We start from the raw sequence: 44,143 nt of genomic DNA, 5'->3' as shown, positions 1-44,143 counted from the left end.
GGCAGCAACGGCTCCAGCACCGCCCACTCTTCGTCCGTGAGATCTCCCCGTCCCATGAACCGTGATCATCCAACGCTCAAGATCCACTTTCGACACACGGCCTAGGGGCGCGGAGAACTGCGCGAGCAACCCACCACTCAGCCGCAGACGAAGTCCGGGCCACTGCTACCGCAACCGCCGCGTCGCCAGTGCCGTCCCGCCGAACAGGGCCGCCGCCACCACCAGAGACACCCGCATTCCGGGGACGAAATCGCCTGCCACCAGCGCCCCGGACATCGCCACGCTCAGCGCCCCCGCGACCTGGCGGGCCGCGTTGAGGACGCCCGCTGCCAGGCCCGCGCGCTCCTGGGGCAGGGCTTCCATCATCGCGGCCGTGAGGGCCGGGACCGCCAGGCCGCAGCCGAGGGCCAGGGGGATCAGGAGGAAGGCGGCCAGGAGGGGCGGGGTGTCGGCGGAGGGGATCAGGAGCAGGAGCAGGCCCGCCAGGGCCAGGAGCTGGCCGAGCAGCATCGGGCGGCGCGGGCCGTAGCGGTTGGCGAGTTTGCCCGACAGGACGTTCGTCGCCGGGATCAGCGCCGTCATCGGCAGGAACATCAGCCCCGCCACCAGCGCCGACTCCCCCCGTACCCGCTGGAAGTAGAGCGAGAAGACGAAGATCACTCCGTAGAACGCCACGCTCGCCGCCGCGCCCACCGCGACCGCCACCGCGACCGTCGGCGTACGGAACAGGCCGAGCGGGACGACCGGATGGGCCGCGCGCGACTCGATCAGGAGGAAGGCGGCGCCGGAGGCCAGCGCCACACCGGCCGCCACCAGGCGCACCGGGCCCGACTCGATCACCGCGAAGGCCAGCGCGGCAAGGGCCACCACCGCCGTCAGCTGCCCCGGCAGGTCCAGCGGCGCGGGCCGGCGCTCCGAGCGCGGGGCGCGGGTCGTCAGGGCCAGGGCCGCGAGGCCGAGCGGGAGGTTGATGAAGAAGATCCCGCGCCAGTCCCAGGCCGTGGTGAGCGCCCCGCCCGCGACCGGGCCCAGCGCCACCGCGACCGACCCGCCCGCCGCCCACAGCGCCACCGCCCGGGCCCGGCGCGCCGGATCCGCGTACGCCTGGCGCACCAGGGCGAGCGAGGCCGGCAGCACCACGGCGGCCGCCGCGCCCTGCACCACGCGAGCCCCGATCAGCACCCCGAGCCCGGGCGCGAGCCCGCACGCGGCCGAGGCGAGGACGAAGACGACGGTGCCGAGGGCGTACGCCCGGGCCGAGCCGATCCGGTCCGCGAAGGCGCCGGTCGACAGCATCAGCGCCGCGAACGCGAGCGTGTACGCGTCGACCACCCACTGCAGCCCGGACATCCCGCCGCCCAGGTCGGAGCCGATCGCGGGCAGCGCCACGTTCACCACGGACGCGTCAAGGGTGATCAGGGCGAAGCCGAGGAGGGCGGCGGCCAGGGTGAGGCCGGGGGAGGGCGAGCGGCGCGGCCCCCGCCCGGTGGGCCCGTCGGTGGTCAACTGCTCGGCTTCGGGGACGGATTGGCGTACGGCGTTGAGTGACATGCCCTCAGCCTGGCGATCCGCCGCCGGTTACAGTAGTGGCCCGAACGCCATGCATCCGGAGGTTCTGGCCATGAAGTCCGACCGGCGGGCCGTCGACCGGCCGTCCGCCCCCCACCGCGTCGTCGTCATCGCGCCGTCCCCCGTGTCGATGTTCAACCTCGCCATCCCCGAGCTCCTCTTCGCCAAGGTGGAGATCGACGGTGTTCCGGGGTACGAGCTGACCGTCTGCACGCCGCAGCCGGGCCCGGTCGCCACCACCGGCGGGCTCGACCTGTACGTGGGCCGGGGCCTGGACGCCGTGGCGGACGCCGACACGGTCCTGATCGCGGGGACGGGGCAGCGCTACGCGACCGACGCGCCCACGGTGGAGGCGGTCCGCCGGGCCGCCGCCGACGGCTGCCGGATCGCCTCCATCTGCAGCGGCGCCTTCGTCCTCGCCGAGGCCGGACTGCTCGACGGGCGCAGCGCCACCACGTACTGGGAGCTCGCCGAAGAGCTGCGCCGCCGCTACCCGGCCCTCGACCTCAAGGGCGACGTCCTCTACGTGGAGGACGGCAACGTCATGACCTCGTCCGGATACGCGGCCGGGATCGACCTGTGCCTGCACATCATCCGTACCGACTACGGCGCCGCCGTCGCCAACCAGGTGGCCAGGGCCGCCCTGGTCGCCCCGGTGCGGCCCGGCGGGCAGACCCAGTTCACCCAGACCCCGCTGCCCGCCGAGCGCGGTGTGGCCTGCGCCGATACCCGGGGCTGGGCGATGCGCAACCTGGACAAGCCGCTCACCCTCACCGACCTGGCCCGGCACGCGGGGGTGAGTGTGCGCACCCTGACCCGCCGCTTCCACGCCGAGAGCGGGGTCAGCCCGCTGCAGTGGCTGCTGCACCAGCGCATCGAGCGGGCCAAGGAGCTCCTGGAGACCACCACGCTGGGCATGGACCAGATCGCCGAGGCCAGCGGCCTGGGCAGCGCCGACTCGCTCCGCGCCCATCTGGTCCGGCGCACCGGGCTGACCCCGAGCTCGTACCGGGCCAGCTTCAGCAGGCTGGCGACGGCGGGCTGACCCGGGGAACGCCATGGCCGACCCGGGGAATGCGGTGGGCCTCCCGCAGGTTTCACTACTTGAAAGTGACACAACCTCCCCCGAGAGAAATCCGAGAGAAGTGACATGCGCGTCGAGATCTGGAGCGACATCGCCTGCCCGTGGTGCTACATCGGCAAGGCCCGCTTCGAGAAGGGCCTGGCGGAGTTCGCCCACCGCGACGACATCGAGGTCGTGCACCGCTCCTTCGAGCTCGACCCCGACCGCGCCAAGGACGCGGTCGGCCCGGTGATCCCGATGCTGGCCGAGAAGTACGGCCGCACCCTGGACGAGGCCCGGGGCATGGAGGAGCACGTCGCCTCCAACGCGCACGCCGAGGGCCTGGGCTACCTCACCGAGGGCCGCGACCACGGCAACACCTTCGACATCCACCGGCTGCTCCACCTCGCCAAGGCCCGCGGCCGCCAGGAGGCGCTGCTCGACCTCGCCTACAAGGCCAACTTCGCCGAGGAGCGCTCGGTCTTCGACGACGGCGTCCTGCTGGAGCTGGCCGTCGAGGCGGGTCTGGACGCCGACGAGGCGCGGGCCGTGCTCGCCGACCCGAGCGCATACGCCGACGAGGTGCGCGCGGACGAGGCCGAGGCCGCCGCGCTCGGCGCCGGCGCGGTGCCGTTCTTCGTGGTCGACCGCAAGTACGGGATCTCCGGCGGGCAGCCCGCCGAGGTGTTCACGAAGGCCCTTGAGCAGGCCTGGCAGGAGCACACGCCGGTGCTCGCCACGCTCGGTGCCCCCGCGGCCGACGCCGAGGCCTGCGGCCCGGACGGGTGCGAGGTCCCGCGCGCGTGACCCTTTCCGGGCCGCGGTGATAGTCGATTGACCCTGGGGCCGGGGGACCCCAGGGTGGGATCATGGAGATCCTGGAGCCTTTGTCGGGCGACGAGTTCGCGCCCGAGACGACGTATCTGAACACCTCCAGCTGCGGCCTGGTGCCCCGGCGCGCCGTGGCCGCCATCGCGCGGCTCGCCGGGGAGAACGCGGCGGGCACCCGCGAGGGCGCGGGCAGCTTCGACGCGCTGCACGCCGTCCGCGGCTCGTTCGCCCGGCTCACCGGCGTCGGCGCCGACCGGGTCGCGCTCGGCTCGTCGGTCTCGGTGCACGTCGCCCTCGTCGCCCACTCGCTGCCCGCCGGGGCCGAAGTCCTCGCCCCCGAGGGCGAGTTCAGCTCGGTGGTGCAGCCCTTCGCCGTACGCGGCGACCTCAAGATGCGGTACGTGCCGCTGGAGTCGCTGGCCGAGTCGGTACGGCCGGGCACGGCGCTGGTCGCCTTCTCGTCCGTCCAGTCCGTCGACGGGCGGGTCGCGGACCTCGACGCCGTACGGGCCGCCGCGGCCGCGCACGGGGCCCGTACGCTCCTCGACGCCAGCCAGTCGGCGGGCTGGCTGCCGCTGGACGCGGGTGCCTACGACTACACGGTCACGGCCGGGTTCAAGTTCCTCGCCTGCCCGCGCGGCACGTCGTTCCTCACGGTGACCGAGGAGGCGCAGGAGCGGTTGGCGGCGCTGCACTCGGGGTGGTTCGCGGCGGAGGACCTGACCGACAACTACGGGCCCGTGCGGGAGCTCGCCGGGTCCGCCCGGCGGTACGACGAGCCGGGGTCCTTCCTGTCGTACCACGCGGCGGCGGAGTCGCTCGCGCTGCTGGAGGAGGTGGGGATCGAGGCGGTGTGCGCGCACGACCTGGCGCTGGCCGCGCGGTTGCGAGCAGGGCTCGCCTCCCTCGGGCACCGGGCCGTCTCCGACTCCTCGGCGGTCGTCGCCGTGCCCGGGCTGGACGGCCTTCAGCCGGAGTTGGTACGGGGCGGGGTGTACGCGTCCGCACGCGGCGGCAACCTGCGGTTCGCCCTCCACCTGTACAACTCGTCGGCGGATGTCGACCGGGCGCTGGAGGTGCTGGCCGCGGCGCTTTAGGCCCGGTCTTTGTCTGCGGGCCGTCCCCAACTGGTCGCGCAGTTCCCCGCGCCCCTAAATGCGCCCCTGCGGGGCGCCCCGCACCCCGTCAGGCCCCCGGACAGTCCTCCTCCGCCGCCATCGGGCACAAATTCGCCTCCACCTTGTTCAGCAGGCGGGCCAGTTCGGCTCGTTCCTGGGGGGTCAGGCCTGCGAGGGTCTTCTCCTCCAGGTCGTTCCACGCCGCCTCGACCGCCTCGTGCAGCGCGCAGCTGGCCTCCGTCGCCTCCACCAGGGAGGCGCGGCGGTCGGCGGGGTCGGGGCGGCGGCGGACCTGCCCCGCCTGCTCAAGGCGCTGGAGCATCTTCGTCACCGTCGACGGGTCCAGCTCCAGCGCCTTGATCAGCTCGGACTGGCGCACCGCACCCGCGTCCCACAGGTGCATCATCAAGATCTCCTGGCCCGCGTAGAGCCCGGTCGCGCGCAGCAGACGGCCCGCCGCGACGCGGTGCAGCCGGGCCACCCGGGAGACCGCGTGGCTGATCGGGCCTCCGCGTGCCGCGCCCGGGGTGCGGGTCAGCTCCGTACAGAGGGGGTCTTGGCTGCGTGCGTCCGTGGTCATGCCACAACTTTACCTTGGTCGGCCAATCAATGGGTTACAGTGAAGTGCGTCGGATTACTTGGCCGACCAACATAACTCTCCCCTGGAGCTGTCATGCCCACCGCCTTCGACCCGATCGACCTGTCCGGCCTGCGCCTCCCCAACCGCATCGCCATGGCGCCGATGACCCGCAGCCGCGCCTACGGCCCGGGCAACTCGCCCACCGCGTCCACGGCCGCGTACTACGCCCAGCGCGCCGGCGCCGGGCTGATCATCAGCGAGGGCGTCCAGCCGTCCGCCGTCGGTCAGGGCTACCCCGACACCCCGGGCCTGCACAGCGAGGAGCAGGTCGCCGCCTGGCGCGAGGTCACCGACGCCGTGCACGCCGAGGGCGGGCGCATCTTCGCCCAGCTGATGCACGCCGGCCGCATCGGCCACCCCGACCTGCTCCCCGGCGACCTGGTCAACGTCGCCCCGTCCCCGGTCGCCGCCGCCGGGACGATCTACACGCACGAGGGCCCGCAGGACTTCGTCACCCCGCGCGAGCTGACGGACGCCGAGGTCGTCGAGACCATCGGCGAGTTCGTGTCGGCGGCGCGCAACGCCATCGCGGCCGGCTTCGACGGCGTCGAGCTGCACGGCGCCAACGGCTATCTCATCCAGCAGTTCCTGGCGCCCAACACCAACCTGCGCACCGACCGCTGGGGCGGCTCCGACGAGGCCCGCGCCCGGTTCGCCGCCGAGGTCGTCAAGGCCGTCGCCGCCGAGATCGGCGCGGGCCGCACCGCCTTGCGCATCTCGCCCGCGAACGGCTACAACGACATCAGCGAGCCCGCGCCCGAGGCCACGTACACCGCGCTGGTGCGCGAGCTCGAACCTCTCGGGCTCGCCTACCTGCACATCCTGGAGGGCGCTCCCGACCACCGCGAGCTCACCCTGACCCTACGCAAGCTGTTCGGCGGCACGGTCGTGCTCAACGCGGCCACCGACGGCCCCACCGGCCCGGACGCGCTCGCGCTCATCGAGGACGGCACCGCCGACCTGCTCTCGTACGGCGCGCTCTTCCTCGCCAACCCGGACCTGCCGCAGCGCCTGGCGACCGGCGGCCCGTTCAACGCCCCCGACCCGGCCACCTTCTTCGGCGGCGACGACAAGGGCTACCTCGACTACCCGGCGCTCGACGCCGCCGCCGTGGTGGCCTGACGCGGACGAAAACCCGTCGTCACGGCCCGGCCCCGCGGGGGAGGATCGGGCCGTGACCATGGACATCGAGCAGGACGTACGGGTGCGCGCCGCCGCCCGCAACAACGCCGAGTGGTGTGCGGCGCTCTGCCGCGCACACGGCATCACCGGCACCTGGGGCCCGCGCGCCTGGACCAGCGCACGGCGCACCCCGCTGCTCTACCCCGACGCGGTGACCCTCGACCCGGGCGCCGGGCCGCGCGAGGTCGTGGAGCGGATCGACGCCTCGCCGGGCGCCTCGGTCAAGGACAGCTTCGCCGCCCTGGACCTCGCGGCCGACGGCTTCGAGGTCCTCTTCGACGCCCAGTGGATCCACCGCCCTTCGCCCGAAGCGGGTGAGGGAGGCTGGGAACTGGTACGTACGGAAGCCGAGTTGGCCGAGTGGGAGCAGGCGTGGTCCGACGGGGACGGCGGCGGTCTGTTCCCGCCCGCGCTGCTCGCCGACGACACTCACGCCCTCCTCGCGGCGCGGGACGCGGCGGGCCGGATCGGCGCGGGCGCCGTCGCCAGCCGCAGCGAGGCGGTGGTCGGCGTCTCCAACCTGTTCGCGGCCGACGGCGACCTCGACGCGGCCTGGGCCGGCTGCCTGGGCGCGCTCGCCCGGCACCGGCCCGGCCTCGACGTGGTCGGCTACGAGAGCGGCGACGACCTGGCGGCCGCCGTCCGCGCCGGGTTCACCCCGGTCGGAGAGCTCAGGATCTGGCTGCGTCACTGAGCGGTTCGCCGTACCAGCGCCAGGAGTCCTGGTGCGCCAGGTCCGGCAGATCCGCCCGGCCGGTGGCCCACAGCAGCACGCGCCACCGGTCCGGATCCGCCGGAACCTCGCGGAACAGCCGCGCGAGCACCCGGTCGCACAGCCCGCCCGGCGGCGCCCAGGTGACCCCGAGGCCCTCCGCCACGTCGTGGGTGTGCAGCAGCGTCTCGACGACGCCCATCGCCGCGAAGCCCTCCGGGTCCGCGATGCCGAAGCCGTGGTAGGCGCGGACGTCCGGGGACGCCGTGCGGACCATCGCGGTCAGCAGGGCGCCGCTGGCCTCCAGGGTCTGGAGCAGCCCGGCGGGCCCGGCCGTGCGGTCCGCGTGCACCGCGTTGCGCGGCCCGCCGGGACGTTTCGCCTCCCACAGGTACGGCACCTCCCCGTCGAGCGGGGGCTGCTGCGGGCCGAGCTGCACGGCGTACGCGAAGAGGTCGTCCGAGAGGTGCTCGACGGTCTCCCAGCAGTCCCACTCCAGGGACCCCGCCTTCACGCTCCAGTCCGCGGCCAGACCCGCCCGCAGCGCGGTGACCGAGAGCCGTACGGCGTGCTCGACATCGGCCGCGGTGACGGGAGTTCGTGAAGATTCATCAGCCATGAGCCGACCGTACCAACGATCAAGGCACCGGAGTGAAGTCCCTGGCGCCGATGAACTCCGGGCGGCGGATCGGGGCCGCGAACGGCTCGGTCGCCGCGTTCTCCACGCTGTTGAAGACGATGAAGACGTTGCTGCGCGGATACGGGGTGATGTTGTCCCCGGAGCCGTGCATGCAGTTGCAGTCGAACCAGGTCGCCGAGCCCGCGCGGCCGGTGAACAGCCGGATCCCGTGCCGGTCCGCCATCTTCGTCAGCGCCTCGTCGGACGGCGTGCCCGCGTCCTGCATCTGGAGCGACTTCTTGTAGTTGTCCTTCGGCGTGGCCCCGGCGCAGCCCAGGAAGTCCCGGTGCGAACCCGGCATGATCATCAGGCCGCCGTTGGTGTCGTGGTTCTCGGTGAGCGCGATCGACACGGACACGGTCCGCATGTTCGCCAGACCGTCCTCCGCGTGCCAGGTCTCGAAGTCCGAGTGCCAGTAGAAGCCCGACGCGCCGAACCCCGGCTTCACGTTGATGCGCGACTGGTGGACGTACACGTCCGAGCCCAGGATCCGCCGGGCGGTGCCGACCACGCGCTCGTCGCGCACCAGCCCCGCGAAGACCTCGCTCAGCCGGTGCACCTCGAAGACCGAGCGCACCGACTGCGACTGCGGCTCGATGATCGACCGCTCGTCGGCGCGGACCGCCGGATCGGCGATCATCCGCTCCAACTCGCGCCGGTAGAAGGCCACTTCGTCGTCGGCGAGCAGCTGGTCGACGGTGAGGAAGCCGTCCTTCTCGTACGATTCGAGCCCGGCGGACGGCCCCCAGACGACGGGGTCCTGACGGGGGGTCACCACTTCGGTGGCGCCTCGGGTGGGGTACAGGTCCTGCATACGATCAGCCCTCCTCGGGTTCGGTCAGCTGGGGGTCCCCCCAGGCATTCGGCTCTGGGGGAGGGTAGACGCCGTTCTCGTCGTGGTCCTCCCGTCCGGTGACGGGCGGGTTGAAGACGCAGACGCAGCGGAAGTCGGTCTTGGGGCGCAGGGTGTGGCGCTCGTGGCCGTTCAGCAGGTACATCGTGCCGGGCTCGATCCAGTGCGTCAGACCGGTCTCGTGGTCGGTGAGCTCGGCCTCGCCCTCCACGCACAGCACCGCCTCGATGTGGTTGGCGTACCACATCGACGTCTCGGTGCCCGCGTACAGCACGGTCTCGTGCAGCGAGAAGCCGACCTTCTCCTTGGCGAGCACGATCCGCTTGCTCTCCCAGGTGCCGGAGGCGGCGCGGACGTGGCGCTCGGTGTTCTCGATGTCCTTCAACGAGCGGACGATCACGGTGGGTTGCTCTCTTCCCTCGGGTGTCTCTGTGTGCGTACGGGTCAGACCGCGGTCTCGCGGACCGCGCGGGCGAGCGTGCGCAGCCCCTCGTCGAGCTCGTCCCGCGTGATCGTCAGCGGCGGGAGCAGCTTGGCGACCTCGCTCTGCGGGCCCGACGTCTCGACCAGCAGCCCGAGCTCGAAGGCGCGCCGCGCCACCGCGCTCGCCCGCGCCCTGTCGTGGAACTCGATGCCCCAGACCAGGCCGTGGCCCCGGTACTCCTTGATGTCGACCAGGTTCTCCTCGGTGATCGAGATCAGCGCCTGCTCGACCTGCTCGCCGCGGGCCCGGGTCTGCTTCTCCAGGGCGCCGCCGTCGGCCCAGTACGCCTCCAGGGCCGCGGTCGCGGTGACGAAGGCCGGGTTGTTGCCGCGGAAGGTGCCGTTGTGCTCGCCCGGCTCCCACACGTCGAGCTCCGGCCGGAACAGGCAGAGCGACATGGGCAGTCCGTAGCCGCTGATCGACTTGGACAGGGTGACGATGTCCGGCGTGATGCCCGCCTCCTCGAACGAGAAGAACGCGCCGGTGCGCCCGCAGCCCATCTGGATGTCGTCGACGATCAGCAGCATGTCCTGGCGCCGGCACAGGTCGGCGAGCGCGCGCAGCCACTCGGGCCGGGCCACGTTGATGCCGCCCTCGCCCTGCACGGTCTCCACGATCACGGCGGCGGGCTTGTTGAGCCCGGAGCCCTGGTCCTCCAGGAGCCGCTCGAACCACAGGAAGTCGGGCACCTGCCCGTCCAGGTAGTTGTCGAACGGCATCGGCGTGCCGTGCACCAGCGGGATCCCGGCCCCGGCCCGCTTGAACGCGTTGCCGGTGACCGCGAGCGAGCCGAGCGACATGCCGTGGAAGGCGTTGGTGAAGGAGACGATCGACTCGCGGCCCTTCACCTTCCGCGCCAGTTTCAGCGCCGCCTCGACCGCGTTGGTGCCGGTCGGGCCGGGGAACATCACCTTGTACGGGAGGTCGCGCGGGCGCAGCACGACGTTCTGGAAGGTCTCCAGGAACGTGCGTTTCGCGGTGGTCGCCATGTCCAGGCCGTGGGTGATGCCGTCGCGCTCCAGATAGTCGAGCAGGGCGCGTTTGAGCACCGGGTTGTTGTGGCCGTAGTTGAGCGAGCCGGCCCCGGCGAAGAAGTCGAGGTACTCGTGGCCGTCCTCGTCGGTGAGCCGGGCGCCCTGGGCGCGGTCGAAGACGGCGGGCCAGCCGCGGCAGTAGCTGCGCACCTCCGACTCGACGGTCTCGAAGACGCTCAGGGCGGGCGGGGTGATGGTCACGGTCGTACTCCCAGGTCGATCCGGTAGAGGACTTCCGCCTTGTGCCCCGCGTCGGGGAACAGGCCGCTGTCGAAGAGGACTTCGCGGCGGGGCGCGGTGCCGCGCCGCTCGGCGAAGGCGGTGAACAGCCGGTCGGAGGCGGTGTTGTCGGGGGTCACGGTGGTCTCGACGGAGCTGATGCCGTGCGAGTCGGCGACCTTGCCGGTCAGCGCTTCGAGCAGGGTGCCGGCCAGGCCGCGCCCCCGGTGCTCGCGGTCGACGGCGACCTGCCAGACGACGAGCGTCTCGGGCCGGTCGGGCCGGATGTACCCGGTGACGAAGGCGATCGGCTCACCGGTGGCGTCGCGCGCCACCACGGAGGTGGCGGCGAAGTCGCGGCACCAGAGCAGATAGCTGTACGAGGAGTTGAGGTCCAGGACTTGTGAGTCGCGGGCGATACGCCAGATCGCGGCGCCGTCCTCGACGCGTGGGGTGTCGATATGGACAACGGTCTGTGCGGCGGTCATGCGGAGGGAATTTACCCAGCGGAAATCGAAATCGCATTCTCGGCGGGGGGTGTGCGGAGCGCGGTTCTGTGTTATCATGCGGGCACATGCGCAAGGCGGTTTGTCCGGTAATTCCTGGACAAAAAGGCACGCTTGTGGAGTCGATCACACCCGTACGAGAGCCGGAAAAACCTTGTTGAGATCAGGAGTTTGAGATCAACAAGCCGGGGCAAAAGAAAACGGGAAGCTGCTCTGGATAAAGCAGCTTCCCGTTTACCGGAATTAATCGGCTATTTGTCTGCGGTAAAGGTGTTACCAGGTTTCCGATACGGCCTTGCGGGCAGCATCCGTGTCGACCCGCAGGCCCGCCTCGCCCAGCGCCGCCCCCAGCGCCGCGAGCGAGCCCTGGACCGCACCCCGCGTGGCATCGGCCCCGTAGTGATTCACCCGGACCATCTCCTTCGCCAGCGCCCCGCCGCCCGCGATCAGCGGCAGCGCGGGGTCGGACGCCAGCGCCTTGGCGACCAGCTCGGAGGCGTCGACGCCCGCGGGCGTACGAAGCGTCGTGGCCACCGGGGCCGCGTCCCGCGCCTCGTACACATACGGCTCCAGACCGCCGCCGAGCGCCGAGGCGCCCGCCCGGGTCGCGGCCGCCGCCGAGGCGTGCCGGGCCGTCACCGCGTCCAGGCCCTCCGCCTCGATCCGCTCCACACAGGCCTCCAGGGCCAGCATCTCCAGCTGCGCCGGGGCGTGCAGCAGCGCCTTGCGGCCGCCGTCGATCCAGCGCTCCTTCCAGTCGAGCAGCGACAGGTAGGAGCGGCGCGGGGCGCGCGGGTTGGCGGCGATCCGGGCCCAGGCGCGCTCGCTCACCGACACCGCCGAGACGCCCGCCGGGCCGCCCATCGCCTTCTGCGCGCCGATCACGCACAGGTCCACGCCCCACGCGTCCGGCAGCAGCGGCTCGGCGGCCACCGAGGCGACCGCGTCCAGCATGAACAGAGCGCCGTGGCGCCGCACGACCTCGCCGATCTCCGCCACCGGGTTGGTGTTGCCGGTCGCCGCCTCCGCGTGCACCAGGGAGACGAAGTCGATCTCCGGGTGCTCGGTGAGCGCCCGGTCGATCTGCTCGGCGGTCACCGCCGTGTGGAACGGCACCTCCAGGTCGACCACCTCGGCGCCGCAGTCCCGCAGCCAGTTGCCGAAGGTCTGGCCGTAGGGACCGGTCACCACGTTCAGGGCGGTGGAGCCCGGGTGCGCGGCGCCCCGGATGCAGCCCTCCAGCGGCAGCAGCGCCTCGCCCTGCATGATCACCACGTCCTGCTCGGTGCCGAGCAGCGCGGCCACCCGCCGCTCGATGGCCGCGAAGCGGTCGGCGGTCAGCGGGGCCAGATCGAGGAACGGGTGCGTCACAGCGGTGCCTTCTTCACGTCATCGGGTGCGGCTCGGTACGTCGGGCGTGCCGGGTACTTCGTCGGGTGTACCGGTCGAGCCTACCCAGCGCCTCGTACAGTGCTGACCATGAGCGATCACGTGGTGCTGCATGTGAAGGGGCGGGTGCTCGTCGGTCCCGAGGAGGTGCGGGACGAACTGTGGGCGGTGGACGGCCGGATCACCTACGAGCGTCCGCCGGGCGCCGTGGAGACGGTGACGGTCAGCGGCTGGGCGCTGCCCGGCCTGGTCGACGCGCACTGCCACGTCGGGCTCGACCGGCACGGCCCGGTCGACGACGAGACCAGCGAGAAGCAGGCCCTCCAGGACCGGGAGGCGGGCACCCTGCTGGTGCGGGACGCGGGCTCGCCCTCCGACACCCGTTGGATCGACGCCCGCGAGGACCTGCCGAAGGTCATCCGAGCGGGCCGCCACATCGCGCGCACCCGCCGCTACATCCGCAACTACGCCCACGAGATCGAGCCCGGCGATCTCGTCGCGTACGTGGCCCGCGAGGCGCGGCGCGGCGACGGCTGGGTCAAGCTGGTCGGCGACTGGATCGACCGCGAGGTGGGCGACCTCTCGCCGTGCTGGCCGCGCGGCGAGGTCGAGGCGGCGATCGCCGAGGCGCACCGGCTCGGCGCGCGGGTGACGGCCCACTGCTTCGCCGAGGACTCGCTGCGCGACCTGGTCGAGGCGGGCATCGACTGCATCGAGCACGCGACGGGCCTGGCCGAGGACACGATCCCGCTGTTCGCGGAGCGCGGCGTCGCCATCGTCCCGACCCTGGTCAACATCGCCACGTTCCCGCACCTCGCGGACGGCGGGGAGGCCAAGTTCCCGGACTGGTCGGCCCATATGCGTCGGCTGCACGCCCGCCGTTACGACACCGTCCGCGCCGCCTACGACGCCGGAATTCCGATCTTCGTCGGCACCGACGCGGGCGGCTCGATGGCGCACGGCCTGGTCGCGGCGGAGGTGGCGGAACTGGTCAAGGCGGGCATCCCCCCGCTCGACGCCCTCTCGGCGACGGCCTGGCACGCCCGCACCTGGCTGGGCCGCCCGGTCCTGGAGGAGGGCGCCCCGGCGGACCTGGTGGTGTACGAGGAGGACCCCCGGGCGGACGTCCGCGCACTGGCGGCGCCGAGCCGGATCGTGCTGAACGGGCGGATCGTGGGATGAGGGCGGGGAGTTGACGCGGAGGGTGACGGTCCGGGGGACGGGCTCGTTGTAGCTCTTTCGGCGCGGGGGCGCGACCGCCGGGGCGAGCGACCGGCGTACGCCGCGAGAGCGAGGACGGGGGCGCTGAGCCCGAACGCACACACGACTTACGTCGAACGGAAGGGCGCGTCTGTCCCTCCGTGGGGTGAACTAACCCCATGCGTACGCGAGTTCACTCTCCGTGCGTAAAGATTCGGGTGTCTCAGGTCACCGGCGCGCCCCTGGCTCACCCGAGTCCCACGAGTCCCTGTGGGAGGGCGCGGGGTGACGGCTCATGTCTCCCGTGGGGGTTCCACCACCTTGAACACCATCGACTTCCGCCTGCCCGTACACACCTCGGCCGCGCTGGCGCTCACCCTCGGCTCACTGGTCCTCGCGATGCCCGTCCCGGCGTACGCGACGGGGGCCGGCGAGGGCAGGGCGAGCGCGGTAGTGCTGCGCACCGGCCTCGACGTCTCCCTGCTGAACAAGACGATCGAGGTCCCCTTGAAGACGACGCTCAACGAGGTCCGGGCGCCGGGCGGTTCGCGTACGGCGGGGGAGACGGCGCTGGAGGTGAAGCTGGACGGCGTGGAGAAGGGGCAGCCGGTCAGCGTCCTGAAGGCGGACGTGGCCACGGCCACGGCGACGGTGGCGGCGGGCCGGGCGGAGGGTGCGACGCATCTGCTGCACGCCCGGCTGCACGTGCCCGGTCTGCCGCTGCTGTCCCTGGTCGAGGTCCAGGACGTCACGTCCAAGGCGGTCTGCGCGGCGGGCGCCCGGCCGTCGGCCTCGTCGAACCTGCTGGGCGCGGTGACGGTCCTGGGCAAGAAGCTCACCCTGACGACGGGCGGGCCGACGCGGGTGGCGGTGCCGGGGGTGGGCGAGGTGGCCCTCGACCTGTCGTCGACCCGTACGACGTCCCGCACGGCGGCGGCGACGGCCCTGCGCCTGAAGGTCTCGGTGAACCCGCTGAAGCTGAACGTGGCGGAGGTGTCGGGCGAGGTGACCCTGGCGGAGTCCACGTGCGAGACCCCAGCGCCCGTGTCCATCACCCCCCAGACGGTGTCGGCGGACCCGGAACTCGCGGAGACGGGCGGGTCGTCGCGGACGGGGTATGTGGTGGGTGGGGCGGTTGCGCTGCTGGTGGTGGGTGGGGTGGGGGTGGCCCGAGCGAGGAGGGGCTGAGCCCGGTCTTCGTCTGCGGGTGGGTGGTTGGCTGGTCGCGCAGTTCCCCGCGCCCCTAAAAGCGGGGATTGCCGCGGAGCGGCATCTTCAGGGGCGCGGAGAACTGCGCGATCAGTTGGGGACGGCCCGCAGACGAACGCATACCTCGGGGTCCGGGGGCGCAGCCCCCGGGAAACCCACCTCCACCTCCACCCCCACCCACCCCCGGAGGGTTTAGGGAAGGGGCGGGGTGGGGGCCAAAGACCGGTTAGTTCGACGTCAGCGTCAGGGCCTGGTCCAGCGCCTGGAGGAATCGATTCGTCGTCGCACGGTCCCGGACCGCGAGGCGGAGCCACTCCGGGCCCAGACCCGGAAACGTGTCGCCCCGCCGAGCCAAGAACCCCAGCCCCCGAAGCCGCACCCGCACCAAATCCGCCCCCGCCATACGAACGAGCACAAACGGCCCCTCCGCCGCAGCAACCACCCGTACCTCCTCGAACTCCCCCAGCCCCGCCACCAGATGCGCCCGGTCCACGACGAGGCGGCGAGAGGCCTCCGCCGCCTCCGCCAGCGCCCGAGGCGACACGCACGCCTCCGCCGCCACCAGCGCGGGCGTGGACACGGGCCACAGCGGCTGGGCCCGGGAGAGCGCGGACACCACGGACGGCTCGGCCAGCACATACCCGATCCGCAGCCCCGCGAGCCCCCACGTCTTGGTGAGGCTGCGCAGGACCACCAGGCCCGGCACGTCCGTACGCCCCGCCAGCGCCTCCCGCTCGCCCGGCACCGCGTCCATGAACGCCTCGTCCACGACCAGCGTCCGCCCGGGCCGGGCCAGTGCGGCCAGCACCCCACCGGGGTGCAGCACCGACGTGGGGTTCGTGGGGTTGCCCACCACCACCAGGTCCGCGTCCTCGGGGACCGCCGAAGGGTCGAGCCGGAACCCGTCCTCCGGGCGCAGCAGCACCCGCCGCACCGCGTGCCCCGCGTCCCGCAGCGCCGCCTCCGGCTCGGTGAACTGCGGATGCACCACCACGGGGCGCCGGAACGGCAGCGCCCGCGCCAGCAGCACGAACGCCTCCGCCGCCCCCGCCGTGAGCAGCACCCGCTCCACCGGCAGCCCGTGCCGCTCCGCGACCGCCGCCCGCGCCGCCCGCCCGTCGGGGTAGGCGGCGAGCCCGGTCAGGGACGCGGCGATCCGCTCCCGCAGCCACTCCGGGGGAGTGCCCGCCCGTACGTTGACCGCCAGATCGGTCAGGCCCTCGCCGCCGTCACGGACCTCGGCGTCCCCGTGGTGGCGCAGATCGTGCTCAGTGATGTGCGTGCGCATGGCTGCCATGGTGGTGATGATGGTGGCCGTCGTCGTCCGGGTGGAAGTGCGGCTGCTGGGGCAGTCCCACCTTGTCCTCGAATCCGGGCAGCGCGATCCGGTAGACGCAGGAGTCGCAGTTCATCCGCAGATCCCCCTTCACCGCCTCCTCGTACCGCTCCATGACCAGCGCGTGCAGCTCCTCGGCCGCGCCGATGACCTCGGCCGACCGCACGTCGAGGCCGGGGTGCGCCGCCGCCCACTCCTCGGTCTGCTGCCGCACCCGGTCCGGCAGGATGCCGGTGAACAGGAAGTACGGCAGGACCACGATCCGCCGGGCGCCCAGCTTCTCGCAGCGGTCCAGGCCCGCCGGCACGTCCGGCGCGGCCAGCGAGACGAACGCCGTCTCCACGCCCGCGTAACCGCGCCCCTCCCAGAACAGCCGGGCCGCCTTGTGCACCTCGGAGTTGGCGTCCGGGTCGGTCGAGCCCCGGCCGACCAGGAGGACGGTGACCTCCGAGCGGTCGAGGTCGCCGATGACCTCGTCGACCCGCCGCTCCAGGACCGCCAGCAGCGACGGGTGCGGGCCGAGCGGGCGCCCGTACGTGTAGGAGATGCCGGGGTGGCGCTCCTTCTCGCGGGTCAGCGCGGCCGGGATGTCTCCCTTGGCGTGCCCGGCCGACACCAGCATCAGCGGCACGGCGGCGAACCGCTTGACGCCCTGCTCCACCAGCGAGGTCACGGCCTCGCCCAGCGGCGGCGGCGACAGCTCGATGAAGCCGCCCGCGACGGGCAGTTCGGGGTTGCGGCGGCCGAGCTCTTCGACGAACGCGCGGAACGCCTCGGCCCCGGCGTCGTCCCGGGTGCCGTGCCCGGCGATCAGCAGGGCGGGCTTGGTCTGGGGGGTGGTCACTGGTTCTCCTTGGCGAGGGGGTGGTACAGAAGGGCGTTGAGCGCGGCGGAGGCCACCGCCGAGCCGCCCTTCTCGGAAACGTTGCTGACGGCGGGCAGACCGCTCTCGCGCAGCGCCTGCTTGGACTCGACGGCTCCGACGAAGCCGACCGGAAGACCGATCACCAGCGCGGGCGCGGCGTCGAGGGTGAGGAGTTCTTCGAGGGCGGTGGGCGCGTTGCCGATCACCCACAGGGCGCCGGGTCCCACCTGTTCGTAGGCGAGCCGGATGGCGTGCGCCGAACGCGTAAGTCCCGGGCCGGACTCGGCGTCCCTGAGGCGGCAGACGGTCTCGCGCCGGGTGATCCCGGCCGCGACCATCTCCACATCGGTGACGACCGGCGCCCCCGCGTGCAGCGCGGCATGGGCCTTCACCAGGCGGTCCTCGTCCATGACGAGGTCCGTGGCGTAGCCGAGGTCGGCGGCGGAGTGGACGACCCGCTCCACCACCGCCCTGGTCAGCGGCGCGAAGTGCGAGGTGTCGAGACGGGCGCGCATCCGCCGGTACGACTCCACCTCGATCGGGTGGACCGGACGCTCCCAGGGCCTGCTCACTGGGCCTCCCCGGCGCTCGCGGTCTGCCAGCGGTAGCCGCGCGGGGTCACCATGCGGCCCGCGATCTCCCGGGTGGCGGTGTTGCCCACGGTCACGACCGTCATCATGTCCACGGTCGCCGGGTCCAGCGCGCCGAGCGCGGTCAGCCGGCTGCTCTCGTCGGGGCGCGAGGCGTTGCGCACCACGCCGACCGGAGTGTGCGGGGCGCGGTGCTCGGCGAGGATGCCGAGCGCCTTGGGCAGCTGCCAGTCGCGGCCCCGGCTGCGCGGGTTGTAGAAGGTGACCACGATGTCCGCCTCGGCGGCCGCGCGCACCCGGCGCTCGATCACCTCCCACGGCGTGTGCAGGTCCGAGAGCGAGATGGAGACGTGGTCGTGCCCCAGCGGCGCGCCCAGGATCGCGGCGGCGGCCAGCGCGGCCGTCACGCCCGGCACGCCCACCACCTCGATGTCGTCGGCGGCCTCGGCGAGCGCGGGCGACGCCATCGCGTACACCCCCGCGTCGCCCGAGCCGATCAGCGCGACCGCGTGCCCCTCGCGCGCCTGCGCGACGGCGGTACGGGCCCGCTCCTCCTCGGCGCCGAGCCCCGACTCCAGGACCGTGGTGCCGGGCCGCAGCAGATCGCGGATCTGGTCCACGTACTGGTCGAGCCCGACGAGCACCGAGGCCCGGCGCAGCTCGTCCTTGGCGCGCGGGGTGAGCAGGTCACGGGCGCCGGGCCCGAGCCCGACAACCGCGAGCCGCCCGCGCGGGGCGCGCCGCACGACCGCGCAGGTGGCCATCGCGGCCCGCCCCTCGGGGCTCGACTTCCGCTTCGGCACGAGCAGTTCACCGCCGCCCGCGAGCGCGGCGGCCTCCGCCACGGAGGGCGTCCCGACGGCGTCCAGGGGCGCGTCCGACGGGTTCGGCACCTCGATACGGGAGAGCTCCTCCGCGCTGTACGTGGTGAGCGGCACCCCGAGCCGGGAGGCGGCCTCGAGGATCCCCGGCTCGTCGGACTTCGCGTCCACGGTGGCCAGTTCGGACACGCTGAGGAGGCTGAGTCCCGCGTCCCGTATCGCGTCCTCGACGAGCCCGAGCACCTCGTCGACGGGCGCGCCCTTGGAGGCGCCGACGCCGACAATGAGCGACTTGGGGCGCAACACGGCCTCGGCGGGGCCGAGTTCGCGCAGGCGGTCGGTCAGGTGGAGGGTGGCGGCCGCGTCGGCGGCGGCCGGGGTCACGTTCGGGGGCAGCGCCGGCAGCGGCCACACGCCGTCCGCCCGCAGCGCCACCGGCGAGCCGTCCAGGACCGCCCGGGACACCGCCGCCACCGCGCCCTCCACCGGCAGGCCGAGGGTGTCCAGGCCCGGGACGCCGACCGCGTCCGTCGCCGTGGTCACCACCGGCGTACAGCCGAGGACTTCGGCCACCTCGGCGGTCAGCGCGTTGGCGCCGCCCCCGTGGCCGCCGAGCAGCGAGACGGCGAAGCGCCCGGCCTCGTCGACGCAGACCACGCCCGGGTCGGACGCCTTGTCCGCGAGGAGCGGGGCGAGCAGCCGGACCGTGGCGCCCGTGGCGAGGAAGCACACCAGTTGGTCGCACTCCGCGAAGGCGCGCTCCACGGCCTCCCGCACGGGTCCTTCGTACACCCGGACCCGGCCGGGCCAGGCCGCGGCCAGCCGGTCGCGGGCTACGGCGCCCGCCGCCGTGGCGGAGATCAGGCCGATCACTGAACAGCTCCTTCGACAACCGATACAGGTGCGGGGCGGTCGCCCCACAGCAGGAAGACGGGGTTGGTGGCGGCGAGCCGGGTCACGTCCCCGGGCAGCGGGGCCAGCCGCGACGACTGCAGCAGGACGCCGTCGGTCTCCAGACCGGCCCCGGCCAGCGCGGCCCGCACCGCCGGAACGCGGTCGAGCGCCGCCAGCGCCACCACGACCGAGCGCCGGGCCCGCCGGGCGCACGCGGTCACGATCGCGGGCAGCTCGCGGCCGCCGCCACCGATGAACACCGCGTCCGGATCCGCGAGGTCCGACAGGACCGTGGGCGCCGCGCCGTGCACCACCTTCACGTCGACGCCGTGCGCCGCCGCGTTGGCCCGGACGTGCTCGCAGCCCTCGGCGGTTTTCTCGACCGCGACCGCCGCCGCCCCGAACCGGGCGCACTCCACGGCCACCGAGCCCGACCCGGCCCCTATGTCCCAGACCAGATCGCCGAGCCGCGGCCCGATCCTGGCCAGCGCCAGCGCCCGCACCTCGGCCTTGGTGATCATCGAGTCGCGGTGGGCGAAAGCGGACTCGTCGAGCGCCCAGCGGTCGGGCGTGGCTCGGCCGCCCGCGACCGTGCGCAGCGGCGAGAGCGCCTTCTCCTCGTCCAGGCAGACGATCACGCTGACCGCGTCCCACTCCCGGGCCGCGGCCTCGGCCGGGGTCACCCGCACCAGCCGCTCCCGCTCCGGGTCGCCCAGCGCCGACGCCACCACCAGGACCCGCTCGGGCGCCCGCCGGGCGAGCTCGGCGCCCAGCTCGGCGGGCCCGGCACCGGGACCGGTCAGCACGGCGGTCTTGGGGTGCGCCCGGCACACGTTGGCGGCCGTCCGCAGGTCCCGGCCGTGCGCGCTGACCACCAGCGCGTCGTCCCAGGGCAGCCCGAGCCGGGCGAAGGCGACCGCCACCGACGCGGTCCCCGGCCGTACGTCCAGCTCCTGCGGCCCGAACCGCTCGGCCAGCGCCCGCACGATCCCGAAGAACCCGGGGTCCCCGGAGGCCAGCACCACGGCCCGGCCGCCGCGCTCGTGGTGCTCGGCGATGGCGTCGAGGGCGGGCGCAAGCGGGCCGAGCACCAGCTGCTTGGCCCCCGGCGGCAGTTCGGCCGCCGCCTCGGCCGCCGCGAGATGGCGGGCGGCGCCGGTGACCAGCGTGGCCCCGGCCAGCGCCGCCAGGGCGTCCGGAGCCAGCGGCGCGCCCGTCCCCGTACCGATGACGGTGATCATGACGGGGTGCGCTCCGCCTTCTCGGCCTTCAGGGCGCGGCGGGCCGCCGGGTCGGCCCGGCGGAAGCCGTGGAAGTGACCCGGGTGGTAGAGGTGCGAGCGGGTGCCGGAGGCGGAGAGGGCCGGGCCGACCAGGAAGAGCGTGTGCTTCCAGAGCTTGTGCTCCTTGACCGTCTCCTCCAGCGTCTCGATCGTGCAGCGCAGCACCAGCTCCTCGGGCCAGGTCGCCTGGTACGCGATGACGACCGGCGTCGAGGTCGGATAGCCGCCCTCGAGGAGCTCCTCCACCAGCTGGCCCGAGCGGGCGGCGGACAGGAAGATCGCCATCGTGGTGCCGTGCCGTGCGAACTCGCGGACCTCCTCGCCCGGCGGCATCGGCGTCTTGCCGCCGCCGAGGCGGGTGAGGATGACGGACTGGGCTATCTCCGGGATGGTCAGCTCGCGCTGGGCGATCGCCGCGACCGCCGAGAACGACGAGACGCCCGGGATGACCTCGACCTCCAGGCCGAGCCCGGCCACCCGGTCGAGCTGCTCCTGGGTGCCGCCCCACAGCGCCGGGTCGCCGGAGTGGATGCGGGCGACCTTCAGCCCCTCGCGGGCGGCCCGCTCGTACACCCCGACGACCTCCTCCAGGGACATCGCCGCCGAGTCCAGGATCTCGGCGCCTTCGCGCGCGTGGTCCAGGACCTCGGCCTGCACCAGGCTCGCGGCCCAGATGACCACGTCGGCCTCGGCGATCGCCCGGGCGGCGCGGAACGTCAGCAGGTCGGCGGCGCCGGGGCCGGCGCCGACGACGGTCAGCCTGCCGGTGGGGGCATCGGCCATGGGAGGGGTCCTCTCGTACGTCACACAGTCGGTAAAGCGAAATGCGCGGGGGTGGGTCAGTCGGTTAGCAAGGGCGCATGGCGGTGTTCGTGGCGCTCGGCGCGTTCCTGATGACACTGGTCGGCGGCTGGACGGCCCAGCGCGTCACCGACCGGCGCCATCTCGTGCTGGGTCTGGCGGGCGGGCTGATGCTCGGCGTGGTCGGTCTCGACCTGCTGCCGGAGGCGGTGGAGGCCGCGGGCGACGAGGTCTTCGGCGTACCGGCCGCGCTGCTGCTGTTCGTCGGCGGCTTCCTCCTCGCCCACCTGGTGGAACGCCTGCTCGCGGTGCGCAGGGCGGCACATGGGGGAGAGAAGCGAGTGCCGCAGGTGGGTCTGACAGCGGCCGCGGCGATGGTCGGGCACAGCCTGATGGACGGCATCGCGATCGGCGCGGCCTTCCAGGTGGGCGGCGGCATGGGCGCGGCCGTGGCGGTCGCCGTGATCACGCACGACTTCGCCGACGGCTTCAACACCTACACGATCACCAGCCTGTACGGGAACGAGAAGCGCAAGGCCGTCGCCATGCTGATCGCGGACGCGCTCGCCCCGATGGTCGGCGCCGCCTCGACGCTGCTGTTCACCCTTCCGGCCGAGCTGCTCGGAAGCTATCTGGGCTTCTTCGGCGGAGTGCTGCTGTATCTGGCCGCCGCCGAGATCCTGCCCGAGGCCCACCACGACCACCCGGCGCTGTCCACGCTGCTGTTCACGGTCGGCGGCGTGGCCTTCATCTGGCTGGTGGTGGGCCTGGCGGGGTGAGCCCGCGTACGGATCCCGGGAGGCGGTCACAGTTTGCCGCCGCGTCCGCCCTCGCGCCGCGCGGGCGCGATGAGCGTCGAGAGGTACGGCAGGGCGCTGCCGTCGAGCTCGGCGGCCGGGCGGATGAACTCCTCGTCCAGGCCCAGCGCCGAGCCCCACACCGCGTCGTCGATCCGCCCGGTCGCCCGCAGCGCCGCCGCCACCTCACCGGCCTGGCGCCCGAACTTGTACGCCACCACCGTGCCCGGGCCCTCCAGCGCGTCCTTGAGCACGGTCGCCCCGGCGGTGACGGGGACGAGCGTGAGCGGCTCGGTCCCCTCCGTCAGCACGGCGCCCGAACGCGCGGCGAGGTCCTGCATCGCGGTGATCCCCGGCACGGTCACGATCTCCGTCCCCGGCACCAGCTCGGTGATGGTCTGGGCGAGATACGTGAACGTCGAATACACATTGGGGTCGCCGATGGTCGCGAACGCCACCGAGCCGTGCGCGCGCAGCAGATCGGCGACCGCGTCGCCCGCCGAGTCCCAGGCGGCCTCGCGCCGCCCCCGGTCGGACCGCTCGTTGAGCGCGAAGACGACCCGGACGACCTTGTCGCGGTCCACGTAGTGCAGCACGGTCGCCTCGGCGCGGCCCGGCTCGCCGCCGTCCTGCCCGTCGGCCGCGGCCATCACGGGCACGACGACGACGTCGGCCTCCTGGAGGGCCCGTACGCCCTTGACGGTCACCAGCTCCGGGTCACCCGGGCCGACTCCGACTCCGACCAGCTTGCTCATGGCGTGCACCTTTCGACGAACCGACGGGCGATGGCGGGCCGGGCGGCCCAGTGCGTGTGCAGATAGCTCGCGTGCACGCCCTGCTGTACGAAACCTTCGACCCGGCGCTCCGGGTGCACCAGACCCCACGCGGGCGCGGGCCCCGCGCCCGGGTCGAGGACGGTCCGGTGGAACTCGTGCCCGCGCAGCCGGGTGCCGGCGGGCGCGAGAACGCTGTCCCCGACGGCGACGGCCTCCCGGTACCCGAGCGTGAGCCGCTCCGACATCCGGGCGTCGGCGTCCAGGACCCCGCACATCGGCTGCCCGTCGAGCGACCGCGTGAGGTAGAGCAGCCCGGCGCACTCGGCGGCGACGGGCGCGCCGCCGCGCGCGAGCTCGCCGACGGCTTTCCGCAACGGCTCATTGGCACTGAGCTCCGCCGCGTACACCTCGGGGAACCCGCCGCCGATCACCAACCCGGCGGTACGGTCGGGCAGTTGCTCGTCCCTCAGCGGATCGAACACGACGACGTCCGCCCCGGCGGCGGCGAGCAACTCGGCATGCTCGGCATACGAGAAGGTGAAGGCGGGGCCTCCGGCGATGGCGACGACGGGTTTCGCCTGCGCGGTGCCATGTTCGTCTGCGGCCCGGTGGGACGCGGGACCGTACAGCCCGGGCAGCCCAAATTCAGCCCCTCCGGCGTTTGAGGAGCGGGGTTCGGGGCGGAGCCCCGAAGCGGGGGTACCGGGGGCGGAGCCCCCATGGCGGGGTGCAGGGGCCGCAGGCCCCGCAAGGGGGTCCGGGGGCGTAGCCCCCGGGAGGCCACCTTCACCCCCACTCACCCCCGGAGGGTTTAGGGAAGGGGCGGGGTGGGGGAACAGGCCCGTCGGGTCCCACGGTTCGCAGTCAAGGTCCGGCGCCGACCGAGCCAACCCCACCAGCGCAGCCAGGTCGCACCCCCGCCGCACCTGCTCCGCCATCGCCGCGACAGCGGCCACCGCATCGGCCCGCCGTTCCGCGACCGGCACAAGGCCGAGGTGCCGCGACGGCGTCGACACAGGGGCGGCCCGCCGCAGCGCGCCCAGCACCGGCACCCCCGACTCGTCCAGCGCCTCCCGCAGCAGCGTCTCGTGCCGCTCCGACGCCACCTTGTTGAGGATCACCCCGCCGATCCGCACCCCGGGATCCCAGGACGCGAACCCGTGCACCAGAGCCGCCACCGACCGCGACTGCGAGGACGCGTCGACGACCAGCACCACCGGCGCCCGCAGCAGCTTCGCCACCTGCGCGGTGGAGGCGAGCTCACCGAGCCCCGCCGCCCCGTCGTACAGCCCCATCACGCCCTCGACCACCGCGATGTCGCACCCGCGCGCCCCGTGCGCCAGCAGCGGAGCCATCAGCGACTCCCCGCACATGTACGCGTCGAGGTTGCGCCCCGGACGCCCCGTGGCCAGGGCGTGGTAGCCGGGGTCGATGTAGTCGGGGCCGACCTTGTGCGGGGACACGGTGAGCCCGGTCGCGGCGAGCGCGGCCATCAGGCCCGTCGCGACCGTGGTCTTCCCGCTGCCCGACGAGGGGGCCGCGATGACGAGACGTGCTACCACTCGATGCCCCGCTGCCCCTTCTGACCGGCGTCCATCGGGTGCTTGACCTTGGACATGTCGGTCACCAGATCGGCGAAGTCCACCAGCTTCTCGGGTGCGTTGCGCCCCGTGATCACCACGTGCTGGGTGCCCGGTCGGTCCCGCAGCACCGCGATGACCTCGTCCGTGTCCACCCATCCCCAGTGCATCGGGTACGCGAACTCGTCGAGCACGTACAGCTTGTACGTCTCGGCCGCCAGGTCCCGCTTGACCTGCTCCCAGCCCTCGCGCGCCTTGTCCTCGTTGTCCAGCTGCTCGTCGCGCTGGACCCAGGACCACCCCTCGCCCATCTTGTGCCAGTCGACACTGCCGCCCTCGCCGGAGGCGCCCAGCACCTTCAGCGCGTTCTCCTCGCCGACCTTCCACTTCGCCGACTTGACGAACTGGAACACCCCGATCGGCCAGCCCTGGTTCCAGGCCCGCAGCGCGAGCCCGAACGCGGCCGTCGACTTGCCCTTGCCGATGCCCGTGTGCACCACGACCAGCGGCCGGTTGCGCCTCTGACGGGTCGTCAGCCCGTCCTCGGGCACCACGCTCGGCTGTCCCTGCGGCATCAGGCGGCCCTCCTCGAAGTCCCAGACACGTCCTTGACCAGACCGGCGATCGAGTCGGCCCGCAGCTCGTCCAGCGTCACCGCCGGGCCGCCCAGCTCCCGCGCCAGCTCGGCCGCGAGCCCGAGGCGCACCGCGCCCGCCTCGCAGTCCACGACCACCGACGCGACCCCCTCGGCGGCCAGCAGCCGGGCCGACCGGCCCGCCAGCGCCACCGGGTCCACGCCGCCCGTGGCCCGCCCGTCCGTCACCACCACGACCAGCGGCCGCCGCGACGGATCGCGCAGCCGCTCCACGCGCAGCACGTCGTGCGCCTTGAGCAGCCCGGCCGCGAGCGGGGTGCGCCCGCCCGTCGGCAGGACCTCCAGACGGGCCGCCGCCGCGTCCACCGACGACGTCGGCGGCAGCGCCACCTCCGCGTCCTTGCCCCGGAAGGTGATCAGACCGACCTTGTCCCGCCGCTGGTAGGCGTCGAGCAGCAGCGACAGCACCGCGCCCTTGACCGCGCCCATCCGCTGCCGGGCCGCCATCGACCCCGAGGCGTCGACGACGAAGAGCACCAGATTGCCCTCGCGGCCCTCCCGGGTCGCCTGGCGCAGATCGTCGCGCCGGACGACCAGGCCGCGCCCCTGACGCCCGCGCGCCCGCTGGTGCGGCGCGGCTGCCTGGATCGTCGCCGCCAGGTGCAGCTTGGTGAGGGCGCCCTGGGGGCGGCGGGCCCCCGTCGTGCGCCCGTGCGCCGTGCGGGCCCGCGAGCGCCGCCCGGCCGCGCCCTCGCCGAGCCCGGGCACGCTCAGCATCTTCGTACGGAACGGCTCGCCCGCCCGGACGGCCTGCTGCTCGCCCGCGCCGGACGGCTGCGGCTCGCCGCCCTCGCCTGCCTCGGGGCGCGCGGGGGTGTCGCCCGCCCCCGCGTCCGGCGTCGGGCCGCCGTCCTGCGGGGGCTGCCCGCCCCCGCCGCCCGGCCCGTCCGGATCCGGGTCGTCGTCCTCGCCCTGGTCCCCGAACTCCTGCAGGGTGTCGTCGAGCTTGTCCTCGTCCAGGCCCGGGGCGTCGAACGGATTGCGCCGACGCCGGTGCGGCAGCGCGAGCAGCGCCGCCTGCCTCACGTCCTCGGCGAGCACGTCCGTACGCCCCGCCCAGGCGGCCAGCGCCGTGGCGGTGCGCGCCATCACGATGTCGGCGCGCATCCCGTCGACCTCGAAGGCCGCGCAGGTCGCGGCGATCTGCCGGAGCGCGGCGTCGCCGAGGCGCACCTCGGGCAGCAGCGCCCGCGCCGCGACGATCCGGGCCCGCACCGAGCTCTCCTCGTCGTCCCAGCGGGCGGCGAACGCGGCGGGCTGGTCGTCGTAGGCGAGCCGGCGGCGGACCACCTCGACCCGCTGGTCCGGCTCCCGGGAGGCCGAGACCTCCACGGTCAGCCCGAACCGGTCGAGCAACTGCGGCCGCAGCTCGCCCTCTTCGGGGTTCATGGTCCCCACCAGCAGGAAGCGCGCCGCGTGCCGTACGGAAACGCCTTCGCGCTCCACGTACGAGGCGCCCATCGCGGCGGCGTCGAGCAGCAGGTCGACCAGGTGGTCGTGGAGGAGGTTGACCTCGTCCACGTAGAGGATCCCCCGGTGGGCGTGGGCCAGCAGACCGGGCTCGAAGGCCTTCACGCCCTCGGCGAGCGCCCGCTCGATGTCGAGCGCGCCGACGAGCCGGTCCTCGGACGCGCCGACCGGCAGCTCCACCATCCGAGCGGCCCGAGCCGCCCCGGTCCCGGCCTCGTGCGGCCCGTCGGGGCACACCGGATCGGGGGCCACCGGGTCACAGGAGAACCGGCAGCCCGTGATGACGTCGACCTCGGGCAGCAGCGCGGAGAGCGCGCGCACGGCGGTCGACTTGGCGGTGCCCTTCTCGCCCCGGACGAGGACGCCGCCGACCGCCGGTGACACCGCGTTCAGCAGCAGCGCGAGACGCAGGTCGTCCTGACCGACGATCGCGGTGAACGGATAAGGCGTGCTCATGCGTCGTCACCCTCCAGGTCGCCTTCGAGCTGCAGATAGGTCGCGCGGAGCTGCTCCAGCGTCTCCGCGTCCGGTTCGGCCCACAGGCCTCGGTCGGCCGCCTCCAGCAGCCGTTCCGTGATGCCGCGCAGCGCCCAGGGGTTGGACTTCTTCATGAAGTCCCGGTTCGTCTCGTCGAACACGTACTCCGCGCTGAGCTTCTCGTACATCCAGTCGTCGACCACGCCCGCCGTCGCGTCGTACCCGAACAGGTAGTCCACGGTCGCGGCCATCTCGAACGCGCCCTTGTAGCCGTGGCGCCGCATCGCCGCCATCCAGCGCGGGTTGACCACGCGCGCGCGGAAGACGCGGTGGGTCTCCTCGCCCAGGGTGCGGGTCTTGATCTGGTCCGGGGTGGCGGAGTCGCCCACGTACGCCTCGGGGGACTCGCCCGTGAGGTGGCGGACCATGGCGACCATGCCGCCGTGGTACTGGAAGTAGTCGTCGGCGTCGACCAGGTCGTGCTCGCGGGTGTCGACGTTCTTCGCCGCCACCGCGATCCGCCGGAACGCCGTCTCCATGTCGCCCCGCGCCGCGCGCCCGTCCAGCCCGCGCCCGTACGCATAGCCGCCCCACACCGCGTACACCTCGGCCAGGTCCGCGTCCGAGCGCCAGTTGCGGGCGTCGATCAGGGGGAGCAGGCCCGCCCCGTACGCCCCCGGCTTGGAGCCGAAGATGCGGGCCGTGGCGCGGCGGCGGTCGCCGTGCTCGGCGGTGTCCTCGTCGGCGTGCGCCCGTACGTAGTTGGACTCGGCCGGTTCGTCCAGCTCCGCCACCGTGCGTACCGCGTCGTCGATCAGGCCGACCACGTGCGGGAACGCGTCGCGGAAGAAGCCGGAGATGCGGACGGTCACATCGATGCGGGGGCGGCCCAGCTCCGCGACCGGGACGACCTCGAAGCCGGTGACGCGCCGGGACGCCTCGTCCCACACCGGGCGGCAGCCGAGCAGCGCCAGGATCTCCGCGATGTCGTCGCCCTGGGTGCGCATCGCGGAGGTGCCCCAGACCGTGAGGCCCACCGACTTCGGGTACTCACCGTTGTCCGCGAGGTAGCGCTGCACCAGCGAGTCCGCAAGGGCCTGGCCGACCTCCCAGCTCAGCCGGGACGGGATGGCCTTGGGGTCGACCGAGTAGAAGTTGCGGCCGGTCGGCAGGACGTTGACCAGGCCCCGGGTGGGGGAGCCGGACGGGCCCGCCGGGACGTAACCGCCGTCCAGCGCCCGCAGGATGTGGGTGATCTCGTCCGTCGTCCGGGCCAGGCGCGGCACCACTTCGCGGCAGGCGAAGTCGAGGACCGCGACAACCGGGGCGAGGTCGGCGCCCAGCACCTGCGTCACCAGCGGGCCGCACGCGGCCGCGTCCCAGCCGCGCTCCTCCATGCCCTCCGCCAGGCGGCGGCACAGCTGCTCCAGGAGGTCGATCGCGTCGGCCGCCGTCCTGGCGGGGCCCTCGACCAGGTCCGTGAGCTCCACCGGGACCTTCACCGGTGTGCCCGGCTCGGCCAGGAGCTCCTTCTCCACCAGGCCGAAGTGCTCGGCCAGCGAGGCGCGCAGGCCCGGCAGCGCGTTGGCCTGCCCGCCCCACACCTGGGAGGCGCGCAGCACCGCGAGCACCAGGTTGACCCGGGACTCGGCCTCGGGGCCGCCGCCGAGGATGTGCAGGCCGTCGCGGATCTGGACGTCCTTGATCTCGCACAGGTAGCCGTCGATGTGCATGACGAACTCGTCGAAGTCGCCGTCGTCCGGCTGCTCGTCGACGTGCAGGTCGTGGTGGAGCTCGGCGGCCTTCACCAGCGTCCAGATCTGGGCCCGCACGGCCGGGGCCTTCGTCGGGTCGAGGTCGCTCACCAGCGCGTACTCGTCGAGGAGTTGCTCCAGTTTGGCCAGGTCACCGTAGGTGTCGGCGCGGGCCATGGGCGGGACCAGGTGATCCACGACCGTGGCGTGGCCGCGCCGCTTGGCCTGGGTGCCCTCGCCAGGGTCGTTGACGATGAACGGGTAGACCAGCGGCAGATCGCCCAGGACCGCGTCCGGGCCGCAGCCGGAGGACAGGCCCAGGCCCTTGCCGGGCAGCCACTCCATGGTGCCGTGCTTGCCCATGTGGACGATGGCGTCGGCGCCGAAGCTGTTCTCCAGCCAGCGGTAGGCCGCCATGTAGTGGTGCGAGGGCGGCATGTCCGGGTCGTGGTAGATCGCGATGGGGTTCTCGCCGAAGCCGCGCGGCGGCTGGATCATCACGACGACGTTGCCGAACTGGAGGGAGGCGAGCACGATCTCGTCGCCGTCCACGTACAGCTGACCCGGGGGCTCGCCCCAGTGCTCCAGCATGCCGTCGCGCAGCTCGGGCTCCAGCTTCTCGAACCAGGCGCGGTAGTCGGCGAGCGGCACGCGCGCGGGGGCGGCGGCCAGCTGCTCCTCGGTGAGCCACTCCACGTCGTGGCCGCCCGCGTTGATCAGGCGGTGGATCAGCTCGTCGCCGTTGTCCGGGTGGCCCTCCACCACGTAGCCGGCGTCGCGCAGCGCGTCCAGGACGCGGACGGCGGAGGCGGGCGTGTCCAGGCCCACCGCGTTGCCGACGCGGGAGTGCTTGGTCGGGTAGGCGGTGAAGACCAGGGCCAGCTTCTTCTCCGCGTTCGGCTTGTGCTTGAGGCGGGCGTGGCGCACCGCGATCCCGGCGACCCGGGAGGCCCGCTCGGGGTCGGCGACGTAGACCGGCACATCGTCCGGGCCCTGCTCCTTGAAGGAGAACGGGACGGTGATCAGCCGGCCGTCGAACTCGGGGATGGCGACCTGCATCGCCGCGTCCATGGGGGAGAGCGCCGCGTCCGAGGCCTCCCACGCCGCCTTGGAGGAGGTGAGGCAGAGACCCTGGAGCACGGGGACGTTGAGGTCGGCCAGGGCGCCGATGTCCCACGCCTCCTCGTCGCCGCCCGCGCTGGCCTGCGACGCGGTGGTGCCGCCCGCCGCCAGGACGGTCGCGATGAGCGCGTCCGCCCGGCCCAGCGTCTCGTAGAGCGCGGGCTCGGCGCCGCGCAGCGAACCCACGTACACCGCCAGCGCGTTGGCGCCCTGGGCCTCGATGCGGTCGCACAGGACGTCGACGAACGCGGTGTTGCCGGAGAGCTCGTGGGCGCGGTAGAAGAGCACGCCCACCGTGGGGCGGCCCTCCACGTACGCGCGCGTGCCGTGCACGCCCCACTCGGGCATCTTCTCCGGCTCGGCGAAGCCCACGCCGGTCAGGAGCACGGTGTCGGACAGGAACCGGGACAGCTCCACGAGGTTGCCGGGGCCGCCCTCGACCAGATAGCGCAGGGCCTCGGCGACCACACCGGCCGGGACCGACGACTCGGCCATCAGCTCCGCGTCCGGCACGGACTCGCCGCCGAGCAGCACCGTCGGGATGCCGGACGCCTTCAGCGCGGCGAGCCCGTCCTCCCAGGCGCGCTTGCCGCCGAGGAGGCGCACGACGGCCACGGACGCGCCCTCGATGAGCGCGGGCAGCTCCTCGGCCACGTCGATACGGGTCGGGTTGCCGATCCGGAAGGGCGCCCCGGAGGCCCGGGCCGCCAGCAGATCCGTGTCGGCGGTCGACAACAACAGCACAGTGCTCATGCGGGTGCTCCAGGTGCGATGAAGGGAAGTCCGGCGGGCGCGCCCTGCTCGATGAGCCGCATGAGCGCGTCCGTGTCCGCGTGTTCTTCGATGAGGTCGCCGAGGCGGTCCAGCTGCTCTTCGCGCAGCGCGCCGAACGACGTGTCCGGGGCGGGCACGAAACGCCGTCCCGCGGCGCTCGCGACCCGCTCCAGGAACCGTCGCCTGAATCCGTCGCTCTCAAGTGACCCGTGCCAGTGCGTGCCCCAGACCGCACCGACCCGGCATCCGTCCAAGAAGGCTTCCCCGCCCAGCACTTGAGCGACGCCGTGGTGGATCTCGTATCCCTCCACGGGCTCGCCCAGCGCCTCGCCGGTCGGCCGTGCAAGTGTCTTCTCGGGCGCGAACCGCACCCGTACGGGCAGCAGTCCGAGCCCCGCCACGGAACCCGCCCGTGACTCGACCTCGTCCTCGATGTGCTCGCCGAGCACCTGGAACCCGCCGCAGATCCCCAGCACCGGACGCCCCTCGGCCGCCCTGCGCGCCAGCTCCCGCGCCAGCCCCCGTTCCCTCAGCCATTCCAACGCCCGGACCGTGCCCCGGGTTCCCGGCACCACGACCAGATCCGCGTCGGCCAGTTCCTCGGGCCGGTCCACGAACCGTACGACCACGCCCGGTTCGGCGGCGAGGGCGTCCACGTCGGTGAAGTTGGACATCAGCGGGATCGCGCAGACCGCGACCCGCAGCACGTCCTCGCCGACCGGCGGCGCCACCACGGACTCGCGCACGGCGCCGCGCAGGGAGACCCGCAGGCCGTCCTCCTCGTCGATGCCGAGGCCGTGCGCGAACGGCAGGATCCCGTACGTGTGGCGGCCGGTGAGCCCGCGCAGCATGTCGATGCCCGGTTCGAGCAGCGAGACGTCGCCGCGGAACTTGTTGACGATGTACCCCGCGACCAGCGCCTGGTCCTCGGGGCTCAGCAGCGCGGTCGTACCGAAGAAGGAGGCGAAGACGCCGCCCCGGTCGATGTCGCCGACGACGACCACGGGGAGCTTCGCGGCGCGCGCGATGCCCATGTTGACGATGTCGGTACGTCGCAGGTTGATCTCGGCCGGACTGCCCGCCCCCTCGCAGATCACGGCGTCATATGTGCCCCGCAGCCGCTCCAGGCAGTCCACGACGGTGCCGAGAAGCGCCTCCTGGCGCCCGCCGTGGTAGCCGCTGGCGCTCAGTTCGCCGACCGGCCTGCCCATCAGTACGACCTGGCTCGACCGGTCGCTCCCCGGCTTGAGCAGCACGGGGTTCATCAGCGCGGACGGCTCGACGCGCGCCGCCTGCGCCTGCATCGCCTGCGCGCGCCCGATCTCGGCGCCCTCGCGCGTGACGAACGAGTTGAGGGACATGTTCTGTCCCTTGAACGGCGCGACCTTCACGCCCTGGCGCACCAGCCACCGGCAGATCCCGGCGGTGACGACGCTCTTCCCGGCGTCCGATGTGGTGCCCGCGACCAGCAGTCCGCCGCTCATGTACGTACCTTCCTCACCGCGATCGCCGCGCCCAGCGCCAGCCAGCCCACCCGGCGCGACAGCCGCACCGCCCGTTCGATGTCCGCGACCTCCACGGCCCGGCCGCCCCCGTTCAGGACGGGCCGGTGCTCGACGCGGCCGCCGTACGAGAGGGTGCCGCCGAGCCGTACGCCGAGCGCACCCGCGAACGACGCCTCCACGGGACCCGCGTTGGGGCTCGGGTGCTTGCGGGCGTCCTCGCGCCACGCGCGCGTGGCGCCACGCCGATCGTCCCCGGCGGCCACCGCGAGCGCGGCGGTGAGCCGGGCGCCCGGCCAGCCCGCCACGTCGTCCAGGCGCGCCGAGGCCCACCCGTACCGCAGATGGCGCGGCGAGCGGTGGCCGACCATCGCGTCCAGCGTGTTGACGGCACGGAAGGCGATCAGGCCCGGCACCCCCGCGAGCGCCCCCCACACCAGCGCGCCGACCACGGCGTCGGAGGTGTTCTCGGCGACGGACTCGACGACCGCGCGCGCGATGCCGGGAGCGTCCAGGGACTGCGGGTCGCGCCCGCACAGGTGCGGCAGGCGCGCGCGGGCGGCCTCGACGTCCCCGGCCTCCAGGGCGGCGCCGATCGCCCTGGCCTCCCGGCCCAGCGAAGTGCCGCCCACGACGGCCCAGGTGGCGGCGGCGGTCAGGGCGACGGTCGCGGCGGGACGCCTGCGTACCGCGCGCGTGGCGAGCAGTGCGGCGCCCGCGGCGCCTCCGGCGCACACGGCGGTGTGCAGCGCGCCCCAGCCCCGGTGGTCGCGCCACAGCGCGCGCTCCACGGCGGCCGCGGCACGGCCGAACGCGGCGACCGGGTGCCCTCGGCGGGGGTCGCCGAGGAGGAGGTCGCCGAGGAGACCGGCGGTGGCGCCGTACGCGAAGGTGCGATCGGCACGCATGGGGTCAGCCCGCCGCAACGCCGTGAGGGGCTCTGGTACTTCCGGGGTGGGCCGGCAACAGGCAGGCGCGCATGGCGTTATGTCCTCACTCAGGGTGTCCGCGCCCTGGTACGACGTCGACCGGCGGTGAGAGTTCCTGGCTCACGGGGATGATTCCCCGATGACAGTGGCGGGACCGCGCCGGATTCGCACCGGCTTCCTCTTCTGCCGCCGTAATGGCTCGGGCAGTCCACCACGCCCGCGAACGCCCGTCAACTCGCTGCTGACCTGCGACGGGAGAGTGTGCCGAGGCACACAGAGAACCGCCCTCCGGCGGGGCCGGAGGGCGGTTCTGGGGTGTGCGATACCGCTCGTCGGCTACTTGCCGACGATCAGGTTGATGCCGTACGCGACGGCCGCCGCGCAGAGCGCGAAGCAGAGGTAGGCGGTGGTGCGGGCGACGGCGACGTTGCCCTTGCCGGCCGCGGCCGACTGCTGCTTGCTGAGGCCGACGATCCCGACGGTGAACAGGCCCACCAGGCCGACGGTGACGATGAGGCTGACACCGAAGACGGTGCCGAGAGCTGCCCAGTCGATGTGCATGACGATTCCTTTGGAGTGCGCGGCCGGGTCAGACGGTGGCCGGGCGGGCCGGGTCGGCGGGGGCCACCGGGGCCGGCGCCGGGATGGTGGCCGTCAGATCGGCGGCCACGGCGGCGACGGTGGGCGGCGGGGTGACGGCGGCGATCGCGGTGGTCACGACGCCCGCGGGCTCGGCCGGGGACTCGGCCGGGGGGACGGTGGCGGTGACGTCGTTGTGGTCGACCGGCTGGCGGCGCGACAGCTTCCAGATGAAGCCGGAGCCCGCGATCAGCAGGATCGCCACGAGGACGACGCCCCAGGTGCCCTGGCCGGTGAGGAACTCGGCGCCGGCGCCGACCAGACCCGCGGCGGGCAGGGTCAGGCCCCAGGCGATGAACATGCGGGTCGCGGTGGACCAGCGGACCACACCGCCCTTGCGGCCGAGGCCGGCGCCCATGACGGAGCCGGAGCAGACCTGGGTGGTGGAGAGGGAGAAGCCGAGGTGCGAGGAGGCCAGGATGACGGTCGCGGCACCGGACTGGGCGGCGAAGCCCTGCGGCGGCGCCAGCTCGGTCAGGCCCTTGCCCATGGTGCGGATGATGCGCCAGCCGCCGAGGTAGGTGCCCATGGCGATGGCCATGCCGGCCGAGACGATGACCCACATCGGGGGGTTGGCGCCCGGGTGCAGCACACCGCCGGTGACCAGGGCGAGCGTGATGATGCCCATGGTCTTCTGCGCGTCGTTGGTGCCGTGGGCGAGCGAGACGAGACCGGCGGAGGCGATCTGTCCGGCCCGGTAGCCCTTGGCGGTGGCCTTCTCGTCCGTGTTCCGGTTGATCCGGTACGTCAGACGCGTGGCCAGCATCGAGGCGACGCCCGCGACGATCGGGGCGGCGACGGCGGGGAGCAGCACCTTGGTGACGACGGTCGAGCCGTTCACCGAGGACCAGCCGGCCGACATCACGGCCGCGCCGATCAGACCGCCGAACAGGGCGTGGGAGGAGCTGGACGGCAGGCCGAGCAGCCAGGTCACCAGGTTCCAGAGGATGGCGCCGACGAGCGCCGCGAAGATCACCTCTGTTCTGATGCCCTTCTCGTTGATGATCCCGCCGGAGATCGTCTTGGCGACCTCCACCGACAGGAACGCGCCGACCAGGTTGAGCGCGGCGGACATGGCGACCGCGGCTTTGGGTTTCAGGGCGCCGGTCGAGATGGTCGTGGCCATCGCGTTGGCGGTGTCATGGAAACCGTTCGTGAAATCGAACACTAGAGCTGTCACGACCACAATGGCGAGCAGCAGCGTGATGTGTTCCATTTACCCAGGCAATCGTTCGACGTCAGTGGCTGGACGAACGTAAGTAACCTGGATGAACGGAAGGTGAACTGGGTCCGGCGTCGCGGTGTATCTGACCGGTTTCTGGTGCGGCCAGGCCCTGACAAACCCCGTGAATGGGCCATAGAGCCCATTGAAGAGATTCTGCTCACTCCGCCGCCCGCCGCGCGCAGCCTGCGAGGATCGCCCCATGGGAGAGCCGAACGACTCAGCGGCGGTCGCCGCGGCCTGGGCCGAGCTGACCGCCACCGCGCGCCGAACCGCCGAGGAAGGCCTGGTCGTGGGCACCTCGGGCAATGTCTCCGTACGCGTCGGGGACCTGGTCCTGGTCACCCCCACCGGGGTCCCCTACGACCGCCTCGGCCCCGACGACACCGTCGCCGTCGACCTCACCGGCCGCCAGGTGACCGGCACGCTGCGCCCCACCAGCGAGCTGCCCATGCACCTGGCCGTATACGGCGGCACCGACGCCCGGGCCGTCGTCCACACCCACGCCGTGCACGCCACGGCCGTCTCCACACTGGTCACCGAGCTCCCGCCGGTCCACTACATGACCGCCACGCTCGGCGGTCCGGTCCAGGTCGCGCCCTACGCGCTGTACGGAACCGAGGAACTGGCGCAGAACATGCTGCGCGCCCTCGCGGGCCGCACCGGCTGCCTCCTCCAAAACCACGGGACGATCACCTACGGAACCACCCTTTCCCAGGCATACGACCGCACCGCCCAGCTGGAGTGGATGTGCCGCCTCTGGCTCGCCGCCTCCTCCGTCCCCGGTCGCACCCCTTCCCTGCTCTCCGCCGCCGACCTCGACCGGGCCGCCGAACAGTTCCGGGGCTACGGGCAGCGCTGACGGCCCCCGCACTCGGGCGTGCCCCGGTAGGCCCCCGCCCACTGGCCGCGGCGCCACGCTCTGCCGACACTGGAACGGTGCGCCCGGCAACAGCGACGGCAGCGGCCGTCACCACACTCATCGGCGTCGGCGCGGCAGCGGTCGCCGCCGGACGGTACGCGAGCGACGCGGCCCTCAAGGCGCCGCCCGGCCGCCCGCTGCCCACCGACCCCGAGCTCACCGTGCACGCCACCGGGCCCGGGCGGATCGCCCTGACCCGCTGCCTGGCCTCGCTGCGGCCCGGGCTTTACGGGATCGAGGGCTCCGGCATCCGCGCGGTGGTCGGCGAGGTCGTCGACGTGCCGCACCCGGCGGACACCGTGGTGCGCCGCCTGGAGCTGGTCACCCGGGGCACCCCGCAGCCGGGGGACCGGGTCCGGCTCACCCCCCAGCTCCACCACGGGACCCCGAAAGAGGCCCTCGGGATCGACTACGAGGACGTGGAGATCCCCGCGGAGCTCGGGGTGCTGCCCGCCTGGCTGGTGCCGGGCGTGCGGAAGACCTGGGTGATCACCGTGCACGGCCTGGGCACCACCCGCGAGCACCCGCTCAACCTCATCGGGTTCCTGCACCACCGGCAGCTGCCGGTGCTCGACATCGCCTACCGGGGCGACGAGGGCGCCCCCCGCTCCCCGGACGGCCTCGGCCACCTCGGCGACTCGGAGTGGCGCGACCTGGACGCCGCCGTCCGGTACGCCGTGCGCTCCGGCGCCGAGCGCGTCATCCTGCACGGCTGGTCCACCGGCGCCACCATGGCGCTGCACGCCGCCGCGAGCTCCGGGATGCGCGAGCACATCCGAGGCGTCGTCCTCGACTCGCCGGTGCTCGACTGGGAGGGCACCCTGCGCGCCCTCGCCGTCGCCCACGGCGCCCCGAGCGCACTGCTTCCGCTCGCCGTCCGCGCCGCGCAGGGCCGCACCGGCCCGCACGGCGGCAATCTGCGCGAAGCCGCCGACCCGGCCGCCCTGAGCGTCCCGGCGCTGGTCTTCCACGGCCCCGACGACACCCTGGCCTCCTGGCACCTCACCCGTGAACTCTCGGCCCGCCGCCCCGATCTGGTGACCCTTCACACCGTCCAGCACGCCCCGCACGCCTCAATGTGGAACGCCGACCCCGCCCGCTACGAAGAGGCGCTGCGGCGCTTCCTGACGCCGCTGATGTGACACGCGGGGGCAAACGCACCCGAAGCGGCGCACGGGGGGCGCGCCGCACCGCCCCGACGATCAGGACGCCCATTCCGTTTCTGCAATCGGCCCGTCAACGGACCGCGCAGCCCCGGTGGACAGCCCCGGACCCGGCCGCGCCGGCCCGCGCGGCAGCCGGACTTCCCCCATTCCGTTTGGGCTTTCTGCCCGTCAGCGGGAAGACTGCATCCGTGACGTCCCGGAAGCCTGAAGAGAAGTTGCCGCGAGACTCCAGACTGCGGCTTGTCCGCGCACCGCACGCGAAGGATGCCCGACCGCTCGCCAGCGCCCGCCGGGCCGTGAGCGACCGCCGCTCCCGGGCGGGCTCCCGGCCGCCCGAGGGCACCCCGGCCGCCGCCGAACTGGCCCGCCAGGCCAGAGCGGTCCTCGCCGACGCCGTACGCGTCGCCCGCTGGGCCGACGCCGAGCGCGCCCGGGGCAGCGCGCCCCGCCCCGCCCCGACCGGCACCCTGTCGGGCGCCGCCGCCGAACTGGCCGCCGCCACCCTCGGGCTGACGCCCGCCCAGGTGCGGGCCGGCTGGGACCGGGCCCGGCTCGCCGGACTCGTCGAACTGCACGGCGGCACCGCGCGCCCCGGCTGGCGGCTGCGCGCCTGGGACCGCGACGACGCCGCCGTGCTGCGCGGCTGGGTCGCCCTCTTCGACGCCTGGTCGATCGTCCACCCCGCCCCGGCCGCCATCGCGCCCGCCGCCGTGGCCGAGGTCGTCGAAGCCGTCCCCCAGGTGCTCTCTCTCCTCCAGCTCTCGGCCGGCCCCGTCCTCGTACCGGCCCTGCTCGACCTGCTCGGCCAGCGCGTCGCCGAACTGCGCGACGAGCGCTGCGAAGTCCCGTACGGCACCGACGCGGACGGCACCGGCGGGGACCGCCCCGCCTCCCTCGCCTTCCTCTCCCTCCTCCTCGACTGGGTGCTCTCCGGGCTCGCCGCCGTCGGCGCGCTCACCCTCGGCGAGGGCTCGGCCACCCTCACCCCGCTCGGCAGCTGGGCGGTGTGGGTCAAGCTGGAGCAGATCTGCGTCGCCGCGCAGAGCCCGGCCGGCAACATCGAGCAGTCCGCCGAGGACATGCTGCGCGGCTGCGCCCGGCTCACCCCCGGCCCGGCCCGCGCCGAGTACCGCGCCTGGCTCGCCGCCCGGCCCGTCGGCAGCGCGGTGACCGAGCTGCTGGACGCGGCCCGGGGCGAGGACGCCCTGGTGCGCGGGCTCGCCTTCGAGGCGCTCCGGGTCGTCGGCGCGCCCGCCGAGCCCGAGGTGCGCGCCGCCACCGACGAGATCTTCCTGCGCCCCTACGCCCTGCTCTGGCTCGCCGAGCACGAGGGGACCGACCCCGAGGACGCCACCGCCGTCCTCACCCGCGAGGAGTCCACCTGGCTCTGGGTCGACACCGCCGCGGCCGTCGCCGACCACGGCGAGGTCGAGCTGATGGTCCGCCACCTCGACTCGGCCGTGCAGGGCACCGTGCCCGCCCTGCTCGACGAGGTCAGGGCCGTCGGCCACCCCCGCACCGTCCAGGTCCTGGTCGCCCTCGCCGCCGCCCACCCGGACCCGGCGCTCGCCAAGGCGGTGCGCCGCGCGGCCTTCCAGGTGCACACCGGCGGGGTGTAGCCGCTCTCAGCCGGCGCCGGGGGCGTACGTACCGAAGCTCCACACGTTGCCCTCGGCGTCGCGCGCCATGTAGTCCCGCGAGCCGTAGTCCTGGTCGGTGGGCTCCATCAGGATCTCCACGCCGTGCTCCACGGCCCGTTTGTGGTGCGCGTCCACGTCGTCCACCACCACGTAGACACCGACCGGGCCCGCGTCGCGCATGGCGTCGGCGAAGAGGCCGCCCCGGCCCTTGGAGCCGAGCATCACCATGCCGGTGCCGCTGGCCAGTTCGGCGTGCATCACCTGGCCGTCCGCGTCCTCGTACACACTCGTCTCGGTGAAGCCGAACGCGTCCTTCAGCAGGCCGATCGCCGCCTTCGCGTCCGCGTACAGAATCGTCGGATACACACTCATCACGCACACTCCCGTCGCTCTCGCCGTGCCTTCATGTGACCTGGATCTCAGTCTTGCACCCGGCACTGACAACGCCCCTCGGACCGGGGCCGGGTGCGCGGGGGAGCGGCGGGCTCAGCGCGCGAACGTGTTGCAGCGGCCCATGTCGCCGGTGGTGAAGCCGGTGTAGAACCACTGCTGGCGCTGCTGGGCCGAGCCGTGCGTCCAGGACTCGGGGGTGACCCGGCCCTGGAACTTCTCCTGGATCCGGTCGTCGCCCACGGCCGCCGCCGCGTCCAGGCCGTCCTTGATGTCCTGGTCGGTCAGCCGGGTCAGCAGCGGCCTGCCGGTCTTCGGGTCCGGGGTCGTCGTGGCGTGGTGCGCCCACACCCCCGCGTAGCAGTCGGCCTGCAGCTCGACCTTCACGGCGTTGCTGTTCGCGCCCTGCCGCCCGTCCTGCGACCGGGAGAGGGTGCCCATCAGGTTCTGGATGTGGTGCCCGTACTCGTGCGCCACCACGTAGGCCTGCGCGAACGGGCCGCCCGTGGAGCCGAACTTGGTGCGCAGCTCCTCGAAGAACCCGAGGTCCAGATAGACCTGCCGGTCGCCCGGGCAGTAGAACGGCCCGACCGCCGAGGTCGCCGTGCCGCAGGCGGTCTGGACCCGGCCGGTGAAGAAGACGGTCTGCGCGGGCGAGTAGCGGCCGCCCCGGCGCGGGAACTCCTGCGACCAGTAGTCCTGCACGCTGTTGACCACCGCGAGGATCCGGCAGTCCTCCTTGGTGTTGGCGTCGCGGCCCTTGCGGCAGCTCGCCTGCACCTGCCCCTGGGCCGACACCGAGGTCGCCGGGGTGGAGTCGCCGGAGGACAGCCCCAGCTGCTCGGGCCCGACCCCGAAGAGCAGGCCGAGCACCAGCGCGATCAGCCCGACGATCCCGCCGCCGATGGTGGCCCTGCCGCCGGGGACACGGCTGCCCCGCACGTCCTTGACCTCGGACGTGTCCAGATCGGCGTCGTCGTCGAACTGCATGGGCTCAGCACCCTCCGTCACCCGATATCACCCCGAGTATCGAACAGTTCAGTGCGTTGCGCCCCTTTTGACACGGTGGCCGATACGCTCGGCGCCTCATGGACCGGAACCGTCTCGCGCTGGCCGCCGTCGCCGCCGTACTGGCCCTTCCGCTGGTCACCGCCGCCCAGCACGCCCGGCCCGCCCCCTACGGCGACCGCCTCACCGTGCTGCCCGCCGCCCCGGCCCGGTCGGCGGTACGGGTGCGGGGCGCGGCCGTCGAGGCGTACGACCCCAGGAGCGGGGCGCGCAGCTGGACCTACCGCCGCGACGGGCGCCGTCCGCTCGCCGTGCGCACCGCGCCGGGGCACGCCTTCGCCCTGTGGAGCGACGGCATGGTCACCGACACCGCGCGCGTGCTCTCGGTCGACGCGGTCCGCTGGCACCGGGCCGTCCCCGGCCTCGCGGGCTGGCTCGCCGGGCGCCCCGGCCGGGCCGCGGACGTCCTCCAGCAGCTGGCTCCGGCCGGGATGCTCGCCGTCGTCACCCCCGAGCGCATCGCCGCGTACCGCACCGCCGACGGGGACCTGCGCTGGACGCTGCCCGCCCGGCGGGAGTGCGCCTTCGACCCGGGCCGTGTCGCGCGCGTGGCGGGCGTCCTGATCGTCGCCCAGCCGTGCCGCGACCGGGACGCGTGGACCCAGGAGCTGGTGGCGGTGGACACCCTCGGGCGGATCGCCCCCGGCCGCACCCCGCTGGGCAACGAGCTCCCCGCGCGCGTGGGCGCCGCCCGGGGCGTGTGACGCGGGGCCCGCCGGGCCCGGGGGCCACCTCTCCGTAAGAGATCACCGCACGTAAAAGCAGTTGCACACCCCCGCTAGAATTGGCCCATGGCAATTCTCCTTGTGCATTAGACGGCGTCGACGCTCCGCGACCTCCGTCCATCCCGCCGTCCATACCGCCCTGGAGTATTTCCGTGATCACCGCCACCGGCATCGAGCTGCGCGCCGGCGCCCGCATCCTCATCGAGAACGCGTCCTTCCGCGTCGCCAAGGGCGACCGCATCGGCCTCGTCGGCCGCAACGGCGCCGGCAAGACCACCCTCACCAAGTGCCTGGCCGGCGAGGGCATCCCGGCCGCCGGCACCATCACCCGCTCCGGCGAGGTCGGCTATCTGCCGCAGGACCCCCGGACCGGCGACCTCGACGTCCTCGCGCGCGACCGCGTGCTCTCCGCGCGTGGCCTCGACGAGGTGCTGCGCAAGATGCGCGAGAACGAGGAGCGCATGGCGAACGGCAAGGGCGCCACGCGCGAGAAGGCGATGAAGAAGTACGAGCGCCTGGAGACGGAGTTCCTCACCAGGGGCGGGTACGCCGCCGAGGCCGAGGCCGCCACCATCGCCGCCGCGCTCGGCCTGCCCGACCGGGTGCTCGGCCAGCCGCTGCACACCCTCTCCGGCGGTCAGCGCCGCCGCGTCGAGCTCGCCCGCATCCTCTTCTCGGACGCCGACACCCTGCTCCTCGACGAGCCGACCAACCACCTCGACGCCGACTCCATCGTCTGGCTGCGCGACTACCTGAAGTCGTACCGGGGCGGCTTCATCGTGATCTCCCACGACGTCGACCTGGTCGAGACGGTCGTCAACAAGGTGTTCTACCTGGACGCCAACCGCTCCCAGATCGACGTCTACAACATGGGCTGGAAGCTCTACCAGCAGCAGCGCGAGGCCGACGAGAAGCGCCGCAAGCGCGAGCGCCAGAACGCCGAGAAGAAGGCCGCGGCCCTCAACTCGCAGGCCGACAAGATGCGCGCCAAGGCGACCAAGACGGTGGCCGCGCAGAACATGGCCAAGCGTGCCGAGCGGCTGCTCTCCGGCCTGGAGGCGGTACGGGTCTCCGACAAGGTCGCCAAGCTGCGCTTCCCGGACCCGGCGCCCTGCGGCAAGACCCCGCTGACCGCCGAGGGCCTGTCCAAGTCGTACGGCTCCCTGGAGATCTTCACCGACGTCGACCTGGCCATCGACAAGGGATCCAGGGTCGTCATCCTCGGTCTGAACGGTGCCGGCAAGACGACCCTGCTGCGGCTGCTCGCGGGCGCCGAGAAGGCGGACACCGGCGAGGTCACCCCGGGCCACGGCCTCAAGCTCGGCTACTACGCCCAGGAGCACGAGACGCTCGACCCGGACCGCACGGTCCTGGAGAACATGCGCTCCTCGGCGCCCGACCTGGACCTGGTCGAGGTCCGCAAGACGCTGGGCTCGTTCCTGTTCTCCGGCGACGACGTGGACAAGCCGGCGGGCGTGCTCTCCGGCGGCGAGAAGACCCGGCTCGCCCTGGCCACGCTGGTGGTCTCGTCCGCCAACGTCCTGCTGCTCGACGAGCCGACCAACAACCTCGACCCGGCCAGCCGCGAGGAGATCCTGGGCGCGCTGCGCACGTACAAGGGCGCGGTCGTTCTAGTGACGCACGACGAGGGCGCGGTCGAGGCTCTACAGCCCGAGCGCATCATTCTCCTGCCCGACGGGGTCGAGGACCTGTGGGGTCCCGACTACGCGGATCTGGTCGCCCTCGCCTGATCCGGTGCGACTGATCCACTCCATATGGATCATTCGGCTTACGTGTGATCCTCAATCTGAGTGAGTGCGTCTCGTACCCCGGCGTGTCATGCACGGGATCAAGATCCGGTGGGTACGGGACGGACTGATTCCGGAGTGTGACCCCGAACACACCCCTGACCAGCGCATTCTTCTCGCGCCGACCTCCGGGGCGATTCCGTGGCCGTGCGGAATTTTTGATTCCGGCCCCGTCTCGCCCCGTCCTGCGCGGAAACCCGGTTGCACGGACCTTGCCGAATGGGTGGCCAGGAAGCCCGGGAGGGGTGATCATGAGAAGTCCAGAGCGCACTTCCCATGAGGAGGCACGGGTGGCCGAGACTCTGAAGAAGGGCAGCCGGGTTACCGGCGCCGCGCGCGACAAGCTCGCGGCAGACCTGAAGAAGAAGTACGACTCCGGTGCGAGCATCCGGGCGTTGGCCGAAGAGACCGGCCGCTCCTACGGATTCGTCCACCGGATGCTCAGCGAGTCCGGGGTGGTACTGCGCGGACGCGGCGGAGCGACACGCGGCAAGAAGACCGCCTCGGCCTGACCGGGGCCGGGCGGGTCCATGGGCCCGCCGGGTCGGGTTGCCACCCGGTCGGCCGGATCGTCGGCCGGGTGGTTACTGTGCAGTCACTTATTTTTGACCGCACCCGACCCGGAGGCGCCCCATGGCTTCGCCCGACCTGGTACTCGACAAGGACGGCGTCCGGCTCACCGTCGACGACGCAGTCGCCACGGTGACCCTGACCAATCCGGACAAGCGCAACGCCCAGTCTCCCGCTCTGTGGCGGGCGTTGGCGTCCGCCGGTCAGGAACTGCCCGGCACCGTCCGGGTCGTGGTGCTGCGGGGAGAGGGCAAGTCCTTCTCCGCCGGGCTCGACCGTCAGGCCTTCACTCCCGAGGGCTTCGACGGCGAGCCGTCGTTCATCGACCTCGCGCGCGGCTCCGACGAGGAGCTGGACGGGGTCATCGCCGAGTACCAGTCGGCGTTCACCTGGTGGCGCCGCAACGACATCGTGTCGATCGCGGCGGTCCAGGGGCACGCGATCGGTGCGGGCTTCCAGCTCGCGCTCGCCTGTGACCTGCGCGTCGTCGCGGACGACGTGCAGTTCGCCATGCGCGAGACCAGCCTGGGCCTGGTGCCGGACCTCACGGGCACCCACCCCCTGGTGAGCCTGGTGGGCTACGCCCGCGCCCTGGAGATCTGTGCGACCGGCCGCTTCGTCGGGGCGGAGGAGTCGGAGCGGATCGGGCTCGCGAACCTGGCGGTGCCGGGGGCCGAACTGGACGCCGCCGTACGTGACTTGGCTGCGGCCCTTCTTGCCGCCCCGCGGGATGCGGTGATCGAGACGAAGGCGTTGTTGCGGGGGGCGGCGGGGCGGTCGTACGAGGAGCAGCGGGTCGCGGAGCGCGCCGCTCAGGCGCGGCGTCTGCGCGACCTGGCGGGCTTGGCGGACTAATCTTTCCCCACCCCGCCCCTTCCCT

Annotated in this window: 40 protein-coding genes and 1 riboswitch; of the genes, 15 read left to right on the top strand and 25 right to left on the bottom strand. The window is 73.3% G+C overall.

What is annotated here, in order from left to right; translation table 11 throughout:
- Window positions 1–165: 165 nt before the first annotated feature.
- Window positions 166–1,551 (bottom strand): MFS transporter, encoded by a 1,386-nt coding sequence (locus IE252_RS35920; RefSeq protein WP_190093668.1) that lies wholly within the window; start codon window positions 1,549–1,551, stop codon window positions 166–168.
- 70 nt (window positions 1,552–1,621) lie between these two features.
- Between IE252_RS35920 and IE252_RS35915 the strand changes: the two genes are divergently transcribed.
- From IE252_RS35915 to IE252_RS35905, 3 genes are all read left to right on the top strand, one after another.
- Window positions 1,622–2,614 carry a GlxA family transcriptional regulator gene (locus IE252_RS35915; protein WP_373298669.1) on the top strand — a complete coding sequence of 331 codons (993 nt, stop codon included), beginning with the start codon at window positions 1,622–1,624 and terminating at the stop codon, window positions 2,612–2,614.
- Between the two features lie 105 nt (window positions 2,615–2,719).
- A complete protein-coding gene (locus IE252_RS35910) occupies window positions 2,720–3,439 on the top strand; it encodes a DsbA family oxidoreductase (protein WP_190093667.1) in 720 nt (239 codons plus the stop codon).
- Between the two features lie 62 nt (window positions 3,440–3,501).
- Window positions 3,502–4,560, top strand: a complete 1,059-nt coding sequence (locus IE252_RS35905) for an aminotransferase class V-fold PLP-dependent enzyme (RefSeq protein WP_190093666.1) — start codon at window positions 3,502–3,504, stop codon at window positions 4,558–4,560.
- Between the two features lie 88 nt (window positions 4,561–4,648).
- Here IE252_RS35905 and IE252_RS35900 read toward each other — a convergent pair whose 3' ends face one another.
- A complete protein-coding gene (locus IE252_RS35900; RefSeq protein WP_190093665.1) occupies window positions 4,649–5,161 on the bottom strand; it encodes a MarR family winged helix-turn-helix transcriptional regulator in 513 nt (170 codons plus the stop codon).
- Between the two features lie 93 nt (window positions 5,162–5,254).
- Here IE252_RS35900 and IE252_RS35895 point away from each other — a divergent pair, with 93 nt between their 5' ends.
- Together IE252_RS35895 and IE252_RS35890 are read left to right on the top strand one after the other, a co-directional pair.
- Window positions 5,255–6,343 carry an alkene reductase gene (locus IE252_RS35895; protein ID WP_190093664.1) on the top strand — a complete coding sequence of 363 codons (1,089 nt, stop codon included), beginning with the start codon at window positions 5,255–5,257 and terminating at the stop codon, window positions 6,341–6,343.
- Between the two features lie 58 nt (window positions 6,344–6,401).
- Window positions 6,402–7,097: a hypothetical protein gene (locus tag IE252_RS35890; protein WP_190093671.1), complete on the top strand. Its 696-nt coding sequence runs from the start codon at window positions 6,402–6,404 to the stop codon at window positions 7,095–7,097.
- On the opposite strand, the gene IE252_RS35885 is transcribed toward IE252_RS35890, so the two are convergent.
- From IE252_RS35885 to IE252_RS35860, 6 genes are all read right to left on the bottom strand, one after another.
- Window positions 7,075–7,734, bottom strand: a complete 660-nt coding sequence (locus IE252_RS35885) for a hypothetical protein (protein ID WP_190093663.1) — start codon at window positions 7,732–7,734, stop codon at window positions 7,075–7,077. The two genes, IE252_RS35890 and IE252_RS35885, sit on opposite strands and share 23 nt — an antisense overlap.
- A 19-nt stretch (window positions 7,735–7,753) precedes the next feature.
- A complete protein-coding gene (gene thpD / locus IE252_RS35880; protein ID WP_190093662.1) occupies window positions 7,754–8,608 on the bottom strand; it encodes an ectoine hydroxylase in 855 nt (284 codons plus the stop codon).
- A gap of 4 nt (window positions 8,609–8,612) precedes the next feature.
- Complete coding sequence (locus IE252_RS35875; protein WP_190093661.1) at window positions 8,613–9,047, bottom strand: ectoine synthase; 435 nt, start codon at window positions 9,045–9,047, stop codon at window positions 8,613–8,615.
- Window positions 9,048–9,091: 44 nt separating this feature from the next.
- A complete protein-coding gene (gene ectB, locus IE252_RS35870; RefSeq protein ID WP_190093660.1) occupies window positions 9,092–10,366 on the bottom strand; it encodes a diaminobutyrate--2-oxoglutarate transaminase in 1,275 nt (424 codons plus the stop codon).
- Window positions 10,363–10,872 (bottom strand): diaminobutyrate acetyltransferase, encoded by a 510-nt coding sequence (ectA, locus tag IE252_RS35865; protein ID WP_190093659.1) that lies wholly within the window; start codon window positions 10,870–10,872, stop codon window positions 10,363–10,365. Before ectA ends, ectB begins: the two co-directional genes overlap by 4 nt.
- A gap of 291 nt (window positions 10,873–11,163) precedes the next feature.
- Window positions 11,164–12,261, bottom strand: coding sequence for a pyridoxal-phosphate-dependent aminotransferase family protein (locus IE252_RS35860; RefSeq protein WP_190093658.1), 1,098 nt, complete (start codon window positions 12,259–12,261; stop codon window positions 11,164–11,166).
- 108 nt (window positions 12,262–12,369) lie between these two features.
- On the opposite strand from IE252_RS35860, the gene IE252_RS35855 reads away from it, so the two are divergent.
- Both IE252_RS35855 and IE252_RS35850 read left to right on the top strand, forming a co-directional pair.
- Window positions 12,370–13,461, top strand: a complete 1,092-nt coding sequence (locus tag IE252_RS35855; RefSeq protein WP_190093657.1) for an amidohydrolase family protein — start codon at window positions 12,370–12,372, stop codon at window positions 13,459–13,461.
- 339 nt (window positions 13,462–13,800) lie between these two features.
- Complete coding sequence (locus IE252_RS35850) at window positions 13,801–14,667, top strand: SCO1860 family LAETG-anchored protein (RefSeq protein ID WP_373298668.1); 867 nt, start codon at window positions 13,801–13,803, stop codon at window positions 14,665–14,667.
- Between the two features lie 247 nt (window positions 14,668–14,914).
- On the opposite strand, the gene cobC is transcribed toward IE252_RS35850, so the two are convergent.
- Genes cobC through cobM form a run of 6 tightly spaced genes read right to left on the bottom strand, consistent with a single transcriptional unit; the run spans window position 14,915 to window position 21,259 of the window.
- Window positions 14,915–15,985, bottom strand: coding sequence for an Rv2231c family histidinol phosphate aminotransferase CobC (cobC, locus tag IE252_RS35845; protein ID WP_190093655.1), 1,071 nt, complete (start codon window positions 15,983–15,985; stop codon window positions 14,915–14,917).
- Window positions 15,957–16,868 (bottom strand): sirohydrochlorin chelatase, encoded by a 912-nt coding sequence (locus tag IE252_RS35840; RefSeq protein ID WP_190093654.1) that lies wholly within the window; start codon window positions 16,866–16,868, stop codon window positions 15,957–15,959. Before IE252_RS35840 ends, cobC begins: the two co-directional genes overlap by 29 nt.
- A complete protein-coding gene (locus IE252_RS35835) occupies window positions 16,865–17,404 on the bottom strand; it encodes a precorrin-8X methylmutase (RefSeq protein WP_229849005.1) in 540 nt (179 codons plus the stop codon). The genes IE252_RS35840 and IE252_RS35835 overlap by 4 nt, the downstream gene beginning before the upstream one ends.
- Before the next feature lie 53 nt (window positions 17,405–17,457).
- Window positions 17,458–19,173 (bottom strand): precorrin-3B C(17)-methyltransferase, encoded by a 1,716-nt coding sequence (gene cobJ / locus IE252_RS35830; RefSeq protein ID WP_190093652.1) that lies wholly within the window; start codon window positions 19,171–19,173, stop codon window positions 17,458–17,460.
- Window positions 19,170–20,435 (bottom strand): precorrin-6y C5,15-methyltransferase (decarboxylating) subunit CbiE, encoded by a 1,266-nt coding sequence (gene cbiE / locus IE252_RS35825; RefSeq protein ID WP_190093651.1) that lies wholly within the window; start codon window positions 20,433–20,435, stop codon window positions 19,170–19,172. Before cbiE ends, cobJ begins: the two co-directional genes overlap by 4 nt.
- Window positions 20,432–21,259, bottom strand: a complete 828-nt coding sequence (gene cobM, locus IE252_RS35820) for a precorrin-4 C(11)-methyltransferase (RefSeq protein WP_190093650.1) — start codon at window positions 21,257–21,259, stop codon at window positions 20,432–20,434. Before cobM ends, cbiE begins: the two co-directional genes overlap by 4 nt.
- 77 nt (window positions 21,260–21,336) lie before the next feature.
- Here cobM and IE252_RS35815 point away from each other — a divergent pair, with 77 nt between their 5' ends.
- Window positions 21,337–22,056: a ZIP family metal transporter gene (locus IE252_RS35815; protein WP_190093649.1), complete on the top strand. Its 720-nt coding sequence runs from the start codon at window positions 21,337–21,339 to the stop codon at window positions 22,054–22,056.
- A gap of 26 nt (window positions 22,057–22,082) precedes the next feature.
- Here IE252_RS35815 and cobI read toward each other — a convergent pair whose 3' ends face one another.
- The 9 genes from cobI to IE252_RS35770 all read right to left on the bottom strand — a co-directional run bounded on the left by cobI (window position 22,083) and on the right by IE252_RS35770 (window position 34,968).
- The gene (gene cobI / locus IE252_RS35810) at window positions 22,083–22,829 is read right to left on the bottom strand and encodes a precorrin-2 C(20)-methyltransferase (protein WP_190093648.1); all 747 of its coding nucleotides are present in this window, start codon (window positions 22,827–22,829) and stop codon (window positions 22,083–22,085) included.
- Window positions 22,826–24,412, bottom strand: a complete 1,587-nt coding sequence (locus tag IE252_RS35805) for a cobyrinic acid a,c-diamide synthase CobB (protein ID WP_190093647.1) — start codon at window positions 24,410–24,412, stop codon at window positions 22,826–22,828. The genes cobI and IE252_RS35805 overlap by 4 nt, the downstream gene beginning before the upstream one ends.
- Complete coding sequence (gene cobO, locus IE252_RS35800) at window positions 24,406–25,005, bottom strand: cob(I)yrinic acid a,c-diamide adenosyltransferase (RefSeq protein ID WP_190093646.1); 600 nt, start codon at window positions 25,003–25,005, stop codon at window positions 24,406–24,408. The genes IE252_RS35805 and cobO overlap by 7 nt, the downstream gene beginning before the upstream one ends.
- On the bottom strand, window positions 25,005–27,011 hold the full coding sequence (locus tag IE252_RS35795; protein WP_190093645.1) for a putative cobaltochelatase: 2,007 nt from the start codon (window positions 27,009–27,011) through the stop codon (window positions 25,005–25,007). The genes cobO and IE252_RS35795 overlap by 1 nt, the downstream gene beginning before the upstream one ends.
- On the bottom strand, window positions 27,008–30,661 hold the full coding sequence (gene cobN / locus IE252_RS35790) for a cobaltochelatase subunit CobN (protein WP_190093644.1): 3,654 nt from the start codon (window positions 30,659–30,661) through the stop codon (window positions 27,008–27,010). Before cobN ends, IE252_RS35795 begins: the two co-directional genes overlap by 4 nt.
- On the bottom strand, window positions 30,658–32,166 hold the full coding sequence (locus tag IE252_RS35785; protein WP_190093643.1) for a cobyric acid synthase: 1,509 nt from the start codon (window positions 32,164–32,166) through the stop codon (window positions 30,658–30,660). The genes cobN and IE252_RS35785 overlap by 4 nt, the downstream gene beginning before the upstream one ends.
- Window positions 32,163–33,092, bottom strand: coding sequence for a cobalamin biosynthesis protein (locus IE252_RS35780; RefSeq protein WP_190093642.1), 930 nt, complete (start codon window positions 33,090–33,092; stop codon window positions 32,163–32,165). The genes IE252_RS35785 and IE252_RS35780 overlap by 4 nt, the downstream gene beginning before the upstream one ends.
- Window positions 33,093–33,202: 110 nt before the next feature.
- Window positions 33,203–33,341: riboswitch (cobalamin riboswitch) on the bottom strand.
- A gap of 108 nt (window positions 33,342–33,449) precedes the next feature.
- A complete protein-coding gene (locus tag IE252_RS35775) occupies window positions 33,450–33,674 on the bottom strand; it encodes a hypothetical protein (protein ID WP_190093641.1) in 225 nt (74 codons plus the stop codon).
- A gap of 28 nt (window positions 33,675–33,702) precedes the next feature.
- Window positions 33,703–34,968 carry an inorganic phosphate transporter gene (locus IE252_RS35770; RefSeq protein WP_190093640.1) on the bottom strand — a complete coding sequence of 422 codons (1,266 nt, stop codon included), beginning with the start codon at window positions 34,966–34,968 and terminating at the stop codon, window positions 33,703–33,705.
- A gap of 208 nt (window positions 34,969–35,176) precedes the next feature.
- Here IE252_RS35770 and IE252_RS35765 point away from each other — a divergent pair, with 208 nt between their 5' ends.
- The 3 genes from IE252_RS35765 to IE252_RS35755 all read left to right on the top strand — a co-directional run bounded on the left by IE252_RS35765 (window position 35,177) and on the right by IE252_RS35755 (window position 38,681).
- On the top strand, window positions 35,177–35,836 hold the full coding sequence (locus tag IE252_RS35765) for a class II aldolase/adducin family protein (RefSeq protein ID WP_190093639.1): 660 nt from the start codon (window positions 35,177–35,179) through the stop codon (window positions 35,834–35,836).
- 77 nt (window positions 35,837–35,913) lie between these two features.
- A complete protein-coding gene (locus IE252_RS35760; protein WP_190093638.1) occupies window positions 35,914–37,038 on the top strand; it encodes an alpha/beta hydrolase in 1,125 nt (374 codons plus the stop codon).
- A 320-nt stretch (window positions 37,039–37,358) separates the two neighbouring features.
- Window positions 37,359–38,681 carry a hypothetical protein gene (locus tag IE252_RS35755; protein WP_190093637.1) on the top strand — a complete coding sequence of 441 codons (1,323 nt, stop codon included), beginning with the start codon at window positions 37,359–37,361 and terminating at the stop codon, window positions 38,679–38,681.
- 6 nt (window positions 38,682–38,687) lie between these two features.
- Here the strand turns inward: IE252_RS35755 and IE252_RS35750 are convergent, their stop codons facing one another.
- Complete coding sequence (locus tag IE252_RS35750; RefSeq protein ID WP_190093636.1) at window positions 38,688–39,074, bottom strand: VOC family protein; 387 nt, start codon at window positions 39,072–39,074, stop codon at window positions 38,688–38,690.
- Window positions 39,075–39,188: 114 nt separating this feature from the next.
- Window positions 39,189–40,082, bottom strand: a complete 894-nt coding sequence (ypfJ, locus tag IE252_RS35745) for a KPN_02809 family neutral zinc metallopeptidase (RefSeq protein WP_190093635.1) — start codon at window positions 40,080–40,082, stop codon at window positions 39,189–39,191.
- Window positions 40,083–40,180: 98 nt separating this feature from the next.
- Between ypfJ and IE252_RS35740 the strand changes: the two genes are divergently transcribed.
- The 4 genes from IE252_RS35740 to IE252_RS35725 all read left to right on the top strand — a co-directional run bounded on the left by IE252_RS35740 (window position 40,181) and on the right by IE252_RS35725 (window position 44,118).
- Window positions 40,181–40,864, top strand: coding sequence for a hypothetical protein (locus tag IE252_RS35740; protein ID WP_190093634.1), 684 nt, complete (start codon window positions 40,181–40,183; stop codon window positions 40,862–40,864).
- A 173-nt stretch (window positions 40,865–41,037) separates the two neighbouring features.
- The gene (locus IE252_RS35735; RefSeq protein ID WP_101387699.1) at window positions 41,038–42,636 is read left to right on the top strand and encodes an ABC-F family ATP-binding cassette domain-containing protein; all 1,599 of its coding nucleotides are present in this window, start codon (window positions 41,038–41,040) and stop codon (window positions 42,634–42,636) included.
- A 347-nt stretch (window positions 42,637–42,983) separates the two neighbouring features.
- Window positions 42,984–43,205, top strand: coding sequence for a helix-turn-helix domain-containing protein (locus tag IE252_RS35730; RefSeq protein ID WP_067157635.1), 222 nt, complete (start codon window positions 42,984–42,986; stop codon window positions 43,203–43,205).
- 121 nt (window positions 43,206–43,326) lie between these two features.
- Complete coding sequence (locus IE252_RS35725; protein WP_190093633.1) at window positions 43,327–44,118, top strand: enoyl-CoA hydratase/isomerase family protein; 792 nt, start codon at window positions 43,327–43,329, stop codon at window positions 44,116–44,118.
- Window positions 44,119–44,143 lie beyond the last annotated feature (25 nt).

Origin of the sequence: Streptomyces melanogenes, from assembly GCF_014649795.1 — a bacterium.
Taxonomy (GTDB): domain Bacteria; phylum Actinomycetota; class Actinomycetes; order Streptomycetales; family Streptomycetaceae; genus Streptomyces; species Streptomyces noboritoensis.
The sequence above is the reverse complement of the archived record's forward strand: the minus strand, read 5'-3'. Positions and strand labels throughout refer to the sequence as shown.

Bases quoted from the DNA above. Each gene is read 5' to 3' on its own strand.
- IE252_RS35885 (WP_190093663.1), bottom strand. From the start codon at position 7,734: ATGGCTGATGAATCTTCACGAACTCCCGTCACCGCGGCCGATGTCGAG.
- cobO (WP_190093646.1), bottom strand. From the start codon at position 25,005: ATGCCGCAGGGACAGCCGAGCGTGGTGCCCGAGGACGGGCTGACGACC.
- cobN (WP_190093644.1), bottom strand. From the start codon at position 30,661: ATGAGCACTGTGCTGTTGTTGTCGACCGCCGACACGGATCTGCTGGCG.
- IE252_RS35895 (WP_190093664.1), top strand. From the start codon at position 5,255: ATGCCCACCGCCTTCGACCCGATCGACCTGTCCGGCCTGCGCCTCCCC.
- cobC (WP_190093655.1), bottom strand. From the start codon at position 15,985: ATGGCAGCCATGCGCACGCACATCACTGAGCACGATCTGCGCCACCAC.
- IE252_RS35780 (WP_190093642.1), bottom strand. From the start codon at position 33,092: ATGCGTGCCGATCGCACCTTCGCGTACGGCGCCACCGCCGGTCTCCTC.
- IE252_RS35770 (WP_190093640.1), bottom strand. From the start codon at position 34,968: ATGGAACACATCACGCTGCTGCTCGCCATTGTGGTCGTGACAGCTCTA.
- IE252_RS35795 (WP_190093645.1), bottom strand. From the start codon at position 27,011: ATGAGCACGCCTTATCCGTTCACCGCGATCGTCGGTCAGGACGACCTG.
- ypfJ (WP_190093635.1), bottom strand. From the start codon at position 40,082: ATGCAGTTCGACGACGACGCCGATCTGGACACGTCCGAGGTCAAGGAC.
- IE252_RS35775 (WP_190093641.1), bottom strand. From the start codon at position 33,674: ATGCACATCGACTGGGCAGCTCTCGGCACCGTCTTCGGTGTCAGCCTC.
- cbiE (WP_190093651.1), bottom strand. From the start codon at position 20,435: ATGATCACCGTCATCGGTACGGGGACGGGCGCGCCGCTGGCTCCGGAC.
- IE252_RS35740 (WP_190093634.1), top strand. From the start codon at position 40,181: ATGGACCGGAACCGTCTCGCGCTGGCCGCCGTCGCCGCCGTACTGGCC.
- cobI (WP_190093648.1), bottom strand. From the start codon at position 22,829: ATGAGCAAGCTGGTCGGAGTCGGAGTCGGCCCGGGTGACCCGGAGCTG.
- IE252_RS35890 (WP_190093671.1), top strand. From the start codon at position 6,402: ATGGACATCGAGCAGGACGTACGGGTGCGCGCCGCCGCCCGCAACAAC.
- cobM (WP_190093650.1), bottom strand. From the start codon at position 21,259: ATGGCCGATGCCCCCACCGGCAGGCTGACCGTCGTCGGCGCCGGCCCC.
- IE252_RS35725 (WP_190093633.1), top strand. From the start codon at position 43,327: ATGGCTTCGCCCGACCTGGTACTCGACAAGGACGGCGTCCGGCTCACC.
- IE252_RS35905 (WP_190093666.1), top strand. From the start codon at position 3,502: ATGGAGATCCTGGAGCCTTTGTCGGGCGACGAGTTCGCGCCCGAGACG.
- thpD (WP_190093662.1), bottom strand. From the start codon at position 8,608: ATGCAGGACCTGTACCCCACCCGAGGCGCCACCGAAGTGGTGACCCCC.
- ectA (WP_190093659.1), bottom strand. From the start codon at position 10,872: ATGACCGCCGCACAGACCGTTGTCCATATCGACACCCCACGCGTCGAG.
- IE252_RS35910 (WP_190093667.1), top strand. From the start codon at position 2,720: ATGCGCGTCGAGATCTGGAGCGACATCGCCTGCCCGTGGTGCTACATC.
- IE252_RS35835 (WP_229849005.1), bottom strand. From the start codon at position 17,404: ATGCGCGCCCGTCTCGACACCTCGCACTTCGCGCCGCTGACCAGGGCG.
- IE252_RS35750 (WP_190093636.1), bottom strand. From the start codon at position 39,074: ATGAGTGTGTATCCGACGATTCTGTACGCGGACGCGAAGGCGGCGATC.
- IE252_RS35855 (WP_190093657.1), top strand. From the start codon at position 12,370: ATGAGCGATCACGTGGTGCTGCATGTGAAGGGGCGGGTGCTCGTCGGT.
- IE252_RS35815 (WP_190093649.1), top strand. From the start codon at position 21,337: ATGGCGGTGTTCGTGGCGCTCGGCGCGTTCCTGATGACACTGGTCGGC.
- IE252_RS35915 (WP_373298669.1), top strand. From the start codon at position 1,622: ATGAAGTCCGACCGGCGGGCCGTCGACCGGCCGTCCGCCCCCCACCGC.
- IE252_RS35900 (WP_190093665.1), bottom strand. From the start codon at position 5,161: ATGACCACGGACGCACGCAGCCAAGACCCCCTCTGTACGGAGCTGACC.
- IE252_RS35920 (WP_190093668.1), bottom strand. From the start codon at position 1,551: ATGTCACTCAACGCCGTACGCCAATCCGTCCCCGAAGCCGAGCAGTTG.
- IE252_RS35785 (WP_190093643.1), bottom strand. From the start codon at position 32,166: ATGAGCGGCGGACTGCTGGTCGCGGGCACCACATCGGACGCCGGGAAG.
- IE252_RS35765 (WP_190093639.1), top strand. From the start codon at position 35,177: ATGGGAGAGCCGAACGACTCAGCGGCGGTCGCCGCGGCCTGGGCCGAG.